38 protein-coding genes and 5 tRNA genes (1 of these 43 running past the window's edge) are annotated in these 57,671 nt (G+C 44.8%); 29 read left to right on the top strand and 14 right to left on the bottom strand.

Annotation, left to right across the window (positions count from 1 at the left end; translation table 11 throughout):
* On the bottom strand, positions 1-218 hold a 218-nt coding region (locus ACJV7B_RS00005), incomplete at its 3' end, for a hypothetical protein (RefSeq protein WP_419388649.1).
* A gap of 405 nt (positions 219-623) precedes the next feature.
* Between ACJV7B_RS00005 and ACJV7B_RS00010 the strand changes: the two genes are divergently transcribed.
* The 9 genes from ACJV7B_RS00010 (at position 624) to ileS (ending at position 23,320) form a co-directional block, all read left to right on the top strand.
* Positions 624-5,840: a Rib/alpha-like domain-containing protein gene (locus ACJV7B_RS00010; protein ID WP_419388650.1), complete on the top strand. Its 5,217-nt coding sequence runs from the start codon at positions 624-626 to the stop codon at positions 5,838-5,840.
* 271 nt (positions 5,841-6,111) lie between these two features.
* Positions 6,112-7,794, top strand: coding sequence for a SpaH/EbpB family LPXTG-anchored major pilin (locus tag ACJV7B_RS00015; RefSeq protein WP_419388651.1), 1,683 nt, complete (start codon positions 6,112-6,114; stop codon positions 7,792-7,794).
* An 878-nt stretch (positions 7,795-8,672) separates the two neighbouring features.
* Entirely contained in the window at positions 8,673-9,854 is a 1,182-nt protein-coding gene (locus ACJV7B_RS00020) for a class C sortase (protein ID WP_419388652.1), read from the top strand.
* Positions 9,855-10,695: 841 nt separating this feature from the next.
* Positions 10,696-16,788, top strand: a complete 6,093-nt coding sequence (locus ACJV7B_RS00025; RefSeq protein ID WP_419388653.1) for a S8 family serine peptidase — start codon at positions 10,696-10,698, stop codon at positions 16,786-16,788.
* A gap of 727 nt (positions 16,789-17,515) precedes the next feature.
* Positions 17,516-17,589 (top strand) — tRNA-Lys (locus ACJV7B_RS00030).
* A 110-nt stretch (positions 17,590-17,699) separates the two neighbouring features.
* Positions 17,700-19,127: an exodeoxyribonuclease VII large subunit gene (xseA, locus tag ACJV7B_RS00035; RefSeq protein ID WP_419388798.1), complete on the top strand. Its 1,428-nt coding sequence runs from the start codon at positions 17,700-17,702 to the stop codon at positions 19,125-19,127.
* 54 nt (positions 19,128-19,181) lie between these two features.
* Positions 19,182-19,502 carry an exodeoxyribonuclease VII small subunit gene (locus tag ACJV7B_RS00040; RefSeq protein WP_419388654.1) on the top strand — a complete coding sequence of 107 codons (321 nt, stop codon included), beginning with the start codon at positions 19,182-19,184 and terminating at the stop codon, positions 19,500-19,502.
* 44 nt (positions 19,503-19,546) lie between these two features.
* A tRNA-Arg gene (locus tag ACJV7B_RS00045) sits at positions 19,547-19,619 on the top strand.
* A gap of 302 nt (positions 19,620-19,921) precedes the next feature.
* Positions 19,922-23,320: a mupirocin-resistant isoleucine--tRNA ligase gene (gene ileS, locus ACJV7B_RS00050; protein WP_419388655.1), complete on the top strand. Its 3,399-nt coding sequence runs from the start codon at positions 19,922-19,924 to the stop codon at positions 23,318-23,320.
* A gap of 112 nt (positions 23,321-23,432) precedes the next feature.
* On the opposite strand, the gene ACJV7B_RS00055 is transcribed toward ileS, so the two are convergent.
* Together ACJV7B_RS00055 and ACJV7B_RS00060 are read right to left on the bottom strand one after the other, a co-directional pair.
* Positions 23,433-23,636 (bottom strand): hypothetical protein, encoded by a 204-nt coding sequence (locus ACJV7B_RS00055; protein WP_004134528.1) that lies wholly within the window; start codon positions 23,634-23,636, stop codon positions 23,433-23,435.
* Complete coding sequence (locus tag ACJV7B_RS00060; RefSeq protein ID WP_004134531.1) at positions 23,614-23,889, bottom strand: BrnT family toxin; 276 nt, start codon at positions 23,887-23,889, stop codon at positions 23,614-23,616. Before ACJV7B_RS00060 ends, ACJV7B_RS00055 begins: the two co-directional genes overlap by 23 nt.
* 334 nt (positions 23,890-24,223) lie before the next feature.
* On the opposite strand from ACJV7B_RS00060, the gene ACJV7B_RS00065 reads away from it, so the two are divergent.
* The 5 genes from ACJV7B_RS00065 (at position 24,224) to murI (ending at position 30,754) form a co-directional block, all read left to right on the top strand.
* A complete protein-coding gene (locus tag ACJV7B_RS00065) occupies positions 24,224-25,156 on the top strand; it encodes an ABC transporter permease (RefSeq protein ID WP_375169021.1) in 933 nt (310 codons plus the stop codon).
* Positions 25,153-26,274, top strand: coding sequence for an ABC transporter permease (locus tag ACJV7B_RS00070; protein ID WP_419388656.1), 1,122 nt, complete (start codon positions 25,153-25,155; stop codon positions 26,272-26,274). The genes ACJV7B_RS00065 and ACJV7B_RS00070 overlap by 4 nt, the downstream gene beginning before the upstream one ends.
* Positions 26,275-26,489: 215 nt before the next feature.
* A complete protein-coding gene (locus ACJV7B_RS00075; protein WP_419388657.1) occupies positions 26,490-28,277 on the top strand; it encodes an ABC transporter substrate-binding protein in 1,788 nt (595 codons plus the stop codon).
* A gap of 48 nt (positions 28,278-28,325) precedes the next feature.
* Complete coding sequence (gene nikE / locus ACJV7B_RS00080; RefSeq protein WP_419388799.1) at positions 28,326-29,918, top strand: nickel ABC transporter ATP-binding protein NikE; 1,593 nt, start codon at positions 28,326-28,328, stop codon at positions 29,916-29,918.
* Between the two features lie 62 nt (positions 29,919-29,980).
* Entirely contained in the window at positions 29,981-30,754 is a 774-nt protein-coding gene (murI, locus tag ACJV7B_RS00085; RefSeq protein ID WP_419388658.1) for a glutamate racemase, read from the top strand.
* A 26-nt stretch (positions 30,755-30,780) separates the two neighbouring features.
* Here murI and ACJV7B_RS00090 read toward each other — a convergent pair whose 3' ends face one another.
* The gene (locus tag ACJV7B_RS00090; protein WP_375169017.1) at positions 30,781-31,428 is read right to left on the bottom strand and encodes a vitamin K epoxide reductase family protein; all 648 of its coding nucleotides are present in this window, start codon (positions 31,426-31,428) and stop codon (positions 30,781-30,783) included.
* 119 nt (positions 31,429-31,547) lie between these two features.
* Here ACJV7B_RS00090 and ACJV7B_RS00095 point away from each other — a divergent pair, with 119 nt between their 5' ends.
* Positions 31,548-32,468 carry a PHP domain-containing protein gene (locus ACJV7B_RS00095; protein ID WP_419388659.1) on the top strand — a complete coding sequence of 307 codons (921 nt, stop codon included), beginning with the start codon at positions 31,548-31,550 and terminating at the stop codon, positions 32,466-32,468.
* A gap of 5 nt (positions 32,469-32,473) precedes the next feature.
* Here the strand turns inward: ACJV7B_RS00095 and ACJV7B_RS00100 are convergent, their stop codons facing one another.
* On the bottom strand, positions 32,474-32,692 hold the full coding sequence (locus ACJV7B_RS00100) for a DUF3107 family protein (RefSeq protein WP_004128724.1): 219 nt from the start codon (positions 32,690-32,692) through the stop codon (positions 32,474-32,476).
* An 18-nt stretch (positions 32,693-32,710) separates the two neighbouring features.
* Positions 32,711-34,366, bottom strand: coding sequence for a phosphotransferase (locus tag ACJV7B_RS00105; RefSeq protein WP_419388800.1), 1,656 nt, complete (start codon positions 34,364-34,366; stop codon positions 32,711-32,713).
* 156 nt (positions 34,367-34,522) lie between these two features.
* Between ACJV7B_RS00105 and ACJV7B_RS00110 the strand changes: the two genes are divergently transcribed.
* Complete coding sequence (locus ACJV7B_RS00110) at positions 34,523-36,109, top strand: ATP-dependent helicase (protein WP_419388660.1); 1,587 nt, start codon at positions 34,523-34,525, stop codon at positions 36,107-36,109.
* A gap of 1 nt (position 36,110) precedes the next feature.
* Here ACJV7B_RS00110 and ACJV7B_RS00115 read toward each other — a convergent pair whose 3' ends face one another.
* Positions 36,111-37,607 (bottom strand): zinc-dependent metalloprotease, encoded by a 1,497-nt coding sequence (locus ACJV7B_RS00115; protein WP_419388661.1) that lies wholly within the window; start codon positions 37,605-37,607, stop codon positions 36,111-36,113.
* Positions 37,608-37,757: 150 nt separating this feature from the next.
* On the opposite strand from ACJV7B_RS00115, the gene ACJV7B_RS00120 reads away from it, so the two are divergent.
* Positions 37,758-38,663 (top strand): YlbL family protein, encoded by a 906-nt coding sequence (locus ACJV7B_RS00120; protein ID WP_419388801.1) that lies wholly within the window; start codon positions 37,758-37,760, stop codon positions 38,661-38,663.
* Positions 38,664-38,724: 61 nt separating this feature from the next.
* On the opposite strand, the gene ACJV7B_RS00125 is transcribed toward ACJV7B_RS00120, so the two are convergent.
* Positions 38,725-38,798, bottom strand: a tRNA-Val gene (locus ACJV7B_RS00125).
* A gap of 118 nt (positions 38,799-38,916) precedes the next feature.
* On the opposite strand from ACJV7B_RS00125, the gene ACJV7B_RS00130 reads away from it, so the two are divergent.
* From ACJV7B_RS00130 to ACJV7B_RS00145, 4 genes are all read left to right on the top strand, one after another.
* On the top strand, positions 38,917-40,335 hold the full coding sequence (locus tag ACJV7B_RS00130) for a DivIVA domain-containing protein (RefSeq protein WP_419388662.1): 1,419 nt from the start codon (positions 38,917-38,919) through the stop codon (positions 40,333-40,335).
* A gap of 50 nt (positions 40,336-40,385) precedes the next feature.
* Positions 40,386-41,132, top strand: a complete 747-nt coding sequence (gene recO / locus ACJV7B_RS00135; protein ID WP_019260824.1) for a DNA repair protein RecO — start codon at positions 40,386-40,388, stop codon at positions 41,130-41,132.
* A gap of 151 nt (positions 41,133-41,283) precedes the next feature.
* A complete protein-coding gene (locus tag ACJV7B_RS00140) occupies positions 41,284-42,510 on the top strand; it encodes a hypothetical protein (RefSeq protein WP_419388663.1) in 1,227 nt (408 codons plus the stop codon).
* 76 nt (positions 42,511-42,586) lie between these two features.
* Positions 42,587-43,381 carry an isoprenyl transferase gene (locus ACJV7B_RS00145; protein WP_419388664.1) on the top strand — a complete coding sequence of 265 codons (795 nt, stop codon included), beginning with the start codon at positions 42,587-42,589 and terminating at the stop codon, positions 43,379-43,381.
* A gap of 17 nt (positions 43,382-43,398) precedes the next feature.
* Here the strand turns inward: ACJV7B_RS00145 and ACJV7B_RS00150 are convergent, their stop codons facing one another.
* On the bottom strand, positions 43,399-44,631 hold the full coding sequence (locus ACJV7B_RS00150; RefSeq protein WP_004136270.1) for a M20 family metallopeptidase: 1,233 nt from the start codon (positions 44,629-44,631) through the stop codon (positions 43,399-43,401).
* 75 nt (positions 44,632-44,706) lie between these two features.
* A complete protein-coding gene (locus ACJV7B_RS00155; protein ID WP_116793864.1) occupies positions 44,707-45,072 on the bottom strand; it encodes an MTH1187 family thiamine-binding protein in 366 nt (121 codons plus the stop codon).
* A 138-nt stretch (positions 45,073-45,210) separates the two neighbouring features.
* Between ACJV7B_RS00155 and ACJV7B_RS00160 the strand changes: the two genes are divergently transcribed.
* From ACJV7B_RS00160 to ACJV7B_RS00175, 4 genes are all read left to right on the top strand, one after another.
* Entirely contained in the window at positions 45,211-46,731 is a 1,521-nt protein-coding gene (locus tag ACJV7B_RS00160) for a glycine--tRNA ligase (protein WP_004136274.1), read from the top strand.
* Between the two features lie 77 nt (positions 46,732-46,808).
* Positions 46,809-47,963 carry a tRNA dihydrouridine synthase DusB gene (dusB, locus tag ACJV7B_RS00165; RefSeq protein WP_375169008.1) on the top strand — a complete coding sequence of 385 codons (1,155 nt, stop codon included), beginning with the start codon at positions 46,809-46,811 and terminating at the stop codon, positions 47,961-47,963.
* Between the two features lie 213 nt (positions 47,964-48,176).
* Positions 48,177-49,388 (top strand): cell division protein FtsZ, encoded by a 1,212-nt coding sequence (gene ftsZ / locus ACJV7B_RS00170; protein WP_032837773.1) that lies wholly within the window; start codon positions 48,177-48,179, stop codon positions 49,386-49,388.
* 24 nt (positions 49,389-49,412) lie between these two features.
* On the top strand, positions 49,413-49,877 hold the full coding sequence (locus tag ACJV7B_RS00175) for a cell division protein SepF (protein WP_004134563.1): 465 nt from the start codon (positions 49,413-49,415) through the stop codon (positions 49,875-49,877).
* A 64-nt stretch (positions 49,878-49,941) separates the two neighbouring features.
* Here ACJV7B_RS00175 and trmB read toward each other — a convergent pair whose 3' ends face one another.
* Positions 49,942-50,760 (bottom strand): tRNA (guanosine(46)-N7)-methyltransferase TrmB, encoded by an 819-nt coding sequence (trmB, locus tag ACJV7B_RS00180; RefSeq protein WP_119520508.1) that lies wholly within the window; start codon positions 50,758-50,760, stop codon positions 49,942-49,944.
* Positions 50,761-51,270: 510 nt separating this feature from the next.
* Between trmB and ACJV7B_RS00185 the strand changes: the two genes are divergently transcribed.
* From ACJV7B_RS00185 to ACJV7B_RS00195, 3 genes are all read left to right on the top strand, one after another.
* Positions 51,271-51,342 (top strand) — tRNA-Glu (locus tag ACJV7B_RS00185).
* Positions 51,343-51,611: 269 nt separating this feature from the next.
* Complete coding sequence (locus ACJV7B_RS00190; RefSeq protein WP_410314629.1) at positions 51,612-52,337, top strand: ECF transporter S component; 726 nt, start codon at positions 51,612-51,614, stop codon at positions 52,335-52,337.
* Between the two features lie 84 nt (positions 52,338-52,421).
* A tRNA-Ile gene (locus ACJV7B_RS00195) sits at positions 52,422-52,495 on the top strand.
* A 75-nt stretch (positions 52,496-52,570) separates the two neighbouring features.
* Here ACJV7B_RS00195 and ACJV7B_RS00200 read toward each other — a convergent pair.
* Both ACJV7B_RS00200 and ACJV7B_RS00205 read right to left on the bottom strand, forming a co-directional pair.
* Complete coding sequence (locus ACJV7B_RS00200) at positions 52,571-53,467, bottom strand: carbohydrate kinase family protein (protein WP_004136280.1); 897 nt, start codon at positions 53,465-53,467, stop codon at positions 52,571-52,573.
* 283 nt (positions 53,468-53,750) lie between these two features.
* Positions 53,751-55,346, bottom strand: a complete 1,596-nt coding sequence (locus ACJV7B_RS00205; protein ID WP_004136282.1) for an aminopeptidase P family protein — start codon at positions 55,344-55,346, stop codon at positions 53,751-53,753.
* Between the two features lie 270 nt (positions 55,347-55,616).
* On the opposite strand from ACJV7B_RS00205, the gene ACJV7B_RS00210 reads away from it, so the two are divergent.
* The gene (locus tag ACJV7B_RS00210) at positions 55,617-57,074 is read left to right on the top strand and encodes a bifunctional folylpolyglutamate synthase/dihydrofolate synthase (protein WP_004128692.1); all 1,458 of its coding nucleotides are present in this window, start codon (positions 55,617-55,619) and stop codon (positions 57,072-57,074) included.
* Between the two features lie 32 nt (positions 57,075-57,106).
* Here the strand turns inward: ACJV7B_RS00210 and ACJV7B_RS00215 are convergent, their stop codons facing one another.
* Positions 57,107-57,671 carry the 3' portion of an aspartate/glutamate racemase family protein gene (locus ACJV7B_RS00215; RefSeq protein WP_004136284.1) on the bottom strand. 161 nt of this gene lie beyond the right edge of the window, so 565 of the gene's 726 nt are visible here — the last part of the coding sequence; its start codon lies off the right edge, out of view; it ends in the stop codon at positions 57,107-57,109.

The raw sequence follows: 57,671 nt of genomic DNA on the forward strand, positions 1-57,671 counted from the left end.
TCCTGGGTTGGAGTTTTAGCATTTTTTGTGCGCAACTTTTCCGTCGTTTGTTGTCGTTTCTGCATTGGCTGACCGCATTTGCCGTGTATTTTTCCGTCGTTTGTTGTCGTTTTGGTCGGATTTGCGCCCGCCCGCTCCACCACAGCATATAGCGCCAAATCGCGCGCGGCGTACCCACATGTAGTATTTTGCCCGTAGAAGCGGCCGGCTTTAGACACGCCGAAGACGCAATTTCGTCGTTTTTGCGCCGGAAATTATTCATTCTAAATGCGTTTTGCAGTAGATTTTTTAGCGATATTAGTAGATTGTAGGAATTTTTCCATATGTGCGATTATATGCCATATTATATGCCCTTTTTGCTTGAAATCCTTCATGGGGGGGGGGGTATAACTACTAGAGGCTTTTCAATAAAAATGCTCGCATATAGGGTATACGTGTATGATATACTCTCTACCTGTGGTTGGCTCTGTTGGGTGGCATTTGCAGTAGTGAGTGCACAAGGTTTTTGTGTGCCGAGCACTGGCATTGTATGCGGGTTGAGTGTTTGAAGTTTAACACTTAGAGAGTTGGAATTTGGGTATACTGCGGCTTTTGCTGCAGCGAAGGATTAGGAAGGCGAGAGAATGTTACCAGCAAAGTTCCGTGGATTCGCATCACGAGTGGGTCGTCTTGCGTCGCGCGCTTTGGCTTGGCGTAAGACCAGCGAGCGCGATGCCGCGCTCAACGCTACCTCAAGCGCCGCAGTGACTTCCGAAAACATCACCATCGCCAGCGATACTGCCGCAACTGTCTCGCGCACAGCACGCCCATCTCACACTCTTCGCCGCGCGCTCTTCGCAATGCTCGTAGCCGCCGCCACAATAGTAACCATTCTCGTCGTGCCGCCGGTACACAACACTAATGCTGCAGGTAAGGCTAATGTTTTTTGGGATTATATAGGTACAGGCTATATTTCCCCTTCTTCTGTTAGTAATAATGACATATGGCGTGATATTGATTTTCAAAATCCAGTTATTAAAACAGAAAACGTTAATGGACGTAAAAAAACTACTATTACTTGGGAAGTCTTATACAATAAAGAGGCTTGCAGAATTAGAGCAATGGAAAATCCACTTATGAAGTGTGATCCTAAGGATGGTTCACATTCTTATGATGGTCAACCTGAATTTTATGCTGTTCTTCCTTCAGGTGTTAAAGATGAAACTGTTAGGATTACTCGTTATAGGACTGAGTTCGATAGAACTGGATTTTATAACGGTCGTCCTGCAAAATTTTATAGTTGGCATCTTAGAGGTAATGAAAATGAAGAGCCAGGAAAGTTTAACTCGGGCACTAATGTGACTAGAGTTCCAGGTGATTCTGAGTATGATGAGCTATGGAATCAACATATTGCAACATGTGGAATATTTTCAAATGAAGCATGCGAAGCTTGGAATTGGAAAAAACAAGGTAAATTCGGTAGATTATTTAAAACATGGGAACAGAACAATAGCGTAAGTGGTATTCGTTGGATTATCTCCGCTGAAGTTAAAGATGATCAAGATCCTTACAATTTGCCTTTCATGGCAGGATTTGTTTCTTACAGAAATGGATCAGATAAGAATAAGTTTATTATTTGGGGTCCGTATGATCATGATGGTGATGGCATACCTGATTCTAAAGAATGGCATTATGGTTTTAATCCAACGAGCAATGATGATGTTCAATTTCCAAAAAAATCTAAAAAAGATGCCGTATATGGTGAAATTACTGATGTAGATCCATATTTTAAAACTGGCCATTGGGATGGCACGGCTGAAAAGGGTAAATGGATATACGATAATACAGAGAAACCATTTGAACAAACTGATACCGGTATAACATTTTCTTTCAAAAAGAGTGGAGGGAAAGAGGTATTACCAAGTGGTGTTACAAAGGCTAATAGTCCTAACAACATGCAGCCTGGTCAAGCTTATATTGACCCTATAACAGGTAAAATTAAGTATAATCCAAAGAAAACCGATAGAGGTCATACTATACATTTTTACGTTCAAATCACTTACCCTAATCCAAGTGCGAATAGTTGTAAATATAAGCAACAAGTTGAGCAAGTCAAACGCGTTGATATACGCATTGTTTCGCAAGCGTCCATCTACAACCCGCACTACGACGAAACCACTGTTAACTACGATACGAATAATAATAGGTTTAATCCTACTGATAGCAAAGAACCTAAGAGCGTAAAAGACAGCAAAAAGCCGTGGGTTAGGGAAGGCGCGTTGCCTAGTGGTTCTACCTTTAAGTTAGAGAAGTACACTCAATACACTTCTCCTGTGCTTGATTGGTCTAAGATTGATTCAAAAAATACAGGTAACGGCAAAGTGACGTTTAGCCCGTCTAAAACAGAAGCTGGTACAAGTGATAAGACCCCTGTACTTGTTACGTATCCGGATGGTTCTACGTCTAAAGATAGTGACGCAGGTAATTATGACAAGGTTGTATATGCTCCTGTTAAAGTGCAAGAGTTGCCTGTTACAGACGGCGATTTGCATCTTAACCTTTACGACGGTACGCAAATAAATAACGGTCAGTTTGGTGGCTGGAGCTTTGGAGATGCAAATAATCCTAAAGAGCTTTCTAAGACCACGAAAATAGGTGGGCCAAAAGACAACAAGAATAACGGCATTGTGCTTGATTCGTGGGCTAATAACGCCAAAGGTCCTATTACCTTCCGCGCAGTGTGCCATAAGAAGAATGACACTAAGTATAAGCTGCTTAAGCCTGCTGAGGGCAATAGTAAGGCTAGCGGGGACATTAATGGTTTGCAGTTTGAAGAATTCCGCCAGTGGAAGAGGGGTAATGATAAGAATTGCAAGGATAAGAATACTTGTGATTTAAATACATACCTTCACAATAGCGAATACAACAAAGACACTATGGAGCGTTCGCGCGCGCTGATTGGCGGCAAGCCTAAGGAAGGCGGCGAGTACGAGTGTAAGGTGTTCGCGTTCCATCAGGCTCACGATGGTAAAGGTATGCAGCATAACGGTGCGCTCACAAAGTTTGATAATTTAGCTAAAGACAACGGCGCAGGTTTTGTCTTTGCTTTTGATACTGGTGCTTTTGCATCCAGTAAGGGCAAAGAGTGGGTTTCTGGCAACTTCTACTTTAAGATAAAGCTCAAAGACAGCCAAAAGTATAATCCGACTTATAAGACGATTCCAACGATTCAAGCTGGTACGTTTGCTAATAAGGAGACTAATAGCTCCGGTCAGCCAAAGAGCCACACGAAGATTATGGTGGACGGCAAGAAGGTAAACGCTAACGGTGTTCCAGATGAAGACTTGGGCGGCGTTGAAGATGGCAAAGCTCTTCCACCAGGCACGTGGTTTGAGATTAAGAAGCTTGTTAAGACGGTTGATAAAACGCAACCTGACAAGTTCCCATCCGAGAAGGAACTTTGGTCTAACTTCGAAGACGGCGAAGACAATAAGGCAGATGGCAAGAACGAGGCAAAAGATAAAGACCCTAAGTCAGTTCGCGAATACGGCTCCGTCACATTCCGTCCAGATAAGTGGAAAGACGCTGGGCAATACTGGGCCGAGGTTGTTGTGCACTACCCAGACGGCTCTGCTTCAAGCGATGACGACTCTATTAACTACAAGCACCCTGTGTACGCAAAGGTGAATGTTACGCGCGACGACGCTCATAATCAGTTCGGTCTTGCATTGTATAAGGATTACCCTAATAAGTCTATGGGCAACGGTTACGACCTTAAAGTAGGCGAGTCGCCTTCTCCTGATGCAACCTTCGACTCGTGGCTGACTAAGTCTGTTGGTCCTATTCATTTGCATATGATTTGCTCGAAGAATACCAAGGACGGCACGAAGACTAAGCAAACCGAGTATACGTATAACCGTCTGCCTGGTCACACTGAGTCTGAAGGCTTAAGACTTAAGGATCAAAAGATTTGGGGACACGCTACTTTCGATCAGCAGAAGTCGTGCATTAAAGATAGGAAAGCCTGCACGCCTGATACCTTGCTGTATGACGATTGGGTTCCTGGCGGCAATAGTAATAACACTTCTGAGCGCACTCGCGGCTTCTTTGGCGGCAAGGCTCAAAAGACTGGCGACTACGATTGCAAGGTCTACGCTATAAGGGGCGATAAGAAGAAGTCGGATGCGTTTGAGAAGGCTGTTAAGGCTAATATCGAGAAGAATAAGAAGAACAAGAAGGACGTTGACCCAGTTGATGGAGTGCTGAAGACTAAGGACAATAAGTATCCATACGGCACAGACGGCCAGGGCTACAAAACAGACACATTCGCTGTGCGCATTCACAACGACAATCAGCTGTATAACCCTACCTACACCAATATTCCAACAATTGAGGCGGGTAGCACTTTTGACAAGAACCTTAATAACAACAAATCAGCTATAAGCTCGGGTGCGCCGCAAAGCAAGAAGAAGATTAAGGACGCTAGCGGGAAGAATGACGTTAACGCTAACGGTGTTTCTGATTTCGACTTGCAAAACGTTAAGGAAGGTCCGCTGCCTAAGGGCACTTGGTACGAGATTAAGCGCTTTGTTAAATCTGGCGATATTAGCAAAACGAGTGCCAAGAATTTGCCTTGGGCTAACTTTGAAGACGGCGAAGACAACAAAGCTGACGGTAGGCAGGAAGCAAAAGATAGTAACGCCACCGGCAAAGGCTCCGTCACCTTCCGCCCAGATAAGTGGCAGAATGCTGGCGAGTACTGGGCCGAGGTTAGGGTGCACTACCCAGACGGTTCTACTTCGGACGGCGAAGGCTCTATTAACAAAGATCACCCTATCTACGCAAAGGTGAAGGTTACTAGACCAGCTATTGACAGCGGCGATTTGCATCTTAACGTTTACAAGCAGTATGAAAATGGCAAGTTTACTGGGTATGTAGACGACGTGAATGGCATTACTGTTATGAAAGGCGTTGGCTTGCTGAAGGATATGGGCATTGACTCGTGGTCCACAGCAAAGCCTGAAGGTATTACGCTTAGAGCTTTGTGTAGAGATGACAGTGATGAAGCTAAAAAGAGTACAACTCATATCTGGAGTGAGAATCTCGATAATCTGTTCTTCAAGCTTAATTGGCAGAAGTCTTGGGATCATGCGGACTTCCAGCAGCAGGAAACTTGCCGTAAGAGTGGCAAGAAAGGTGATGGCTGCAATCCTGAAGGTAAGTATCTTTTGTTCGATAGCACTGGCGGAACTATGGAGCGTGCTAGCGGAACTATCACCAGCGACAAAGCTCCTACGAAGTCTGGCAAATATTATTGCGTTGTGCTTGCGATGAAGCTTACTGATTTGGGTAAGTATAAGAAAGCTATTAAGAATAGCAAGATTAGCGTTACTAATAATAACTTTGCTAAGGCTATGGGCTTTACCGATACTGAGGGCATTGACTGGACTGCAAAGTACTTCCCAGTAACTGTGGTCGAGAAATTCGCTCTGCCAAAGACTGGCGGCGAGGGGATGAGCATGGCGCTGCTGGTGGTGGCAATGATTGCCATGTGCGTTATGTGCGGCGCGTTCTTCGTTGATCAGACGAAGTGGGGTCACGCGATGCTCGTCGGCGCGGCTGGTGCGGCTGTTAGCGCGGCTGCTGGCATAATGCGCGGTTTGCGATTCGCTACGCAAAATAGCAACAGCAACAGTAAGATTTCCGAAATTTGGCGCAGTTTAGTCAAAAAAGTCAAGGATATTAGGCGATTTGACGAATATTCTGCGTCCGCAAAAGATTTTGTCCGCAAAGTCACCGGATGGTTGCGCGCCGCATTTAGGCGCGTCAGAAGGTGGGCTACCGAAAGGTGGCGATGCTGATGAAAACATTTGCACGCAAACCTGCGCGCCGGCTGGTCTAAAGACGCAACTGGCTCGCAAGCTTGCATGCGATTCGCGCTAAAACTTGTTGCGCACCAAAAGCGTCCGCGAAACGTGGCTTGATCACGAACGAGGCTTGACCACAACCGTGGATCGTACGCACATCGTGGCTCGCTCACAAAACGTGGCTCGCTAAGCGCAACACAAAATTAAAAACAATCGTATTTTCCTCAAAACCTGCCCGAAAGGGCACTGAACAAAGGAGAAGAAAGTGAATAAATTCACTAAACAATGCGTGGCCGCGATGGCCTCGCTCGCAATGGCTGGCACGCTGTGCGTCGCCGGCGCCGTGGTGGCTGGCAGCTCTGCTTGGGCTGAAGACACATGCAATAATGGTGCGCCTTGGGCTCCTGCCTGCGCTGCCCAGAAGGGCTCCATTACCATCATGAAGTATGAGGATAAGGGTAAAGACGACACATCCACTCCTCTTGCTAATGCTAAATTCAAGGTACAAAGAGTTACGAAGCTTTCTACCTCTGATACCACAAGCACAGATCTCAAAGATTACAAGAACTGGGAGGCTCTTGCTGCTAAGGTGAAATCTCTTAACGATAATCCTAATCAGGAAGGCATGGAATTCGATAATAGTAATACGCAAGAAGATGTAACAGGTGCAGATGGTTCGAAGAAATTCGATGGACTTGCTATCGGTCTTTATAAGGTAGAAGAAACACAGCCAGCACCTAATCACTCTAATGATGTGGCACCGTTCTATATGACTATTCCAGAAATCACTCATGAAGCAAATAAGCCAGTTGCCTATAACTACAATGTAACTGCAAAACCAAAGAACCAGAGCCTTGCTGGTAAGATTAAGAAGACTCTTGTTCGCGGTGAAAATGAAACAGCATTTGTGGGCAAAGATGATACCATGACCTACAAGATTTCTGCTGCTGTGACTAGTAATACCGATACAAAGCGTGATAGTTGGACTAAGGATGATCTGACGGGATACACTGTATTTGATCAGGCTCCTGCCGGTGTATTCACTGCCTATACAGCGGATGTTGTTAAGTCTGCAAAAGTAGTTTATAAAGAAAATGGTGCTACGGATAAAACTGTACCTTTGAAAGATGAAAACACTAATAATATCAGTGTTACTACTGAAGATGTTAAAGGTAAAGATGGCAATACAACAGTAGCAACACGTATTAAGGTTTCTTTCAATGGAAATGGATTAACCTCAATCGCAACAGCAGCTAAAGCTGACGCTAATGCGAAGGTAGAAATTGAATTTGCGTTCACGATTAAGGATCCTACGCAAGTCACGGAAAAGAGTTTCACCAATAAGTCTGGTTTTATTCCGGGACAGGGTAAGAATAAGCCAACTCCAACCCCAGAAGTTCCAGACGATGGTGGTTCAACGGTTACATCCAATTACGGATACTTACAGGTGAACAAGTACGACGGTACGTTTGCAAAAGATAGTCAGGATGCTAAGTCCAAGCTCGCTGACGCTAAGTTCAAGCTCTTCGCTAAGAAGTCTGATGCTGATAAGTGCGCCGCGGATACTTCTGCAAATGAATGCAATAATGCTTCAAAGGTTGGCGAACTCATTACTGTTGCAGGTGGTAAGTTTGCAAATCCTGTAAAGGTTGTTGTTGATGATTCAACGCACCCATTCTACATTGTTGAGACTGAAGCTCCAGCTAACTATGAGCGTGATCATCAGGCTCATGAGGTAAAGGTTAGTGAAACTTCCACTAATGACTTGCCTACAAGCGTTGACATCGCTAACGTGCCAACAAAGGACAACGGTTCTTGGTTCCACCTTCCAAAGACCGGTGCTGCTGGCGTTGTGATCTTTGCATTGGCTGGCGTGTGCTTGGTGTGCTTCGGCATCTTCGTGTTCATGCGTAACCGCAAGAAGGATGAAGAGCAGCAGGCTGCATGATTCTTTGCAATTCTTCAGAATTGCAATCCGCTGGGCGATTAAAGCTGTAAACGCGCTGCGCGCGAGATTTTAATCGCCTGGCTATAATTAAATACTCAGCAGGCTGCGCTGTGTTCGCGCTTTGCGCGAGCATCCCTCTTCTTCGCACAGCGCAGTCTGCTGTCTTATTTTTCTTTTTTGAAAACATGGCTTTTTGACCACAAACTTCGTAAATTCTCCGGCGTTTGTGGCCGTAACGGCTAAAGCCGACAACAAATGCCAGGTTATTTTCTCGTATTTGTTTCTGAAGCTTTGCATCAATGCTCTGCAGACGTTGATTCCTGTTGATCAGCGAACACTAGCATCAGTGCTGCCGCACACACCACACCAAGTACTCTTCCTACCACGCCAAAAAATAACGGTGGGTGAGTTTACTAGTGGGAGATAGGAATTGCTTGCGAGGTACGAATATTAGTGTGGTGAGATTTGAGATTTTTCGCACTGAGCGAGGCGAACGTCAGAGCCGAAGGCTGCTGATTCGTCGAGCGAAGAAGAAAAATCGAAAAATCTCTGCGATTGGCACGGTTATTAACGAATTAGCATGCAGAGTTTGGGGGATTTCTTTACGAGCACTAAAAGAGGACTGAGAAGCTACATTCTTGAAGAAAGGCGAACACACTAAACGTCTTTAGCAGCTAGAGCGCCCGAAGTACGGAACGTGCGAGGAAAGAAATCCACCAAAACTCGCGCCACATAAAGCAAGTATTTGCGCAAACACAAATTTTCCAGCCTCGTCAAAACCGAAAAACTAAATCAGTCACAAAACTCATAGACGATACTCAAGAACATCGAAAATAAACTCGCGCCACAGTAAATATAAACACAGAAATGGAGGAAGCATGAAATTAAACAGCGCCGTTACGAAAGTATATGCTTTCCTCAACAAAATCTCCCAAAATAAGCTTTTCAAAAACCAAACTAACCAAACTAATCAAACTAACTTAACCGCATCACCTGCAACCGAATCAGACGCAACTCAAATTATCCCTACCCAAATCACCCTTAACCAAACTAACGCAGCCAACGCAACCCAAACAAACTTAACCGAAACAGCATCACCCGCAACAAACTCACCAGAAGCCCCCGCAAAAAAACCTCACGCTGCCCACAAATCACAGCAAAAATCTATGCTTCGTAAAATCGTCGAGCCAGTAGCTTTCGTGCTGGCGGGATTGTTGTGTTTTGCATATCCGGTGTGTTCTACGCTTTGGAATAATCGCGTTTCTAAGGAAATTTCTTCTGAGTACGATAAGTATAATCACGATCAGGCTGGTGATGTGCGTCGTGCTCATTTGCGTGCGGCTCGTCGTTATAATGCGCGTCATAAGGCGATTATTACGTCTGATCCTTACGATGGTACGACGGATTACATGAATAAGCCGGAGTATAAGGAGTATGCGAAGCAGCTTGATGAGCCTATGGGCATTATGGGTATTGTGAAGATTCCGAAGATTGGTGTGAAGTTGCCGATTTACCATGGTAGTTCGCAGGAGGTTTTGGCGCATGGTGCGGGCCATTTGTATGGTACGGATTTGCCGGTGGGTGGTAAGAATCGTCACGCTGTGGTGACGGCGCATACGGGTTTGCCGGATGCGACTATGTTTGATGATTTGGTGAATTTGAAGAAGGGTGACTATTTTTACTTTGATGTGCAGGGGGAGACGCTGCGATACAAGGTGTTTCGTATTAGTGTGGTTGATCCGCACGATATTAGTTTGCTGCAGCGTGAGAAGGGGCGTGACCTTGCGACGCTGCTTACGTGTACCCCGTATGGCGTTAACTCGCATAGGTTGCTGGTGACTGGATACCGAGTGCTGCCGGATCCGGTGAAGGCGCCGGAGGATCGCGTGCAGTGGCCGCTTTGGATGACGCTGTTTGTGCTCGCTATGATTCTGACGTTTGCGGTGTTGGCGACGATGGTTGCGACTTTGTGGCGTAAGAAGCGCGATGAGATTTATGTGCGCGGACGGCATTTGCTGGCGGTGTCGCGCAGTGTGCTGAGTAAGTTACGGCGCGGGTAGCGCGTGATGCAAATCGTCGCGCGCGTTTGGAGCGTCAAAGTAGTGTCAACGCTCCAAATGTGAGAAACTTTCCTCGCGTTTGGAGTTCCAAAGTAGCTCAAATGCTCCAAATGCGAGATAAAATTCCGGCAAATGTTTCCAAAACCAACGAAACTGACAACAAACGCCGTAAACTTTCCTTGCGTTTGGAGGGTTTTGGGTTGTGTTTTGCTACAAATGTGTGGTAACGCTCTCACCGTGTAAAGTTTCTGCCGTTTGCATCTATCGTCGGTTGGCTGAAAAATTTACGGTTTATATTGCGCAACGCACTAACATTTGTTGGTAATTAGCTCTAAATTTCTTAAAAAATAGTAACATTATGTATTTTTTCTCAAGTTTCATGTAAATTATATGTTAATACAGAATTTTTTCTATGTTGACATTGCAGAAAATATTTGTGTAAAAATGGCTAAATTAAGCCATTTTTTATATAAAATGTGATTTTCTTCATATTTTTGTTTGTGAAAACGCAATTTATTTGGAATTGTTTCTGTCTCAAACAGTGCTAGAGTTTGTGAAAAATATTTTTGTTGCACCTGCTGAAAAGTGGCATTATTTGTTGATTTATATGGGTGGGGGGTATATCTCCCATTTGATATTTAGCGGAAATGCTTTAAATGAGCGTAACAAAAATATTTACACCGATATATGAAATTGTGCTGGAAATTTTGCATATATTGCACAAAGTTTCCAAGGAAATTTCACTTGCAGAATTTGGGATTAGTACCAACATTTTCTTGTGAATTATCTATAAGCACTTTTCATTGGGTAGTTAACCACTATTTTGAAGGAGAGTATTTTTATGAAGTTCAAACGAACGTCATATCTGACTCGTTTAGCAGCATTAGGCGTTGCTGCGGCGACGCTTATGGTGCCGCTTGCTGATGTTTCTCCAGCGTTTGCGAAAGAAACATCAGGCACAGAATTCATTGCAGCGTCTGCCAAAACGCGTAAAAACACGAATTTCACCCCAGAACAGCTGCGTCACATTAATCCAACTCTTGCTAAAGCTTTTGAGAATTACGGTAAAAAAGATCAATTTAATAAAAATTCAAATGCTCAAGTGACTGTTGTTGTCACGTTGAAAAATAATCATCCGCAGCTCACTGATTATGATGAAAAAGCCAACATTCATGAGCAGGATGTTTTAATTAACCGCGTAAAGTCAAAGTACAATATGACGGTTCGTCGCAAAGTTGGTTATTTAATGAGTGCTTTTGAAGCTACTCTTCCTGAAAATCATATTCAAGCTTTGCGAAAGGAGCCAGGTGTAGTTTCTGTTGCAAAAGAACGCTTGTATTATCCAATGGAAAATTATGCTCGCGATTTACAAGGCGTGCAGACGGTGTTTAAAAAGCATCATCTTGATGGAACTGGAATGCTGGTTTCCATCATCGATACCGGCATAGATCCAACTCACCAAGATATGAAGCTTGATGCTTCAGCTAAGCAACATCTTCGATTACAACCAACAGGTAAAGGCGACACTACTGACAAAGTTCCTGCAGGTTTCAATTATGCCGATGAAAACGACAACTTCACAGACTCTGGTGCAGAACAGCACGGTATGCATGTGGCTGGTATTGTTGCTGCAAATGGTGATGAACAGGATTCTCCTGCTTCAGAACATCATCGCGTTGATGGTGTAGCTCCAAACGCTCAGCTGCTTGCTATGAAAGTGTTCTCAAATAATCCTGAGGCACATGGCGCTCGCGATGTTGATATTGTTGCTGCAATCGAAGATTCCGTAAAACTTGGCGCCGATATTATCAACATGTCTCTCGGTTCAACTAATGGTTTTGCTGGAACTTCTAATGCCACTTCAATTGCACTTAAAAAGGCTCGCGAAGCTGGTTCACTACCAGTGATTTCTGCTGGAAACTCTGGCTTGAACTTTTCTCCTTCCGGTGGTGAGGATGATGCGCTTGGCAAGTGGGATGATGCTACTCTCGGCTCTCCATCTTCTTATCCTTCCGCTTTCAGCGTTGCTTCTGTAGAAAATTCCAACATTACGCAGCAAGCAGCAAACTGGACAGGGAAAGATGGCAAATCTCACGCAGTGCCATACAATCTTGCCATTGGTTCTTTAATAGACGCAGTATCTCAGCATGAACTTGTGGATGCTAAAAAAGCTACTGAAACTGATGTTAAAGATCTTGATCTTAAAGATAAGTATGCTCTTGTAGAACGTGGTGGCATTACTTTTACGGAAAAGTTTAAGAATGCTATTGCTAAAGGCGCTAAAGGTGTGATTGTTTATAATCACGACAAAGATTCATCCATGTTTATTGGAATGGGCGGATTGGAGAAAATCAAGGATTGCTTTGGTGCGTCCATACCTCGTTCTTATGCATTGCAAATTCTTACTGCTTTACATAAAGGCGAGAAAGTGAAGATAGCTTTCACGAACCAATTCACTACTATTGTTAATCCAGATAACGGTAAGCCTTCAACCTTCACTTCTTGGGGACCAACGCCAGAACTTGATTTCAAACCTCATATTGCTGGCATTGGTGGCAACGTGTGGTCTACGCAGAATGGCAATAAATACACGAGCATGTCCGGTACTTCTATGGCTGCTCCAAACATTTCCGGTCTTTCGGCGTTAGTGATGGAAAGCTATAAGAATCGTTTCCCTAAGCTTAAAAAGTCTGAAATGGCTACCCGTGTAAGCCAAGCATTAATGAATACAGCAAGTGTTATTGGACGTAAAGATTCTGCAGATAGTAAGCAGATTCCGTATGCTCCTCGTCAAATTGGCGCTGGCTTAGCTCAGGTCGATAAAGCTGTTGCTACTAACGTGATTGCAACAGTCGATGGCAATTCGTACGTGGCTCTTAGAAACGTGAATGCTGATCGCAACTTTACAGTTACTTTACATAATTATGGTAAGAATCCAGTAAAATTTGCTGTCCCAGATCAGGATGTTGTCAATGAGTCTAATGAGGCCAATAAAGATACAGTAACCTCTATTAGTGATACTGAAACGTTGCAATCAAAAACGCGTGAAGTTACAGTAAAGCCTGGGAAAACCTATGATGTGAAGTTTACGTTAAGCCCAGATCGTTCTAAAGGCAATCATTATATTGAAGGTTGGGTGCGTTTTGAATCGCTGAGCGATACTCAGCCAGATGTTGCTGTGCCATACCTCGGTTTCGTAGGCGATTGGAATGCTGAACCAATTATGGTAAAGCCGGGAGAAAGCTATGGTGCAAATCATAGTGATCTTACGACTTCTTTACTTTCTGTAGCAGGCAGTATGGGCAAACTTCCAGTCAATAATGAAACTAAGCCGTATGTACTTGGTGAATTTTCACCTGCAAATCAAGATGGGTGGATGGATTACGTTGTGCCATCTATGTCTATGTTCCGAGGTGCGTCTGACATAAAGTATTCTGTGTTGGATTCTCATCATAAAACTAAGATTGTTCTTGGAACAGAACACAATGTAAATCGTTCTACTATCTCTGATGCTAGTGCAACCGACGGTTTAGCTGGAAATTTCGACGGGTCTGTGTGGAATCCAAAAACAAGTAGGTTTGACATTCTTCCTGATGGATGGTATACGTATCGCATTCAGGCTCGCTTAGGAGATAAGTTTGATTGGCAAACTTATGACATGGAGGTAGCGATCGATAATCATGGACCTAAAGTCACAGTATCTGATCGTGATGCTAACGGCAATGTGAAGATTGTTATTAGTGATGAATTGAGTCCTGATCCTGGCGTACCAACTATTCATCTTCCTGGTGTAAAAGATGCTTTGAACTATGGTGATGAAGATACTCAATGCCCGTTGAATGAAGCAACTCGTACGCGAGTGTGCAAGCCTATCCACATTGGTACTGACGCAGCATATATAGATGTGCTTGCTCGAGACAATGCTATGAACCCAACTGAGGTTAAGAAGGTGTTCAATAAGCATACTCGAAAAAATGCAAGTGGTAAGGAAGAAGAAATACCGACTAGGAACATTATCATTCCGAATGAAAAAGTTCTTACTTCTCACCAAATTAAAGCTAATGCTCTAGAAGAAAGTAAAACTAACCCGAATATTAATGGCAAGTTCTACATCGAAGGATACCTTACCGATAACGTCGCATCTATACAAGCTTACGTAACTCCTAATGGTGGTACAAAGCAGAAAGTTACGAATGTTGCAAAACGCAAGGATGAGAATACTTTCTACGCGTTTGTGCCGCTGAAAAATGGCGAAAATACTGTGATGTTTAAGGCGTACGATGCAAAAGGTGATCGTCTTGGTAATAAGAAACTTAAGCTAACGTTCAACGCGCAAGCTCCAAACATTACCATGAATGGTCTTGACAACAAGGGTAATTTGCCTGTAGCTGCAGATGGTAAAGTAACTGTTGCTGGTAAAGTAACGGACACTCCTGGAGATACTGTAAAACTAAAGTTGAAGTATCAGAAAGCTGCTGACAATACTACTTCAGCTAATGTTGTTGCTGGTTCGGGTGCCACTCATACTACTGCATCTTCTTCGCAAGCTGTTTCTGGAGCTAATACAACTTCAAAAGCGAGTATTAATGCAAATGTAAAGCAAGCAGAGGCGGCTGCAGCTGGTAAGGAAACTGAAGAAGTGGTAACTGTTGGCAAAGACGGTAGCTTTAAAACAGTGATTACTCCTGCTGCTAAAGCTGTGACAGTAACGCTCGTAGCTACAGATTCCGCAGAAAATAGCACTACTATGGGTCTGGCGCTTGCTGGTCGTGCAACTGCTACACCTGAAGCTCCACAGACAAAAGATTTCGTGCTTACTAATGCTGGTTCTATGGGTTCTTATGCGTGGTTAGTGCATAAGAAAGCTTATGGATCAGATGTTATTGGCAAAAATTATTTTGTTGCTCAAGGCGAAGTGGGTGCTAATGTAACGAGTGTACTGTTCACTCCAGCTACGCGAATTGATGCCAAAACCAAGAAGTTCGTAACTCCAAACCCATTGCGCGCGAATATTAAGAATGGCAAGTTTAGCGTAAAGTTGCCGATGCATCCAGGAATCAACGATTTCCGCTTGCAAGTAAATACAAAAGCAACTGACGAAGATGCTGATGAAGACGATGAAACGAATGTAATCGATACTCCTGCAGCTTTCTACTTCGACATTACGCCTCCAACAGCACGTTTTGACACGCCAAAGTTGTACGGACATACGTTATTTACAAATCGCGATACCGTTACCTTTAGTGGCAATGTGTCGGATGATGCTTTCGGTCAAACTTTGCGAATTAATAATGATTCTGTAGGTGATTTCTACACTTTGGATACGAATGGTACTGAAGTAACTCGTCGCCAATTCTCAACTGATATTCCAGTAAACGATGGTGACAAGTTGCTGCTGCACTTAAGTGATCAGGTTGAATCTCATTTACTCGGTGTGATTCCTGTTGTGCTTGATGAAACGGATCCAAAAGTTGAAGCTGGTTTGGTTGAAGGTGAAGAGATTGCTGATGGTCATGAAATCACTGTTCGAGCAACAGATGATCATTTGAAGTCTTTACGCGTTATGGTTGATGGTCGTCCAGTAGCGTATACGGAAAATTATCTTCCAGTAAATACTGTTGAAAGCACCTTAGTTGATGTGAAGAACATCAACGATAATCCAACTCCAGATAGGCCAGATTCTACAACATTAACGTTGAAGATTCCGACTGAAAAGTTGGCTGATGGTAATCACACCCTTACTATTGAGGCGACTGATTTTGCTGGCAATACTGCTAGCGACACCAGTGATAATAGTGCTGATGCTACTGCGTACACATTTATTGTGAAGCGTAGTAAGAAACATGCTGATGGTGAGAAGCCGGGTAAGTCAGTTAAGCCGGGTAAGCCAAGCAAGCCAAGCAAGCCGGGTAAGCCAAGCAAGCCAAGCAAACCGGGTAAGCCAGGTAAGCCAAGCAAGCCAAGCAAACCGGGTAAGCCAAGCAAACCAGGCAAACCAGGCAAGAAGCCAGCTCCTGCTCCAAAGCCAACTCCAAAAAAGCCGGAAACTAAGGATGAATCAACTCAAACGGATTCAGCTCCGCTGCCTCCTGTTTCTACAGCAAAATTCACAAAGAATCTGATTGCTTTAGATACTAAGGAAATTGTTGCTGGCAAGGAACAGAGTGTGTATGTTTCTGGAAAACCTGCAGCTTTGAATAATGCTAAGAAAGATGCTCGCATGTATGCGTTCATCTACTCTACGCCTCAGCAGCTTAAGGGTGAAGATGGTCATGAGTATGTAACAGTGCGTGCTGATGAGAACGGCAAGTACTACTTCAAAGCTATGATTCAAGCTGGTTTAACTGGCAAACATACCATTTTGCTTATGGATGCTGATGGTAGTCAGCTTGCTTCTGGTGAAGTGACTGTGTCTGCTGCACACGTTGCTGATGCCGATACTCAGTCTGACAATATGCCAGCTTCGAAGAAGCCAGCTCCGAAGAATCCGACTGAGAAGAAGCCGACTGAGAAGAAGCTAGAACATACTGGTCAGAGTCATTCAGATCGTGTGCATAATAGCCATTCTGCTAATCGTTCCTTTACTAAGAAAGGAAAGGATGCTAGTGGTTCTGTTCATGCTTCTGCAGAGTCGAAGTTAGGTGCTACAGAAGGTGGTGAGAATCATGAGAGTGCTAATGCCGCCACTGCAAATAAGTCCGACAGTGTTCAGTCTGAATCTAATGGCGCTACTGATAATAACAGTGCTAACAATTCTGCTGGTGCTGATGCTGGTAACTCAAGTAAGGAACAGACTTCAAAGTTAGCTGCTACTGGCAGTGGTGTTGTTGCTGCAGTTGTGACCTTCTTGGTACTGATGGTAAGTGGTGCAATAACATTCACCACGCGTCGCCATGGAGTGAATGCTGGTTCTAACGCTGCTGTTCGCAAATAAAACAATATAACTAAAAATAAAACTCGTGATTAGTTAAAAAGCTAAGAATGAGTGAATAAATGAAAAATGACTGAATTTAGTATTGGATTTTTGCATATTGAACGATTTCAGTATTGAGTTTTGATTTTGCTAATCAATCTAAGTTTAGTTGTTGCTAACGGCTGGTAAAAGTGTCCACTGCTCTTATGAGTGTGTGGGCACTTTTTATTAATGGTGCTAAGAATAAATATTCACGCAGGTCGAACTCTGTTGAAATTGCAAGAGTTGTAAATCTTCTTCGCTAGATTACTATGAAAGAAGCACGACGATTTGCTTGAGCGTTGCAGTTTAGCGCGCGCGTTTGGAGCGCCGCACAACACCAACCCTCCAAACGCCGTAAACTTTCCTCGCGTTTGGAGTGCCTAACCCGCCAAAACCCTCCAAATGCGAGATGATGCTCGCGCTCTAAGCGCTCGCTACGAAACTCGCGTTGGAAGTCCACTGGACTTCCAACCTAAGCGAGTTTCCGCTCCGAGTTGCTTTCGCGCGCGCTGTGCTGCGCTCAAGCAGGTCGTCGCGCACGTAAAGCACACTGTGCTTTCAGCATTGAGTCGTCGCTACCGCATTGAGCTTGCTTGAAGCGCGCAATGCAGCTTAAAGCAAGGGCAATGCGACACGCCCACTTGCGCGCAAGCTCATTCTGAGTATAGTAGTTACTCGGTTCGCAAAGCGGGCCAAGATAACCAACGCCCCTTTAGCTCAGTTGGTTAGAGCAGCTGACTCTTAATCAGCGTGTCCAGGGTTCGAATCCCTGAGGGGGCACAAGCAAAACCCAAGCTTCGCGCTTGGGTTTTTTCGTATCAATCTCCACACGCAACGAAGCCCTCTTTGTCCCTCTTTGCAGTCAATCTTGAAGTATGACCTCGTCAAATATGATGCCGCAATTATTCCAGGATGATGCGCAGCCTGAGCAGCCGCCACAAAATCTTGCGCCGCTTGCTCAACCGCTTACTCAACCGCTTACTCAGTCGCTTACTCAACCACTTACTCCGCAACAGCAGCAGCCGCGCCAGCTCCCTCTAAAAGCCGCCGACACAACCGCCGAAAATCCGTGGCCTGTTGCCGTTTTAAGTCAAAAGTTCCACAGCGCCGTCGAACGCTGGCCATCCGCGTGGATTGAGGGTCAAATAGTCGAAATCAACATGCGCCGCGCTTCTTCCGGCTACATCACTCTTCGCGACAGCAACGAGGAAGTCTCGATTTCCGTAATGGGCTTTAGCAATTTCGTGCAGCAGGCGCGCGAACTTCGCCAGGGCGACCGCGTAGTTGTTCACGGCAAGGCTGATATTTGGGTAAAAGCCACGCGTTTAAGTTTCGTTGCGGACGAAATTCGCCGCGTCGGTGCCGGCGACTTAAAAGCGCAAATTGACGAGTTGCGTAAAAAACTTAAGGGCGAGGGCCTGTTTGACGCGGAGAATAAGGTTCCGCTGCCGGAATTTCCTAAGTGCATCGGCCTCGTGTGTGCGCCTCAAGCGCGCGCTGAGGGCGATGTTATTACGAACGTGAATTTGCGCTGGCCTGTTACGCGCTTCAAGGTTGTTCACGCGCACGTGCAGGGCGTGCAGTGTCCTGCGGATATTATTGCCGCAATTAAGCAGCTCGACGCAGACCCAGAGGTTGACGTTATTATCGTTGCTCGAGGCGGTGGCAGTTTTGAGGATTTGATTGGTTTTTCGGACGAGGGTGTGGTTCGTGCTACGGCTGCGTGCGTGACTCCGATTGTGTCTGCAATCGGCCACGAGGACGATTGGACGCTTATCGATTTGGCGGCGGATTTGCGCGCTTCTACTCCTACGGATGCTGCAAAGCGCGTGGTTCCGGACGTTCGCGAGCAGTGGCAGCTTATTGATAACGCGTTGCAAACTATGCGTATGCGAATTTCTGCGCGCGTTGACAATGAGATTCGTCTCGTTGAGGGTTATGCGAATCGCCCGAGCCTTACGCGCCCGAGCACTATGCTTGAGCCGCACGAGTTGTTTGTTAATCAGGCTGTTGAGAGAATGCGTCACGGTTTGGTGCGACTTCTTGACGACGCGAGCTTGACTGTTGAGAAAGCTCACGCGAGCTTGACTGCGCTAAGTCCGCAATCGACGTTGAACCGCGGGTACGCTGTAGTGCAGCTTAGCGGTGGGCGAGTGCTTGACGACTCGGCTTTAGCGAAAGTTGGCGACGATATGACTGTTACGCTTAAAAGCGGTGTGGTTCTTGGCAAGGTGACTGGCACTAAGTCTGCTGCCGTAAATCCGTCTGCCGTAAATCCGTCTGCCGTAAAGTCGGCTGCCGTAAAGTCAAGTAAGTAATTTTTTAGATATTTTAGATATTTTATATATTTTAGATATAGCGAAAGGTTAGATATGAGCGAGAAAGCAACGAAAAAGGCTGAAGAATCAGCAGAAAGCACAGAATTCGCAAGCACTCTTACGAAAGAAGAGCGCGCTGCGATTGAGGCGATGCCATACGAAGAGGCTCGCGAAAAGCTGGTTCAGGCGGTTCAGGCGCTGGAAGCTGGCGGTTTGATGCTCGACCAGTCCATGCGTCAGTGGGAGATTGGTGAGGCGTTGGCAAAGCGCGCTCAGGGTTTGCTTGCCACGGTTCGTGCAAAGTTGGACGCGGCGCAGGCCGAGCAGTCGGCGACGGCGGCGACGGCTGGCACTCAGTCGAATCTTGAGGATTAGCGCGCGCCGCAGTGACACGCCATAGTGTATAATTGCCATTTGTTGCCTCGGTAGCTCAGTGGATAGAGCACCACTCTCCTAAAGTGGGTGTCGTCAGTTCGATTCTGATCCGGGGCACTTTTATTACTTATTTACTTTGTTCGTATTATTCGCGAGTTGCGAAATCTTTCCTAATGTTAGGGGATAGTGTTAGATTATTTCTAACTTAAGCGATGATCCGTTATCGGCGGGGAGTTTTCGGAAGAACGGCGAGGATTCGTAAGGTTCTCGCTTATTAGAACCGACGGGGTTGGCCCGCACAGCCAAACACGAGAGGCTGCAAGAGTTGCGTAAGCATTTTGCGGCAAGCGAGGTGGTACCGCGGCAGTAGCTGTCGTCCTCGCAGGGAAATATTCACCCTGTTGAGCGAGGAGAGCACAGTGAGCGAATCCACTAATCCAGCCGAAAAGTCGTGCGCAAATAACGTATACCCAAAGGTAAGTGTTTCTGCATCTGCGCAAGAAACTGCCGGCGCGCAAGTTGCACCAAATCCTTCCTTCCCAAAGCTTGAAGAGTCAGTTCTTCAATACTGGGATGCAAACAATACTTTCCGCAAGTCAATCGAATACCGCCCGTCTGGCAAGGGTAGCCAAAACGAGTTCGTGTTCTTCGACGGCCCTCCATTCGCAAACGGTCTTCCTCACTACGGCCACCTGCTCACAGGCTACGCAAAAGACGTGGTTCCGCGCTATCAGACTATGCGCGGCCGCAAAGTAAACCGCGTTTTTGGTTGGGATACTCACGGTCTTCCTGCAGAGTTGGAAGCGCAGAAGGAGCTCGGCATCGAGTCGGTTGAGCAAATCGAAAAAATGGGCATCGCAAAGTTCAACGATGCTTGCCGTGCCAGCGTTTTGAAGTACACGAACGAGTGGCAAAACTACGTGCATCGTCAGGCTCGCTGGGTTGATTTCGAGCGCGGCTACAAAACGCTGAACATTCCATACATGGAATCCGTAATGTGGGCTTTTAAGCAGCTTTATGATAAGGGCTTGGCTTACAAGGGTTACCGCGTTCTTCCGTACTGCCCGAAGGACCAGACTCCGCTTTCCGCCCACGAGCTTCGCATGGATGCGGACGTTTACCAGAATCGTCAGGACACTACCGTTTCCGTGGCCGTTAAGCTTCGCGACGAAGCCGACGCTTACGCAGTCTTCTGGACCACTACTCCTTGGACTGTTCCAACCAACTTCGCAATCGTAGTCGGCGCAGACATCGACTACGTGGAAGTTCGCCCAACCGAAGGCAAGTTCGCTGGCAAAAAGTTCTACATCGGTAAGCCTTTGCTCGGCTCCTACACTAAGGAACTTGGCGAAAACTACGAGGTTGTGCGCGAACTTAAGGGTGCGCAGATGGCTGGCTGGCGCTACTACCCAGTGTTCCCATACTTTGCAAGCGATTCTGCGCTCGCAGAGGGTGGCACTCCTGGTCCTAACGCTTTTACGATTTTCACTGCAGATTATGTTGACACCGCTGAAGGTACTGGCCTTGTTCACCAGGCTCCTTACGGCGAGGACGATATGAACACGCTTAACGCGCACGAAATTCGCAGCGTTGACGTGCTCGACGCAGGCTGCAAGTTTACAAGCGACTGCCCAGATTACGAAGGCTTGTACGTTTTCGACGCCAACTTGCCAATTTTGCGCAACTTGCGTGCAGGAGACGGTCCGCTTGCTCAAATGCCGGAAGATCAGCGCGCGCTGCTATTCCAAGAAAAAAGCTACGTGCACAGCTATCCTCATTGCTGGCGTTGCGCAACTCCGCTTATTTACAAGCCTGTTTCTAGCTGGTTTGTGTCTGTTACGAAGATTAAGAAGCGTTTGCTTGAGCTTAATCAGGAGATTAATTGGATTCCTGGAAACGTTAAGGACGGCCAGTTTGGTAAGTGGCTTTCTAACGCTCGCGATTGGTCGATTAGCCGTAATCGCTTCTGGGGTTCGCCAATTCCAGTTTGGGTGAGTGATGATCCAAAGTATCCTCGCGTAGACGTGTATGGTTCGTTGGAAGAACTTAAGGCTGATTTTGGCGATTATCCGCGCGACGACGACGGCAATGTGAATATGCACCGCCCGTATATCGATCGCCTTACTCGTCCAAATCCGGATGATCCTACCGGAAAGTCGCAAATGCACCGTATTACGGATGTTCTCGACTGCTGGTTTGAGTCTGGTTCTATGCCTTTCGCGCAGTTCCATTATCCGTTTGAAAATAAGGAATTCTTCGAAGAGCACTTCCCATGCGATTACATCGTTGAGTATATTGGTCAGACTCGCGGTTGGTTCTACACGCTTCACATTATGGCTACGGCTCTATTCGACCGTCCGGCTTATAAGAACGTGATTTGCCACGGCATTGTGCTTGGTTCCGATGGTCAGAAGATGAGTAAGCATTTGCGCAACTACCCAGATGTTAATGGCGTTTTCAACGAGTACGGTTCGGACGCTATGCGCTGGTTCCTCATGTCTTCGCCAATTTTGCGCGGTGGCAATTTGATTGTGACTGCCGACGGCATTAGGGATACTGTTCGTCAGGTTATGCTTCCAGTTTGGAGCTCTTACTACTTCTTCACTTTGTATGCTAACGCTGCAAACGGTGGTAAGGGTTATGATGCTCGTCGCCTTCGCGCGGACGAGGTTGCGGGTCTTTGCAATATGGATCGTTACTTGCTTGCGCGCACGCGTTTGCTTGTTGAGCGCGTAGAAAAGTGCTTGAACGAGTTTGTGATTAGCGATGCTTGCGCTGCAGTTAGCGACTTTATTGACGTGCTTACAAATTGGTATATTCGCGGCAGCCGTGACCGCTTCTGGAATGAGGATGAAGCTGCTTTCAACACGCTTTACACTGTTCTGGAAGTGTTCATGCGCACGATTGCTCCTCTTGCTCCAATGGAAGCGGAGGCTGTGTGGCGTGGCCTTACTGGCGGCGAATCCGTGCATTTGGCTGATTGGCCTTATTTGGTTGAGCCTGAGACTCTTTCGGATGGTGAGAAGAACCCTAAGGCCGGAGAAGTCACCGAGCTTGGTGCTGTTCTTGCGCACGACGATGCTTTGGTTGCTGCTATGGATAAGGTTCGCGAGGTTGTCTCTTCTACGCTTTCGTTGCGTAAAGCTGAGCAGTTGCGCGTGCGCCAGCCGTTGGCAAACTTGACTGTTGTTGCAGAAAATACTGCTGCTGTTGAGCCTTACGAGCAGGTGCTTGAGCGCGAGCTTAACGTGAAGAATGTTACATTCTGCACTTTGCAGGACGCAAGCGAACACGGTTTGAAGATTGTTCACGAGCTTAAGGTGAACGCACGCGCTGCTGGCCCTCGTTTGGGTAAACAAGTGCAGTTTGCTATTAAGTCTTCTAAGAGTGGCGATTGGCATGTTGACGAGTCTGGTGCTCCTGTTGTTCAGACTCCAAACGGCGAAGTTGCGCTTGTTGAGGGCGAGTATGAGCTTGTAAATCGCGTTGAGTCTTCGGATGCTCAAGCGGCTCAAAACACCGCTTCTGCTGCAATGCCAACTGGCGGCTTCGTTATGCTCGACACTGCTTTGACTAGCGATTTGCTTGCGGAAGGTTATGCTCGTGACGCTATTCGTGCTGTTCAGGATGCGCGCAAGGAGAACGGCTTGGATGTTACTGACCGAATCGCTTTGACTTTGAGCGTGCCAGCTTCTGACGTTGCTAAAGTTGAGCAGTTCCGCGATTTGATTGCGGAGGAGACTTTGGCTACGAGCTTCGAGGTTGTTGAGGCTGATTCTAGCGCAACTGAGCTTAGCGTAAGTCTTAAGCGTGCGTAGCTTAAGCGTTACGTAAATCTTAGCTAACTAATAACTAAACAAAAACGTGCCGGCGTACAATTTAATACGTCGGCACGTTTTGTTTTATCTCTAGTTTTGCTTCTTTATTTGACTACAGTGTTGTAGCGACTCTAAAGAATTTCATTATTCTCAATATCCATTCAGGCATAATAAAAGTGACGTGCTTTTGTTCGTTAGAGTGGTTCTCTATAATTGGATGCTCCAAATCAAAGTATTCAAGTACGTCTTCGCCGTTATCGAATTTTCTATCAATTTCTTCTCCGCTTATTTCTCTACTTTTTGTGGTGTTTTTCATAATACTGTTCCTCCTTCTTGCGCGATCTTCTTACAGAAATAATACGAATTCGATTATTTCTTTTTGTTATTACTGCAGTCCAATATTTACTGTCTATCTTTCCAAAAACTAAGTAGCGAGAGTTGTCGTTTCCTGAATTTTTGGATTTTATTTCAGCTGTTTCATTGTTCCACAGTATTTGGGCTCTTTTGAAACTGATACCGTGTTTAGCTAAATTTTTTAAGCTTTTTGCAGGATCGTACTCAAAATTCATACTCACCTTCTATCGTCTATTTTAACGTAAAATAGCATCAATTGAAACTATTTTTGATTGATGTTGTTTTAGGTATCGTAAATGCTTTAATTTAGCTTTCCTAGATTTCTTACGCATTGTGGTTAAAGGCTATTTATAGAAGCAAGCGCTACCGCATTGGGTCGCTTTTCGCGCTACGCTTAAGCGAAAAGCGAGTCAATGCGACACCCCGTTTTCTATGGGTTCCTATAGTGTCGATAAGACAACAATACAAATTTTTACTCGATTTGTATTTTGCGTTAATTTATATTGCATGATATTCAAAAAGAAAGTGCAGGTGACGAAATGAGTAAAGATGAGAAGGGTCGGTGTATTTCGTTCACGCTATAAGCGTGATTCATCTGGCGTCACCGTTCTTGCAAGAACTAATACCGGCATTGTTGCTGGAACTGTAATTATTGCTATTTTTGCGATTTTGGCTATTTTTGCCGACGTTTTTACAACAATTACTGGCAATAATCCTTACTCTGAGCATCCGGAAATATTAGATTCCAACTCAGTTCCAGTAGGCCAGGGGGGTATTAGTTTCCAACATTGGTTCGGTGTAACTCCGCTTCGTGGTCTTGATATTTTCGCGATTATTTCGCATGGAGCGCGCGTTTCTCTTGGGATTGGCATTGCTTCTACTGTAATTTCGCTATTTCTTGGCATTCTAATCGGCATGATTGCAGGGTACTTCGGTGGTTTCGCAGACACTTTGCTTTCGCGCACGATGGATGTGTTCTTCGGTTTTCCATTCCTGATTTTTGCGATTGCTTTGTCTGCAGTTGTGCCGCAAAATTTCCCGCGGCCGATTCTGCTAACGCTCGTTTTAGGCTTTTTTGGCTGGCCAAGCATCGCTCGTTTGGTTAGAGCGCAAACGCTTTCGCTAAAATCTCGCAATTTCACTGTGGCTTCTTACGTAATGGGTGCGAACACATGGCATATTTTGCGTGAGCAGATAATGCCGAATATGTTGCCTCTTCTTTTGGTGAATGTGACTTTTCTTATTCCTGGTCGCATTGGAGCGGAGGCTGCGTTGTCGTTCCTTGGTGTGGGCATGAATCCGCCTTCGCCTTCGTGGGGACGCGCTATTGCGGATGCAGTTCAGTGGGTTTTGGTTGATCCTTGGTATCTTCTTTTCCCTGGAATTGCGCTGTTCTTGCTTACTTTCGGCTTTAATCTTGTTGGCGACGGTTTGGCTAGTGCTCTTCAGCCGCGAGCTTCCAAAAAGGCGGTGACGGAATGAGTAACAAGCAAAATACTCAAAATACGCAGAATGCGCAAAGTGCGCAACAAAATATAATCAATACACCGAAAATCAGCATTAATAAATCTGCTGCCAATTCGCGAATAATCGGCAAGATTTCCGATTTTCTTGTTTTTATTGGCAAGCGCGCAGCGAGCGCAATACTTGTTTTAACGCTGATTGCAGTAGTGCTATTCCTTATTTTCTTTATGCTTCCTGCCAATCCTGCGCAACTTGCTTGCGGAAAGCCGTGCACTCCTGAACGTTTGGCACGAGTTTCCGCATTTATGGGCACGGACGCGCCTTGGTATGAGCAACTTGGCAGTTATATTCGTGGCATATTCTTCGGGCGCAAGTTCACAGATAGTTCTGGAGCTACTATCGTGTGCGCTGGTCCATGCTTAGGATGGTCGTTTACGCTAAACGAGCCTGTAACTAATCTTATTATGAGTCGTTTCGTGGTAACTGCTTCGTTGACAACTGGTGCTGCGGTTCTTTGGCTTACTGTGGGCGTTGCAACTGGAGTTATTTCTGCTGCAAAAGAAGGATCTTTTATTGACCGCGCGCTTCGAGCGCTTTCGTCTGTAGGGATTTCATCTCCAGCGTATTTAATTGGAATGCTTGCAATACTTGCTTTTGCAGTTTATTTGCCGATTTTTCCTACGGGTGGTTACGTAAGTTTTGCGGAAAGTCCTTTAGATTGGCTTCAGCATTTGCTTCTTCCGTGGCTTGTTTTGGCGCTTCTTAACGCGGCATACTATACGCGACTTACTCGCGCTCACATGCTTGACGAGTTGCAGCAGGATTATATGCGTACTGCTTTAGCTAAGGGCATGCCGCGTTCGAAAGCTATAACGCGTCACGCGATGCCTAATGCGATGCTTCCTGTGCTGACTATGTTTGGCTTGGATTTGGGCGGTTTGCTTGGTGGTGCTGTAATAACTGAGAGCGTTTTCTCTATGCAAGGTTTGGGTTCGCTGCTTCTTGATTCGGTGAAAAATCTTGATTTGCAGGTGCTGGTTGGTGTGACGCTGTTTGCGGCTGCGCTTGTGATTGTTGCGAATCTTGTGGTTGACGTCTGTTATCGTTTCGTCGATCCTCGTGCCGCAGTCTGTTAGTGGATTCGCGTGCTCATAAATTAACATAACTCTTCAAAAGCTTCATAAGCGACATTTTCTTTACTGCTGTGTAAAGAAAATAACGAAATCTCGCTAAAAAACGATTTTTTCTGTACATGCACGTAAAGAAAAAATCGGGATTAAGTCGATAGTTGACATTTTGAAGAGTCAAATTACAAATTCAAAAAAATACTAATAAATATAAGGGGATTATTATGTTCACTTTTAAAACTACAACTAAAACTACAAATAAAAATACAAACAAAGATTCAGGCATAACTTCAGTCGTAACTTCAAGCGCGACTGCAATTTCGAAGAAGTTTGTTGCGTCGCTTGCAGCTTTTTCGTTGCTTCCGATTTCGCTACTCTCGTTACTTTCACTTTCTGCTTGCGGAAGTGCCAGCTCTACAAAATCTAGCGTTACCAACGCTTCCGCGCTAAATTCCAATCCGCAAAAAGGTGGCAGTCTTACGGTATTTACGTCGAATACCAATATGAATTTCGATCCAGCTCGCAGCCAAGGTTTGCCGATTACGTCGAATAATTTCATATTCCGCGCGCTTACTACGTGGAAAGTAAGTCCGGATTTAAGCAAGCAAACGCGCGTAGTTCCAGATTTGGCAACTGATACTGGCACCACAAGCGACGGCGGCAAAACTTGGAAGTACACGCTTAAGAAGGGTGTCAAGTACGAAGATGGAAGTGAGATTACTTCGCGCGATATTAAATTCGGCATTGAGCGCTCTTTTGCTGATTCTTTAAGCGGCGGTTTTAGCTATCATAAGACTCTTCTTGTTGGTGGAGAAAATTATGACGGTCCTTTTAGTGGAAAGTCGCTTGATTCCATTGAAACTCCAGACGATCAAACTATTATTTTCCACTTAAAAGCTCCGTTTGCAGATTGGCCTTGGGTTGCGTCTTTGGCAGCATTTGTGCCAGTTCCAACGAATTCTGGCGACGCGCAAACGTATTCAAAGCATCCTAAAGCTTCCGGACCATACCGAATTGTGCAAAACGAAGTCGGCAAAAAAGTTGTTATGCAGCGTAATAAGTATTGGGATTCAAAGCTTGACAGCATTCGCACAGCCGGTCCTAATGAGATTGTTTGGAAGCTTGGTTCGGATGCTACTGTTGCGGCTCAGTCGATGATTCAAGGAAATTCGGATACAAAATCCGCATTTTTGGCTGATTTCGTGCCGCCTGCTCAACTTGCGCAGGCTCAAGCAAACCCTAAGTCACGAAGCTTGCTCATTACAAGTAGTGACGGTGCTCTTGAATATTTGGCTATGAATACGCGCAGAATAACGGACGTCAATGTTCGAAAAGCGATTCAGTATGCTGTTGATAAGCAGTCGTACCGCACGGCGAAGGGCGGCTCAATTGCTGGCGGTTTTGCAACAACGCTTATTACGCCTGGTATTTCGGGCAGGAAGCAGTTTAATTTGTATGCTACAGATCCACGCGGAGACGTTGAGAAAGCTAAACAACTGTTGAAAAAATCAGGTAAAACTGATATTAAATTGATTCTGATTGCTCGTCCGGATCAAACGCAAGTGGCATCTTCTGTGCAATCAAGTTTAAAGCGAGCTGGTATTAAAGTGACGATTAAAACTGTTGACGCAGTAAACTTTACGGATGCAATCACGTCAAATTCCGGAGATTACGATTTGGCTTTGGCTTCGTGGCAGCCTGATTTTCCTTCTGCTTTTGCGAATTTGGGACCGCTTTTTGATTCTTCGCAAATTGGCGGCGGTAACTGGAATATTTCTCGCTACGAAAATCCTAAAGTAGATGCCCTGCTTAGAAAAGCAATACAAACTGTTGACTCGCACGAAGCGGAAAAATTGTGGCAGCAAGCAGACCGCACTATTATGGCTGATTCTCCGGTTGTGCCGCTTATTTACTCGCATAACACGTTTATTCACGGAAGTGGCGTGGAGAATTTCTACATCGGAAGTTTCCCTGCGTACCCAAATTACGCCGCTGTATCTTTGAAGAGGTGATTAGTTGTGACTGGTGCGAAAGAAGAAGTTGTTATAAGTGTCGACGGAATGTCGATTTCGATTGGCGGCCGTCAAATTACGCGAGATGTATCGTTACGTATGAGTGCGGGCGAAGTTTCGGCTTTAGTGGGTGAGTCCGGCTCCGGAAAGTCGCTTACTGCGCTGGCTCTTATGGGTTTGCTTTCAGACTCTGCGAAAGTTGAAGGAAGCGCGCTTCTTAACGCTACTTATGCCAACGAATCTGCCATAGATTTACTAAGCGAAAATGCGCCTTACGATCTGATTCGCGGTGGAATGATTGGCATGATTTTTCAGGAGCCGTCCAGCGCGTTTAATCCTGTGAAAACAATTGGCAAGCAAATAGAAGAAGCGCTAATATATCATCCTGAAAAAGCAGGAAAACTTAGCCAAAGAGAGCGTAAGAAGCGTGTGATTTCGCAGCTTCTCGAGGTTGAGTTGAGTGATGCTAAGCGTGTGTATCGTTCTTATCCACATGAGCTTTCTGGCGGCCAACTCCAGCGTGCGATGATTGCTATGGCTTTAATAAATCGTCCACAAGTTTTGATTGCGGACGAGCCTACAACAGCACTCGACATCACTACGCAACGAGATATTTTACGTCTTATACGTAATTTGTCGGAGAAATTACATCTTGCTGTGTTAATTATTACGCATGATATGAGTGTTGTGCGCGCGCTCGCGGATGAAATGTATGTAATGCAAGGCGGGAATATTGTTGAATCTGGCGAAGTTCAGCATATTTTTGCGAATCCTAAGCACGAATATACGCGCACTTTGCTAGATTCTGTTCCTAAATTTGATATGCAATATGCTTCAAGTGGTGATTCTTATGAAAGTATAGAAGAAGTAGCAAAAGCGATTGCTAAGAATATTGCTAATAATATTGCTAAAAATATTTCTGAATCTCCAGAATCTGAATCTCCAGTAGTTGAAGTTCAAGGCGTAAGTGTGAAGTATTCGCATGCTCGTTTTAGCAAAGATTCAAATAAGCTTGCTCTCGCTAACGCAAACTTGCGCATTAACTCTGGTTCTACACTAGCTTTAGTCGGGGAGTCTGGAGCTGGAAAAACCACTATTGCAAAGCTTATTTCTGGGCAAATCAAACCAAATTCAGGATTAGTGCTACTTAATGGAGAAAACTTAAACAGATTAAACAGTAAAGCTCGCCGCCAAGCATTATCGCGAATTGGATACGTTTTTCAAGATTCAGGTTCCGCACTAAATCCGCGTAAAACCATTGGCTGGAGTATTGCAGAACCGTTACTTTTACACACGAATCTTGATGCCAATGAGCGTTTAGAGCGCGTTAAAGAAATGCTTAATCAAGTACAAGTGCCAGTTGAATTCGCAAGCCGTTTCCCTCACGAGCTTTCCGGAGGTCAAAGACAGCGCGTAGGTATTGCGCGAGCGTTGATTTTACAGCCTTCTCTGCTTATTGCGGATGAGCCAACTTCTGCGTTGGACGTTACAGTGCAGAGGCGTGTGTTGAATTTGTTGCGTGATTTACAACAAAAGTACAATTACGCGTGCTTGTTTATTACGCATGATTTGGGAGTTGTGCAGGAGATTGCTGACGAAGTTGCCATAATTAGAAATGGCAGCATTCAATATATTTCGTAGTATGTTTTCCTAGTATGTTGAGGCTCGCCATTAGAATCGTAAGCGTTTTTAGGAGGTAGTCTATGGCATCGTCGGCAGCAATTGGCGTTTTTGATTCGGGGCTTGGAGGCATTTCCGTAGCTCGTCAGTTGCATGCTGCTCTTCCGCATGAGCGAATCATCTATTTTGGCGACTCTGCCAACGCTCCATACGGCATTAAAACTCCCGAGGAAGTTAAAAAGCTAAGCTTCGCAATTGTTGATCATTTTGTTCGTCTAAATGTAAAAGCCATCGTAATTGCTTGCAACACCGCCACTTCCGCAGCTGTGAACGATTTGCGCGCGAACTACAATATACCTATCATAGGTATGGAGCCGGCGCTTAAATTAGCTTGCGATTTAGGCAAAGGCGAGTCTCAGCGCGTAATTGTGGCCGCAACTGAGCTTACTTTGCGCGAGCACAAGTTTGCGGATTTGCTGCAGCGTTTTTCTAAAAATCATACGATTTTTTCTCAAGCTTGCCCTGATTTAGTGCGTATTGTTGAGCGTGGCGAGCTTAATAATCGCAATATTGTTTTTGCAGCTCTTCACAAGTATTTCGACGAGTATGATTTAGAAAGTATTGATTCGGTTGTGCTTGGCTGCACTCATTTTGTGTTCTACCGCGATTATTTCCGCGAATTTTTGCCTGCGCGCACGAATATTGTTGACGGTAACGAAGGCACGATCAATCATCTTCAAAAAATTCTGGAAGATTTAGGCGAGCTTGCAAGTGAATCTCAGGAAGGCTCAATTACGCTTACTAATTCGGATACTAGCGAGCGCATGCAGCAACTTGCAAAAAGCTTGTGTAAGTAGTCTTATATTTGAGCTTTAGTATTTTACTAAAAAATTACTTTTGCATACTGGCTTAAAATCAGCGTAACTAATGCCGCAATCCACAGCACGTCAACTAGTAGGTCGTATCGCAAACGGTAGTAGCTTTCAACCCACGTAAAACGCTTAACAAGTAGCTTTTGCGAGCTTACGCTTGCGTGCGTCAACGACATAAATTGCATTGTTGTGGAGAACATGAGCACAATGCACCACGGGCACAGAGCGTGAATCACGAACATAGATTGTGAGAACAGCCAGTAAGAGTAGGCGAGCGCGCATAATCCGCCAATCCAAGTGCAGATTGCGAACCAGCGCGGCACGCAAACGCGAATCATTCCAATAACAGCAAGTGTTACGAACACGCTTTCTGCAGCAATTCCAAAGAATGCGTTTGGGAAGCTTAATTCGCCGAATTTCACAATTTCTGCCTGCCAAGCTTGTGAAACGCGAGAGCAGGAGACAACGGTGTTAAAGTCGCAGCTAAGTAATTTTTTCGGTGCGCGCGCCAAAGCAAGCGTTTCTGCGGAAAGAATAAGCGATGTTATAAGCGCCACTGCGGAAAAGAACAGCATTATGCCGTAAGTCCACAAAGAGGAGTGTCTCCATCCGCGCAGTGTTGTTTCGTATTCTTCTTGCGCCGTGCTGGTCTGCTCCATTTACGCTCCTAAAATTTACCGATAACGAATTATTAACAATGGGAATAATAGCAAATAATAGCGAATGATTATGAGTGCGTATTTATTTCTCTTTACATAGCACAGTTTACGATGATTATATGACCGAAAATAGCAACGAACAATGCGACGCATTTGATTATGCGAATGCTAGTAGCACGCATCTTACGCTGGCTGCGCGCGAACGCTGGGATTTGCACTGTCACACCGTTTATTCTGACGGCACTGCCATTCCAGAAGATTTGATTATGCAAGCTAAGCTCGCTGGTTTGCATGGAGTTGCTATTACCGATCATGACACTACTGCAGGTTGGGATGATTTTCGCGCTGCGGCTAAGGTTTCGAATATGCCCGTGCTTTTTGGTTCGGAAATTACTGCTCAAGATGCTGGAGTTTATGTGCACATGCTCGCATACCAGTACAATCCGCAAAATAGCATGATTGTGAGCATGTTTGAGCTTACTCGTAAGTATCGCTTTGAGCGCACAAAGCACATGGTTGAGCGCATTTCTAACGATTTTCCGATTACTTGGGATGATGTTTTAGCTCAAGCTAAGCTTGGTGATTTGACCACAATTGGCAGACCACATATTGCGGATGCTTTGGTTAAAGCCGGCGTTTTTCGCACGCGCTCCGAGGCTTTTGCTGGCCCTGTTTCTCCGCAAAGCAAGTACTATATTCCAACGCCTTCGCCGAATGTGCGTGAGGTTATTGATGCGGTTAAGAACGCTGGGGGAGTTGTTGTGATTGCGCATCCGGCGGATCCTGCGCGTAATCGTGTGCTTCTTTCAGACGATCAGATTATATCGTTTGCAAAAGCTGGTCTTGACGGTTTAGAAGTGTATCATCGCGGAAATTCTAAAGATCAGCGTCAGCGTTTGCTTGATTTGGCGCAAAAGTGCGATTTGCTTGTAACAGGCGGCTCGGATTGGCATGGCTCAGGCAAACCAAACCGCCTGGGTGAAGAAACAACTAGCCGCGAAGTGGTGTCGGAAATAATTTCCCGCGGCTATAAGCTCTAAATCTTTTAGTTGAGGGCGCTGAAGCCTACTGAATGCTTTGGAGTGTCGCCGATTAGCGCGTAAGACAATGACGATGCTGAAATCATAATCGTACGACCGTTTACATCAGTAAACTCAAGCATATCTTTTGCATCGCTAATAATTGTGCGCACTTCGTCCGCGCTCTGGTTTGTTTCAAAATCAATTGAATCGGAAACGTTTTTTAATCCCAGCACTACTCGCATGCCGTCCTCCTATAAGTACTATAAACTACTTTCTTCTTCAGCGTCGCGCTTTGCTCGCTCTTCGCGCTCGTGAAGAGGAATAATAACCGTTTCTGGCTTATCGTCTTCTTCTTGTGCGGAAGTTTTTTCAGGGTCTGCCTCTTCTTCAGCGTTCGCACCTGGCTCAGCGTCTGCTTCTGTTTCAGCATTCGTATCTGACTCAGCAACTGTCTCTGACTCAGCGTCTGCTGCTTCAACATTTGCAACGCCATCTTCTGATTCTAATTCTGATTCTGCTTCAGTTTCTGCAGCGTCAGCATTATCATTTGAAGACTTAGCCTCAACATGCGTAATTACTTGAGTTGCCGTATCGTCCGCAATATGCGCGGCCTTTTCAGCTTCTTCGTTGCTAGAAGAATTAGTTACAGCGTACTGAACTGTGCGCTCGTGAGTATCGTCGTTTTCGGCAGCTTCGCGCGCGACTTTTGTGTTCTGATCGCTATCTTTAGAAACATTTCCTTCAACCGTAATATCGCGCTCATTGGTTTCGTCTCCATTTGCGGTATTTGCGGAATTTGCAGCATTTTCAGAAGAATTATTTTGCAAAATTTGGCGACTTTTTGTGTTGTCGTTTTCAAGAAGCGTGCCAACAGTAATAGTAGAAGCAGGGCTTCCAGCAGAGTGAGTTTTAGCGGCTTGAGCATTGCTAATACGGCTAAGCTCGTGCGCTAAACGTTCCACCTGCGCCTTAAAACGCATAATACTTGTTGTGTCTGCACGCTGCAAAGCCTGAATAAAATCTCCAACTTGCTCCATTTGCAGCCACAAATTCGCTCGAAGCATAATCAAACTATCGAGACGAGATCCCATCATCCTGCCGTATGCAGAAAGTACTGCGTTTCTGCGCTGTTCGTTGAGTTTTGCAAAAATCCAAGCCAAATCTCGAGCAGGATCGTTAATTTGCATTCCCTGCCAATTTGTTACGGCAGTAATAGTAGATCCTGAAAACAGAATATCTCCGTCAACAAAGCCGCCGTGTACTGGGCATGTTTCAAATGACCACAATCCTTCAGTTTCCAACACTCTGGACCAGCTGTCCGTAATTTCTGTTGGAATGTGACCTGCTTGACGAAGCCTTTTAATCCAACCGGTTAACTGTGCTCGAATTTGGCCAGTAGTAAAAGCAGGATATTTTCCGCGAGTTACGAAGCTAGGTCGAAGTCTGTGAATTGCGCCGATTGCAGTTCCAACATTTGCGCAATCATCCGTTGTAAGAAGACGCAAGTCGCGCGCGCTTCCTTCAAGATGCTCGCAAATAAGCACAGTGTCATTGTCATTTTCGTCGGAAATAATGCTAGACATTTGCATAGTCTGCTTAAGATTTGCGCTATCTGCATTATTTGTAGCATTCGCGGTTGCAGTATTGTTTTCTTCGCCTTCGCGTTTTCCTGGAATAAACGTAAGCATAGTGTCGTACGCAAATCCCAAAGCTGCTAAATCTTTGCTGTGCTCAAGCGTCCATGCTGCACGAGCTCGGTCGCGCAAGCGCTTGCGACCCTTGTTTTCTGCACTAATAAAAATGTCATAAAGCTTACCTGAAACATCTTGCACAACGGCGTGAGAAATTCCAGCCGCGGTATCAGTGGCATTAACTTGCTCACTTTGGCGCGTTCCTGCAAACTGTACTTCGGGCATGGCTGCAGATGCCAGTGCTGCCAACTTGAATCTACTGAGTTGTGTCACACTCCCACAGTAATACAAAGCACCGAAATTTTGCCAATTTTTCGTAAGTTATACACATGTTTTTATTCAGCTTGCACAAGCGTCGTTATTGCTGCCACAATAGTAGGTATGAATTATTCGCCAGAAACCTCGCAAGTGACTTCGCAAGTGACCTCGCAAGTGACTTCGCAAGTGACTTCTTCTAAACTTTCGCAAGTGCCTTCTCCAGAAGCTCTTTTAGATGGTTTGGATGATTCGCAGCGTTTAGCTGCCACGGCAGTAGAAGGTCCGGTGCGCATTATTGCTTGCGCTGGAGCTGGTAAGACGCGCACTATTACGCGTCGAATTGCGTATGCTTGCGCTAGCGGTAAGTGGGATGCTGAAAGAGTTTTGGCAGTTACTTTTTCTGTAAAAGCTGCTGCGGAAATGCGCTCTAGAATCGAGGCTCTTGGCGTTAAAAATATTGGTTGTGTTGCAACTTTTCACTCGGCTGCATTGCAGCAGATTCGTAGCGTGTGGAGTGAAGTTTGTTCAGCTCCTTTTCCGTCTATTATGGAAGATCCTAAGCAAATAATATCTGCAGCTCTTAAGCGTTACCCAGAGTTTGATGGCTTAACTTTGCTGCAAGCTCGAGATATTTTGGCGGAAATCAACTGGTCTAAAGTTTCGCTTATTGCGCCGGATGATTATATTCGCGCTTGTGCTGCAACTCATCGCCTGCCTCCTGCAGGATTAGAACCGCAGCAATTCGTTGACGTTTACGAAGCTTACGAAACAGAAAAAAATTCGCATAATTGTATTGATTTTAACGATATTCTTTTGCTTGCATGTCATATTTTGCGAAATTTTCCGGAATCTTCTAGGCGTATTCGTCAATCAATTGGTTGGATTACAGTCGACGAATATCAGGATGTGTCTCCTTTACAGCATGAATTGTTGCGGTTGTGGATGGGGCAGAATCGTGATATTTGCGTAGTGGGCGACCCTGCTCAAACTATCTACTCGTTTGCCGGCGCAAGTAGCTACGATTTGTTAGCTTTTCCGCAAGAATTTGCTCCAATAAGTGCAGATATTAGTTTGAATACGGATTATCGTTCCACAGAGCGCATAGTTGGTATTGCTAATCGCGTGCTTGCTTCTTCGCCGTATAAGCGTGACTACGTAAAAGTTAAGTCTCTTACTAAAGGCGGTACTCGTGTTTCGCAGCAGGTTTTTGCGACTGATGTTGATGAAGCTTTAGGTGTGGTCAATCAAATTGCAAAGCTTGTAAAAAGCGGCGTTGCTAATCCGGGAGATTGCGCAATACTAACGCGCACTAACGCTCAGCAGCAGGTTATTTGCAAAGCTTTGAAATTTGCCAAAATGCCGTATCGAGTGAGAAGAGACGTTGGCTGGCAGCGAAATGTTCTGGAAGACGCGCAAACCCCGGCTTCTTTAGATGCGGGTGATGCTTCTAAAACGCTTGATATTTCAACAGTTACGGTTTCTACTATTCACGCAGTTAAGGGTTTGGAGTTTGCGCACGTTTATGTGGTTGGTTGCTCGGAAGGCTTAATACCATTCGGTTCTGCTTCTACAGATGAAGATATAGAAGAGGAGCGCAGACTTATGTATGTTGCTGTGACTCGTGCTGAAAAAACGCTTCACCTGTCTTACGCTTGCCGAAAAGAGGGAAGCGCGGGGATGAATCGCGCTCCTAGTCGCTTCTTGGCTTGATCTAGTTTTCGTCGTCTTTCTTCTTTTTGCGCTCTTCTTCCTCAAGTAGCTTGCTAAAGTCGGCATCCCAATTTTCGCTACTGCTAGTACCTAAGCTAGTATCTAAGACTTCGCTGCTATTTGCGTCCACGTTTTTGCTACTATTTTCATGATTAGATTCGCTACCATCTTCCTTCGCGTTTTCGCTAGTTTCCTGCAAAGTTGGTAGCAAATCCGGGTGACTCCACAAACTATCTCGCTTATCAATTCCGCGCTCTTGAGTAATCTTTTCCCACAATTTAGTTGCTTCTCTCATTCGGCGAGGTCTAAGTTTCAATCCCAAAAGCGATTCGAAAGTCACTTCTGCCGGGCCTCCTGCAGCGCGCTCGCGACGCATCATTTCTCGCAACTGTTCAATATGCACAATATGAGCCATTCCAGCCTGCCAAGTAACGCAATCAACCCATCCTTCAACAAGCGCAAGCAGTGTTTCTAAACTGTGCAATGCTTGACGCTGCTCCTCAGAATCGTTGCTACCAATATTCTGCAAATTTACAGCACCCGAAATTGCTTCCGGATTCATAGTTTCCACGTCGCGAAGTTGTTCTTCCATCGCCTCTAAATCAATGTTTATTCCGTTTGCGTACTTAATAATCAGCGACTCAAATCGCGGCATAAGCCATGGCACGGATGCGAATAGTCTTGCGTGAGCTGCTTCTCGCAAAGCCAAATAATTCATGACTTCTGTAATATCTAACTCCCACACTTTTGCGTATTCAATGCAGTTGTATGGAATTAAGCCTCCAGCAGGATTTTGCAATAACGCAAGTCCTTGATCAAAACTTCCGTGTACTTCGTGCGAAAGTGCGCCTGCAGCTTGACCTAATTGCATAGCAAAGGAAGTGTTTCCGAGTAGTTTCATTAGTTGCGACGGATTATTCATTCCTTCAGGCAGCGGAATTGGCACAACTCCTGCAAAAAGTCCTTTTACTTCAGCATCGTCCACATCGCGCAATCTCTCCTCAATAACAGAAGTAAGCGCTTCGTTCACGGATTTTGCAACAGGATTTGCGAATTTTACCCATGATCCGAGTGTTCCTTCAACCCAATCTGCTCTTGAAAGTACCGCTGGTGTTCCTGGAGCAGGGTTGAAATTGCACGTAATATCTAGCCACAAATTTGCTTGGCTTAGCGCACGCCTAGCTGAGTCAGCAACTTCTGCATTTACGTTGCCTTGATCTCCGGTTGCTCGTTGTAATGCAATTGATTGCGCAAGTTTTTGGTTAATTGGCCCTTCTTCAAGTGTTGCTTCCATTTCATTAGGATTATTTAGTCCTCCCGCGCTGAAAGCTTGCATCATGCTACGAACTTCGTCCGGTTTAGGAAGCTTATCTGGATTCTGATTTAAGAGTTGTTCGCGCAACTCAAAAGGAAGTTGTTCAAGTTGTTTCCATGCTTCTTCGCCTTGTATTGGCCCAAAGCATTCAATAAGCCACTGGTGAATTGCATCATCGTTCATGAGTTCATCCTTTTGCTGCGGTTTCAAGCAAATATGTTTTATATATTATGTTTTATGCATTATATTTTGCATTATATTTTGCTTTATTTGCATTATAAGTCAAATACAAAATTAAATTAATCTATATAGGGCTTGTGTAATGATACAAACATGCTTGGCTTTTCTAAACGTTTGCGCATATTTAGTAGGTTATCAGGTAGATTGCTAACATTTGCGAAGCAGTTAATTTTGTATATTGATTCACATTCTTTGCGCTATTTTGCGGGATTTTTCGCCGTAGTAGTTGCGTTAATTGCGCTGATGCTACCAAGTGCGTATGTTGTAGAAGAGCCGGGGCCTACTCAGGATGTGCTTGGTGTTTCTGGAAATTCAAAGCTTCCTGTAATTCAAATACTTTCAAATCATGCAAAGCATAAAGATAGCGGAAAATTATTAATGCTCACTGTTAATACTTCTGGAGTTCCAGGGTATGAAGTTTCAACATTTTACGCGCTTATTTCGTGGCTGGATCCTCAAAAAGAGATAATTCCTCGCGAAGCAATTGTTCCTGTTGGCCAGAATGCAGATGATTACGATAAAGAATCCGAACACGAAATGGACAATTCGCAGGATGTTGCGCAAAACGTTGCTTTACAATACGCCTCTAAGCATCTTGGAATTAATACTAAGGGTGTGAAGTTGCGTTTGCATATTGAAGATGTTGGTGGTCCTTCTGCAGGAATGATGTATACGCTTGGAATTTTAGATAAGCTTACGCCTGAAAGTGAAACTGGCGGTAAAACTATAGCCGGCACTGGAACTATTGAAAAATCGAAGAAAATTGGTGCTATTGGCGGTATTCGTCTAAAAATGATTGCGGCTAAGCGAGATGGTGCTACCTGGTTTTTAGCTCCTAAAGATAATTGCGACGAAGTAGTTGGTCATGTTCCACAAGGTTTGCGAGTTGTTCGAGTTAGTACGATTGATGAAGCTTATAAAGCGTTGAAATCTATAGGTTCTGGCCGTGGCGCAGATAAATTGCCAAGCTGTAGCGCAAAAGATGTAAATACAAAATAAATACAAAATAAGAGAATCTAAATAAAAAAATTTAAATAATAGAATCAAATCGAACAGAAAGTGGGCGATGAGGGACTCGAACCCCCGACATCCACCGTGTAAAGGTGGCGCTCTAGCCAGCTGAGCTAATCGCCCGTTTGCAACAAAGTAAAAACATACATGAAGGTATGTACGAATGCAACGTGTGGCGCGCGTCTCAACAATCGCGTAGAGTATACTCAATGGAAACATGTGCTCAGGAGGTCGATAGTAGATGACTCATAAACCTGATACCGCTCGTAATGCTTCAGGAATGGAGCGTGTGGGTAAGCGTAAGTTAGGATATAACGTCGCACAGGTAGATGCTTTTCTGGAGCGTGCGCACACTTTGTATGAAAGCGATGAGGCTCGACTTACTCAGCAAGACATTCAAGAAGTTTCTTTTGATTTAGAGCGCAATGGTTATGTTATTGGGCAGGTTGATGCTGCACTGTCTCGCTTAGAGCGCGCAGTTGTTGACAAATGCACAGAGCAGGAGATTTCCGAGTGCGGTAGGGTAGCTTGGAAAGCTCGTGCCGAAGAGTTGTATCGTAAGCTTTTGAAGCATGCTCAGCGTGATTATCGTGAACGTTTTGATAACGGTGCTTCTCGTCGACCATCTTATGCTCGTAAGCAAGTAGATATTATGGTTGATCAAGCTTTAGATAAGATTGCGCTTATGCTTGGTCACGAGCTTGAGTGGGAAACCGACGAAAATACTTTGAATGACATCAACTCCACATATGTTTCTAATGTTATTTTCACTCAAAAAACTGGCAAACATGGTTATGATGAGCGTCAGGTTGATTACTACTTGAATGCTTGCGTGCGTTTGTTAAGTAGCTTGGAATCTCTTAAGCGTTTAGACAAGTACGTTGATTCTGATTATTCAGGACATACTCTTGTTGAGGCTATTGCTGCTGCGTCTGCTGCTGAAGATAAGCGCGCGTCCGTTGCGGCTGCTTCTTCTGCGGCTGCTTCTGCCGCTTCTGACGCTCCATCTTTTGCTCCTGCAGCAAAGGTGTCTAGTGCATCTTCTGTAGCTTCTTCTGTAGCTTCTTCTGCAGAAAAGGGCGAAGCTTCAAACGTTTTGCCAAAGATTACTCGCTCTCAATTGGTTCCTAATGTTCCTGATCACGAAAAGCAAAGCATTTTTGCTCCGGTTGATTACAATAATCAACCTTCTAGTGATTCGTTTGAAGCTCTAAATAAGTCTGAGCGCGCAATCTTTACGGCTCATTCTGCAGAAAGCAAGTCCGCAAATCTTGAAGATGAAGATAGTAACGATGAGCTTTTGCAAAGTGCCACAGTAATGCATAATTCCTCTGCTTCCAAGACTGCGCCGCCGAGCGTGCCTCCTGCTTTCCCTCCGGTTTCGCATCGTATGCACGAAGCTGCTGAATCTGCACCTGCACCTGCACCTGCACCTGCACCTGCGTCTTCTATACCATCTTTCCCGCCTGCAGCTCCTGCAAAGCGTGCGTCTGATTCTATGCAAATCCCAGTTACGCATTTAGAGCCTAGCAAGCCATTGAGTTTGGATATTCCGGATCTTTCATTCCCAATAATCGGTCATATTGATGAATCAACTTCTTTCAATAATGATTCAGATAATGACGATACTAATGACGATACTAGCGACGGCTTAGCGTAACCGCTTTTATTTGCTAAGATTTGCATAATTTTAGACTGGCACTTTGATTTATGCCGTTGTATCGCGATGAAGCCGTTGTGCTTCGTGCTTTTCCTTTGGGTGAAGCAGATAGGATTGTAGTTTTGCTCACAAAGCAGCATGGAAAAGTTCGTGCTGTTGCAAAAGGAGTTCGTCGTCTTAAATCGCGCTTTGGTGGCCGACTTGAGCCTCTTATGCGCGTTGACGTTCTTTTGGCGCAAGGAAAGTCTTTGGATGTTGTATCTCAGGCTGTTTCTATATCTGCCTACGCTGGCTCGATTTGTGCCGATTATACGTCCTATGAGTATGCAAGCGTTATGCTGGAAGTTGCGGATGCTCTAGTTTCCAACGAGTATACGGATGAGTATATGCGTGAATATCAAGATACTTCCGGGCAGTATCGTCTACTTACTGCTGCTTTGTCGTCGCTATCTAACAGAAAGCATGCGCCGAATGCTATTGGAATTTCATACCTTTTGCGCGCAATGTCTTTGGCTGGTTGGTCTCCGCGTTTAAAAACTTGCGTTGTTTGCGGAAAAGAAGAAAATTTGTGCTACTTTTCTCCATCTGCTGGTGGCGTTATGTGTGCTGGTGATCATACTCCCGAATCTATTATTTGTTCCGACGAAACGCGTCTTCAACTATTCGCACTTTTACAAGGCGATTGGTCTTCTATTGACGGCGTGCCAATCGATTCTTCTACTCTTTCTTGCGCAAAACTTTGGGCGGAGTATTATCTTGAGCGACCAATTCGTTCAATAGGATTAATTTCTGATTAGCTTGCTCGTAATTTTTTCGTTAGATTTTAGTATTTTCAATATTTTGCGCTTTTTGCCTTTTGCGATTTGCTGATTTAAGTCTTTTAATATTTTTTATTCGTGTAGTAAAATGAGCGTTAAGTGTTTGTTTTACGAGAGCTAGAGAGTCAAAATGGACGTTAATAACAATTCTGACGCTGTGAATAATCAGACTAATAGCGAGAACAGTAATTCTTATAATGCTGAAAATTCTTCTCAAAACGCGCAATCTTATGTAAATCAGCAATCTGATGTGTACAATCAGCCGCAATATGATCAATCTCAGTATCAGCAGAATCAGTATCAACAATCTCAGTACCAGCAGGATCAGTACCAGCAGGATCAGTACCAACAGAATCAATATCAGCCGACCCAGCCGCAGCAGTATGCGCAGCCACAGTATGCTCAACAGCAGTATGCTCAGTCGCAACAAACTTACTCTCAGCAGCCGCAGTATTCTCAAACTCAGTACGGCCAGCCACAGTATGCTCAGCCGCAGCAGCAGTATGCTCAGCCGCAGTATGGCTCACAGTATGGTGCTCCGCAGTATGGCAGCCCAAAAGGCTACGCACAGATGCAAAATGGAAATCCACAAGGCTACGCCCAGTCTCAGTACGGTGTAAACCAGTACGGTGGTCCGCAATACGGTGGTCCGCAGTACGGTGGGCCTGGTATGCCGCAATACGGTGCGCCTAGAGGTTACGCTCAATCTAGCTTATACAATCGTTTTAATGAGCACGAAAAGCTTGTTAATACTTTTTGTTCACAATGGAACGAAAAAGAAATAGGTTTAGTAATTATTTTATCTATTGCTGTTGCAATTGGCGCATATCTTATTCTTGATCATCCAATTCAAACTTTTGGTTATGGTTATTCCTTGAGCACTGCATGGCTTTATTTTGCATATAATTTAATTCCATTTTCGGTAGTATTGGGTTTTGCGCAAGTTGCTCGTAAAAATAATTTTGTTATTATACCTTCTATTGTTTGGTTTATTGTTCAAACTATTTACTACATTTGGAATCATAATTATTTCGATATAATGCATTTTATTCTTTACCTGATTGCAACATTGGTTTTTATTATTCTTTTAGAGGTTTTCCAAAGACAGTTTGTTGTTCGCAAACGTTCTAATATAGGCGGGTCTATTCTTGGCGTATTAATTTCTACTTTTGCTTATGTAATAATTATGCTTATTTTTGATATTATTAGTGGTTCAAGCATCTCTTACTTCTATCTTGAACACTTTGCGTATACATTTATAACTCTTTCAATTTTGCCAATTATTTTAGCTGCAATTTTAAGAGCATTTGGTTTGGCAAAGTTCCTTAACCCTAAGCGAGAAGAAATGAATATGTAGATGATTGCGTATTTTATAAATACGCTGTTTTAGATGTGTGTCTTATTCGTTCAATGGGGTTGTTACATTCGTAAGTATGGCTTTTGAAAACGTGGATTATACGTCGCTTAATATTCCGGCGGCTCCTTTTAGTGACCCTTCTCGCATACCAGATTTTCCTAAGGGCAAGGTTCCTCGCCATGTTGGCGTGATTATGGACGGCAATGGTCGCTGGGCAAAAGAGCGCGGAATGATTCGAACAGAAGGCCATAAGGCCGCAGAGCCTGTTGTTTTTGACACTATTGCCGGCGCTATTGAAGCGGGAGTGCGCTATTTAAGTTTGTACACTTTTTCCACGGAAAATTGGAAGCGCTCGCCGCAAGAAGTGCGCTTTTTAATGGGATTTTCTAGGGATATTATTCACCGCAGAATTGCGCAAATGAACGAGTGGGGAGTGCGCGTTCGTTGGGCAGGAAGGCGCCCTAGATTATGGAAGTCTGTTATTGACGAGTTGGAAAAAGCGCAGGAAATTACCAAGAACAACAAAACTATTGACGTTGTTTTTTGCATAAACTACGGTGGGCGAGCAGAAATTGCGGATGCTTGTGCACAAATTGCTAAAGAAATTCAAAATGGCAAAATTAAGGGCGATCGTGTTACTGAAAAAATGATTGCTGAGCACTTGTATAATCCGGATATTCCAGATTGCGATTTGGTTATTCGCACTTCCGGCGAGCAGCGCACTAGCAACTTTTTGCCTTGGCAAGCATCCTACGCGGAGCTTGATTTTGTGCCAGAACTCTTCCCGGATTACGGCCGCGAAGCGCTGTGGAGGTCGATTGACCGTTATGCGCATCGCGACCGCAGATTTGGTGGCGTAAAAAATGCCTAGTATCCCACTAAGATTTGTTACTTTTCGCTAGCGAGCCAAGCGCAAGCTGCTACGACTGCAGCTTCTAATCCGCGATTAAGAGTGGGCTGCAAATCTGGGGCGAATGCCGGATTGTGATTTCCAGGAGCATTCTGCATATCCGCAAAACCACCTAAGCCCCAGTAAGCGTAAGGAGTTTTAAAAGCGTTCGCGACTATAGAAAAATCTTCCGAAGCAGAAGCGCGCGAAATATCTACAGAATCTTCTCCAAAGTATTCATCAAAAGCTTTACGCACGCGCAAAGATGCATTCTGATCATTATTCGTAAGCGGATAGTGATCAGAATACGTAAACTCTGGTTCTTTAGGACATCTTGCAAGCTCGCACTCTCCACGCACAATTCGTTCAATAGCATTGTGCACAAATTCTTGAGTATCTTCGCTATAAGTTCTTGTGTTAATTAAAAGCTCGGCGTCATCAGGAATAATATTCGACTTACTTCCTGCATTAAGCGCGCCAACTGTAACAATTGCGTAATCTTTAGCTGCAAGTTCGCGAGAAACAATCGTCTGCAATTTAAGCACAATTGATGAAGCAACAACCACCGGGTCAACGCTCAACTCGGGCATAGAACCATGCGAACCTTTACCAAAAATGTGCACGCGAATCGAAGCTGCAGTAGTTAAGAACGCGCCCGGACGAATACCGACTGTTCCTGCAGGAATAGCACCCAACACATGCTGACCAAGGTAAACGTCGGGCTTTGCAATCATGCTCGTAATGCCATTTTCCACCAAGTCTTTTGCGCCTTGAGCTGTTTCTTCTCCAGGCTGAAAAACGCCAATGTACGTTCCTCTCCAAGCATCTTTATGTTCATTAAAAGCCTTCAAGGCACCAAGTAGGCTGGAAATATGAAAATCGTGACCGCAAGCGTGTGAAACTCCAACCGTTTTGCCATTTTCGTCTTGCGTGCTAACTGTTGAAGTGTAATCTTTTCCTGAATTTTCTTTAATTGGAAGCGCATCGATATCCGCTCTCATAGCAACAACAGGACCTTCGCCGTTTTTAATCTCTGCCACAACGCCTGTTTTTCCAACTCGTTTTGTTTCAATCCCAGCTTTGCTAAGAATATCAATAATTGTTTGAGCTGTATGATCTTCTTTCATTGACAGTTCAGGATGTTGATGAAAGTATTTGTATTGTTTTTCTCGTTCTGCTTGGGTTTCATCTAAATCGGATAATATTTTCTGAACTGCCGTAAGTTGCAGCATAAATTCCTGCTTTCCTTTGTTGTATTATAACTTTTTTGAGTTTTGAGATTATTTGAGATTATTTGATTTCAGTTTTTATTCTTCTTTATTCCGTTCGTCGAGAATTTTATCTACAAGAGCAGCTTTTGCGTCAATTTGATTGCTAAAACCAGGGCGAATGTCTAGCTTTAGAATTACGCCAGTTCGGTATCCTTTATTAACTAGCGTCATAGTTGCGTCACGAACAACGTGCATAACGTCATCAAATTCGCCCTCAATATTCGTGAACATTGCGTTAGTTTCGTTTTTTAATCCAGAATCGCGAATAACTTTCACAGCATCCGCAACGTACTCGCTTAACTCGTCACCAACTCCGCTTGGAGCAATGCACAACGCCGCAACAGTGTTAGTTTTGTGAGCGTTTGCATTGTCTTTTGTATTCTCGCTATTATTTTCGCTCATAGTAATTCCTTTAAACTCGCGCAACAGCAAACGAACTGCAATATTTATGTTATTTTGATAATTCTACAAGCGTCACAGGGTTTTTCTATAATTAACACCGTTTCACCCGAATTTTCTAGTTTTACGAAAAGGTGTATTGTGGCTGTTTCAAAGCTTGATGAAGTCGTGTCCTTGGCTAAGCGTCGAGGTTTTGTGTTCCCAGCTGGCGAAATTTACGGTGGCACGCGCTCCGCGTGGGATTATGGTCCGTTGGGCGTTGCGTTAAAGGATAATATCAAGCGCGAATGGTGGCGCTACATGGTAACCACGCGCGGCGATGTTGTTGGCGTGGATACTTCCGTTATTCTGCCTTCGCAAGTTTGGGTTGCTTCCGGTCACGTTTCCGTGTTTAACGATCCTTTGATTGAGTGCTTGAACTGCCATAAGCGTCATCGTGCAGACAAGTTGGAAGAGTCTTATGCCGAAAAGCATGGCGATAAAATGCCAGAAAACGGCTTAAAAGATATTGCTTGCCCAGATTGCGGAACTCGCGGAAACTGGACTGAGCCACGTGACTTCAACATGATGCTCCGAACGCATTTAGGCCCTGTTGAAGACGAAAACAGCTTGCACTATTTGCGTCCTGAAACAGCTCAGGGTATTTTTGTGGACTTTAAGAACGTCATGACTTCTACTCGTCAAAAGCCGCCTTTTGGTATTGCAAATATTGGTAAGTCTTTCCGTAACGAGATTACGCCTGGAAACTTTATTTTCCGCACTCGTGAGTTCGAGCAGATGGAAATGGAGTTCTTCGTAGAGCCTGGAACCGACGAAGCTTGGCATCAGTATTGGATTGACACTCGCGTTCGCTGGTATGTGGATTTGGGTGTGAAGCCAGAAAACTTGCGCATGTACGAGCATCCTAAGGAGAAGCTCAGCCACTATTCCAAGCGCACTGTCGATATTGAATACAAATTCGGCTTCCAAGGTTCGGACTGGGGAGAGCTTGAGGGTATTGCAAACCGTACTGACTACGATTTGTCTGCTCATGCTAAGCATTCCGGCGAGGATTTGAGCTACTTTAACCAGGCTACTGGCGAAAAGTACGTTCCTTACGTTATTGAGCCTGCTGCTGGTCTTACGCGCTCGCTTATGGCGTTCTTGGTTGATGCTTACGATGTCGATGAAGCTCCAAACACTAAGGGCGGCGTTGACAAGCGTACTGTTCTTCGACTTGACCCTCGTTTGGCTCCTGTTAAGGCTGCAGTGTTGCCTTTGAGTAAGAAGCCAGAATTGCAGTCTGTTGCTCAAGATTTGGCTGCGGATCTTCGCCAGCACGATTGGGTTATTGATTATGACGAAGCAGGCGCTATTGGCCGCCGCTATCGTCGTGAGGACGAAATCGGTACTCCTTTGTGCGTAACAGTTGACTTCGATACTTTGGAAGATCATGCTGTTACTATCCGCGAGCGCGACACTATGCAGCAAGAGCGCGTTTCTTTGGACAAGGTTGCAGATTACGTTGCTAGCCGCATTAACGAGAAGCGCGTTAAGTATCCGCAAGGACCTGTTGAAATCGTTGGCACTCGTTCGGCTGACGGCGCTACGGATGTTGCTAAAGAAGCAGGCGAGGACGAATCTAAGCCTGTTAAAATCGCAACTGCTGGCGGCTTGTACTAAATCGCGCTTAAGTATCGTTTAAGTGTAGCTTAAGCATTAAAGCAAAATATTATTAAAGTGAATGGAGTTAAAGCAATATGAATTTTTCTATAAAACCAGTGGATTTAGGGAAAGTTCATATTGCTACTCCTGTTGTTTTGTCTCCAATGGCTGGAATTACCAACTGGCCATTTCGCGTAATCTGCCGTGAATTTGGTCCGGACGGGCTTTACGTGGCAGAAATGATTACGGCTAGAGCATTAGTTGCACGAAATCCAAAAGCTCTTAGACTTTGCCGTTTTGCGCCTAGCGAAAAAGTGCGCTCGCTGCAACTTTATGGTGTTAATCCTTCTATTGTAGAGCAGGCTGCTCGAATTGTTGTTGACGAAAACATGGCTGACCATGTTGACTTAAACTTCGGCTGCCCAGTTCCTAAAGTTACAAGACGCGGCGGCGGTTCTGCTCTTCCTTGGAAAACTGATTTGTTGCAAGAAATTTTGCACCGCGTTGTTTCTGTTTGCGAACCTGCAGGAATACCTGTTACGGCAAAATTCCGTGTTGGTATTGACGAGAGTCATGAAACTTTTATGCAAGCTGGACATATTGCGCAAGAAGAAGGATGCGCTGCTGTAACTTTGCATGCTCGCACAACTTCAGAATATTATGGCGGTCATTCAGACTGGCAGCGTATTGGGGAGCTTGTTGAGGCGCTTGATATTCCCGTTTTTGGCAATGGCGATATTTGGGGTGCGCAAGATGCGCTCGCAATGTTTAAAGAAACTGGTTGTGCTGGCGTTGCTATCGGTCGCGGATGCCAGGGTAGGCCTTGGATTTTTGCAGATATTCGTAACGCTTGTGCGGGCAGTAGTGAACGCGTTAATCCAACTTTGGCGGAAGTTGGCTCAGTTATTTTGCGCCACTTAAATCTTTTGGTTGAGTTTTATGATGGCGACGAGCGTATGGCTGTTCACGACTTGCGTAAGCATATCGCTTGGTATTTAAAGGGTTTTCCGGTTGGGGGAGGAACTCGCAAAAACTTTATGGAATGCGAGTCTATTGAGGATGTTAAGCGCAATCTCAACATGCTCGATGGCTCTCTTCGTCTGCCGGAACAAGTGTTAGACACGCCGCGTGGGCGTGTGCGTTTTGCTAAAAAAGTTCATTTGCCATACGGCTGGTTGGATTCTCGTACTACAAGTCACGAGGAACGCGAAGCCTTGTTTGGCGACGACCCAATGGATGCTAGTTACTAGAGTTTTCTAGGCTTTTGGCCATTTTTATATGCTGATTATTTTGCGATTATCTTGTGATTATTCAAAGAAAATTACCGGCTATGTATATTTGCATATAGCCCGGTGTATTATCAAATCAGTGACATTTTTTCAGTTTATTGTTAAAACGTCGTCAGTATCGAGCGTTTTGCGCTAAAATATTGTGTAAACGTGCGTGAGTGACAGGAGAAAACGGTGAGCGAGATTGCCCAGACTGACAATTTCAACGACAAAACCATCATCAAGGTAGTCGGCGTCGGTGGTGCCGGCGGTAACGCCGTCAATCGGATGATCAGCGAGGGTCTACAGAATGTAGAATTTGTAGCCATTAATACTGACGCTAAAGATTTACTGCGTTCTGATGCTGATGTAAAGATTTCATTATCGGACGCTTCAAGCCGAGGTCTTGGTGCTGGTGCTGATCCTGAGAAGGGTGCAAAAGCTGCACAGGATCATCAATCAGATATTGAAGAAGCACTTAAGGGCGCTGATATGGTGTTCGTTACCTGCGGCGAAGGCGGCGGTACAGGCACTGGTGCTAGCCCAATAGTTGCTCGTGCTGCGCATCAGCAGGGTGCTTTAACTATTGCAGTTGTTACGCGTCCATTCGGTTTTGAGGGCCCGCAGCGTGCTGCATCTGCAAAACTTGGTATCGAAAATCTTCGCAAAGAAGTTGATGCGTTAATCGTAATTCCAAACGATCGTCTTTTGGAAATTTCGGATCGCACAATCGGTATTATTGAAGCATTTAAGACGGCAGATACCGCATTGCTTGCTGGCGTTCAAGGTATTACGGATTTGATTACCACAAATTCGTACATTCATGTGGACTTCTCCGATGTTACCGCTATTTTGCGCGGCGCAGGTACAGCACTCTTCGGCATCGGTTCTGCAAAGGGCGAAGATCGTGCAACTCAGGCTGCCGAAATCGCTATCAGCTCGCCTCTTCTTGAGGAAAGCATTGAAGGTGCTCACGGTGCTTTGATTAACATCGCAGGCCCAAGCGATTTGAAGCTTCAAGAAGCGTCTGCTGCAACTGAGCTTGTTCGTAAGGCTATTCATCCAGAAGCACAAATTATTTGGGGTCTTTCCTTGGATGATTCCTACGGTGACGAAGTACGTGTGACTGTTATTGCTGCAGGTTTCGACGCTCACTCTAAGTCGGAAGAATCTTCAGCAACAGCCGGCCAGTTTGTTGATATGCAGGCAGATGTAAAGTCTGTTGCTCCAGCAAAGTCTACTTCTGCTATGAGGGAAGAATCTGCTGCTACACAAGCAGAGCAGCCTGCTTCTGTGCCTTCTATGTTTGATACTGCAGCAAATCAGCAGTATGCATCTAATCCAGAACCTGCTCAGCCGCAGTCTTCTGAACCGGATGAACTAGATATTCCTGATTTTTTGCGTTAGGTGTAACGAGAGGAGGGTGGCTTCATGGCTAGCTTTATGAAGAACGTAATGTCGTACGTTGGTATGGCAGATGTTCAAGAAGATGATGATTATGTTGAAGCTGATGTTCCAGAAACTTCCTTTGACAACGATCGATCGGTAACACCTGTTGCGTCGCAGCACGGAGACGATTCTCGCTCTAGTGGCACTTCTGCTCGCGCAAGTCTTAATCGCATGAGCCGTATTACTACCATTCATCCAAAGTCTTATGACGATGCGCAAATGGTTGGTCGCGCTTTAAGAGATGGCGTTCCAGTAGTGCTTAATTTAACTGGTGTAACTGAGTCTGTGGCGTATCGAATTGTTGATTTCTCTGCTGGCGTAGTATTCGGCGTGCGCGGTTCTATTGAGCGTGTAACTCCTCGCGTGTTCTTGCTCAGTCCTGCACAAGTGAATATTAAAGTAGAGGATGCTCCAAACGGCAATACTGCTCGAGACTTGTTCTCTTAAAGCGTATTACGCAATAAAAATCTTAATTAAGCAGCGTTTGTTTAACACTTTCGCTGCTTTTTATTTATTGCGCAAGATAAGTGAAGTCGTGAATCGTGCGACCAGCATCCAAACCTTTACGCTCAAAATTAGTAAGAACTCGACCAGCAAAGCGCTCAGATTCGTTAAAATCTGCGTGTGGAAGAGCTGCTGCAGTATCGGCAGTACCTTTTCCAACATGCTCAATTGGAAGGCTTACGCTTAATTCGCCAATGTTCGCGAAATCTTCGCGAGAATCCATAACCTCATGCACGTGCAAAGCATAGTCCTCAATATCTGTAGCAATGCGCCAAACGCCCTCTTTACGCAACGCCTGGTGGATTGTAGAGGCAAGCTCTGGTTGCACAATACGACGCTTATGGTGACGCATCTTAGGCCATGGATCCGGGAAGAAAGTCCAAACTTCTTCTAAAACTCCGCGGTCACAAGCTGCGAAGAAATCAGGAGCGTTAATTTGCGCAATACGAAGATTAGTTAAACCTTGTTTTCCAGCTAAAAGCATTGTATGAGCAACGCCTGGATCATAAACTTCAAGCGCCAAAAAGTTAGTTTCCGGCAAACGTTCTGCTGCAGCAACAACGTTTTCGCCCTGACCGGAACCGATTTCAACAATAAGCGGATTATTATTGCCCCACTTATCTTTAATCCAATCATGCGTAATGTGCAAATTTTCGCGCAATCTAAAAGAGCCAGGAGCTTCAGTAACATCTAGTAAGTACTGACTTGCATAACGCTCCTGAGCGTGCTGTAAACGCGCATCTAAGCGTCCAGAACGACGCACAAACGACAATACAGTGCGTTGCTTGGCTTGCATAGTGTTTTCGTTTTCATTTTCACTGCTCATTAGATTACTTTCGTTATTCGGCTATACGCTTTTAGTTAAATTCACATGACTTTAGTCATGCTCGAACTCTTGTTTTATGCTACCAAAAAGTATACATCACTGCTCTGCTGATGCTGATTTCTGTTGATTAGCGAACATTAGCATTAGCGCTGCCGCACACACCACACCAAGCACTCTTCCTGCCACACCAAAAAACAACGGTGGGTGAATTTACGAGTGAGGGGTGGGTGTTGCTTGGTCGAGCAATATAAAAGCGGAGCGATAGTAATATCTTTTTGATAAATAAATATTTTTGAAAGAAAGTAAGTAAAAAACTAAACTTAACTATGCAACCACTAAGTCCAAATAAGGTATAAGAGCGTAGCGCTGCGAGACAAGCAACACCCATCACTCACAGCCACATCTCATAACCACCGTAAACACACACGCAATTAAGACGTACTTAATCTCAACACGCCGTAAGTTGCGCGACTCTTTTCTGAGTGTTAGTATCATATGGTTTGGTTCGAAGCCCCCTTCGTCTAACGGTTAGGACACCAGACTTTCAATCTGACAACAAGAGTTCGACTCTCTTAGGGGGTACAAATTAGAGCACCGCTGAAATCTCAGCGGTGTTTTTTGTTTTTGATTGCATCTTGCTAAAGTTTGGCCTATAACCCCTATAATCCTAGATTTCTGCGGTTTTATATTGCGTTATAACTTACTTTGATAACGCAAATTTGTTATAGCATGTGTTTCTTTTGTTTAAGGTGATAGACTTACTCGTTGGTGCTTCTGCCCGGGTTGCGTAGGTCAGGAAGTGCTCAGTTAAGTATTTACAATGCGCAGCATTTTAAGATAAAGGATTTCTTATGAGCAATATTTTTAACACGAATATTGATAATAGTATTGATAGTGATGAAGCGAAATCATCTACTTCTGTAGATTCTGCAACTTCTGCAACTACTGTAACGGATAGTGCGAATGCTAAAGCTAATCCGGAGCCTTCAATTGTTGCTAATTTGCGTTGGCGTGTGGCAGATATTGCTTTGGGAGCTGCTTTATCTGCTGTTTTTGGCGTTATTTTGTGCGGATACGGCTTGGTGTTTATTCCAATAATTCGTACTCTTAATGCAGCGGTTCTTCCTGGTTTCGCAAGTATTACGCACGGCGTGTGGTATTTGTCTGGCACTCTTGCGCTTCTTTTAATTCGTAAGCCTGGTTCTGCAGTGTATGTGAATGTTGTTGCAGCTTTTGTGCAGGTTTTGCTTGGTTCTCCTTTTAATATTAGGGATACTGTTATTTCTGCTTTGCTGCAGGGTGTTTTTGCGGAAATTCCATTCTTGATTGCTAAGTATCGAAAGTTTAATTTGACTTTGAGTGCTCTTTCTGGTTTGCTTGTGGCTTTTGAGTATGGTGTGTTCTTAAGCTTCACTAAGTATCAGGCTAAATCTCCTACTTATATTACGATTCATATGATTACAGAGCTTATAAGCGGATTGCTGCTTTCCGGCGTGCTTGTGTGGTTTGTTTACTTGGCTTTGCGCGCAACTGGTGCTCTTGATAACTTTGCTTCCGGACGAACTGAGCGCGTGTGATGCTTTTTATTTGAGTTCGACTCACTTAGGTTGGCGACGTTTATGGGTATGTGCTAATCTAGTCGTTGCTAACTTTGTTAGCGTGGGGCTTTAGCTCAGTCGGTTAGAGCAACGGACTCATAATCCGTCGGTCCAGGGTTCAAGCCCCTGAGGCCCCACGAACTAAATAACGCCACTTCATAGGTTATGAAGTGGCGTTATTGATTTTATGAGTTAAATTTTATTTTTTATTTTTATTTTCCGGCTTTTGCTAAATAATCCGGTATTTGTTTAGGATACTTTGGCCATGCGCCTTCCTGAGTGCATACGAATGCAGCGGTATTAACGGCTGCTCGATGCGCTTCTTCGAGACTTTCGCCTTTAAGAATATGTGCTGCGAATGTTCCTGAGAACGAGTCCCCAGCACCAACTGTGTCAAGAACATCAACGTGTGGCGTTGGAATAGTAGAGCTTTCTCCGGTGCTAGTAGTAATCGTACTAAAAGTAGAGCCGCCTGTAAGAATCACATAATCTAGTGCGTAACGAGCTTGGAACCACTTGCAAGCTTCCTCGTCTGAAGTGTCGCGAATATTGAACATGTCTCTAAGTAGGAACAGTTCAGAATCGTTAAGCTTAAAAACGGTGGCTTGCTGAAGAAGAGTATCAATAAGTTCCTTAGAATAGTGGTCGCTTCGAATATTTATGTCGAAGAACTTCATTGCTCCAGGCTTAGTATGCTTTAACAATTGTAAAATTGTGTCGTGAGTTTCTTGAGAACGTAAGCTTAGAGTGCCAAAGCATACCGCATCTGCTCGTTCTACTAAATCAATGAGCTCTCGAGTGTAAAGAATATGATCCCATGCTATATTTCGCAGAATAGTGTACTCTGGTATTCCCTTTTTTAGCGTTACTTCCACAGTGCTTGTTGGCCACGCGTTGCGTTGAATAATTGATGTGATTCCGGCTTTGTTCACTTTGTCAATCAGCTCGTCGCCGAGTTGGTCTTGACCAACAGCACTAATCATGCAACTTTGCGCTCCGTGGCACTGTGCATGATATGCAAAATTTGCTGGCGCTCCGCCAACACGTTTTCCGTGTGGAAGTAAATCCCATAAAAGTTCGCCGAGTGAAAGAACAATTGGCTTAGTCATAATATTCCTTTCGCGCGCGTCAGTGCAGCAAGTTTGTAGAGCTATACTTTTATAAATATCTTCTCGCTTCTTCAAAAGCATTTTGGTGCAAATTTTGCTTGTAAAAATGCTACATAAACAATTATGGTGTGCCCTTGCGATAAGTAACATGCGCAATGCATGTTACGTTTCTATAGAGCGCACCATAAGTGCCATATTGTGTACGTTTAACTTAACTTATGCTGGCGTACTATATTTATTATTATTTCGTTTTATTATATTTTTTATTATTTTAATTTATTGATTAATGCTGAAAAATATCACTTTTGTGAGCTTGCTCGGCCATCCATGCTTCTACGTCATCGATTTGCTTTGGAATGTCAATAGAAAGCCATTCTGGACCGTTTTCAGTCATCAGAACATCGTCTTCAATACGAATTCCAATTCCGCGCATTTCTTCCGGTAGCATCAAATCGTTAGACGCAAAGTATAATCCTGGCTCAATTGTAAAGATCATGCCTGGAGTAATTTTTGCGCCTTGATAAGACTCGTAGCGTGCTTGAGCACAGTCGTGCACGTCCAAACCAAGATGATGAGCAACGCCGCACGCATGCCAGCGTCGATGCTGTTGGCCTTCTGGAGACAGTGATTCTTCAACGCTTACCTTCAAAATTCCCCATTCGTGCAAGTGTTCTGCAAGCACGCGCATGCAGGCGTGGTGAATATCTGAGTAGGTTGCGCCCGGCTTAGCAGCCTCAAAACCAGCTTGCTGAGCGTCAAGAACGCACTGGTAAAGCTTCTTTTGCAAGTCGGTAAACTTGCCGTTTGTTGGGAAAGTGCGTGTAATGTCAGCAGTGTAGAGGCTGTTAACTTCAACGCCGGCATCAATAAGTAGCAATTCTCCGCTGGAAACAACGCCAGTATTGCGCATCCAGTGCAAAATTGGCGCGTGCTTGCCGGAAGCAACAATAGTGTCGTAGCCTACTTCGTTTCCTTCCTCGCGAGCAACGGAATTAAAAGCACCCTCAATCATGCGCTCGGAATGCTCATGACCTAAAGCATTAGGCAAACGCGTAAGCATGCGGTCAAAACCAAGTTTTGTGGCTGCAATAGCTTTGCGCATTTCTCGAATTTCGTAATCGTCTTTAAGCATGCGTGCCTCTGCAGCAAATTCGTGCAGTTTGTCGTCAGCGGAACTATTAGCGTCTTCGTCTGTAAATCCGCTTGCTTCGCGCATTGTTTCAACTTTTGCGGTAAGCTCCGGGTCGGTTTCTCGAATAATTCGAACGCGAACGCCTTCGCCATTTGCGTCGTCGCTTACGTTCTTGGAAATAGCGTCGTCAAGTTCAGCAATATCGCGCGTTTCAATACCGGTCATGGCTTTAAGTTCTTTTAAGCCTGCGCGTGGGCCAACCCAGTATTCTCCGTAGTGTGGATCCCTATAAAATGCTGAGGTGCTGTTATCTGCGCGTGGGGCTACAAAAAGCTCTGGAATATGATTTTTGCAGGCTTTAGCTTCCTTGCTGTCTTCGTCTACCGGTTCCATAACAAGTACGGCTCCAGCCTCGTAATCTTGACCCAAGCCAGTATAGTAGGCAAAAGTCGTGTCTGGGCGGAAAGCGTAATCGCAATCGTTATTGCGTACCTTTGGCTGTCCTGCAGGAATAATTAAGCGTTCTCCTGGGAAGCGCTTTGAAAGTGCGTCTAAACGTGCTGGAATATACTTGCTGGATTCAAGAGGCTTAACTTCTGGCTCCTGATTATCCCAGCTGCTTGTCATAAAATCTTTAAAAGAATCGCTATTTGGTCGAAGAGAACGATTGTTAACGCGGTCTTCCGCCTTTTGTGTACCGTCAGATTTTAATTCTTCACCGTGCTCTGTTGGCGTATTTTCTGCCATTATGCGACTCCTTAACACTTCTTTTTGTGTGTAAATAAAAATAAACTAGGAATTAAACTAGACAATAACTAACATAGTCTTATTTACTGTTTTGCGCGAGTTTTTTGGATTAAAAAGATCAGATTTTATATGTAATTTACAAAGTGTGTTGATGAAAGTTTTGTTATGTGAATATTGTCACAATATTTCATTGGGTTTCTGTTGTTGGCATAAACTAATCTATATATTTGGAAAATGAGTAAGTGAGCACAAAATTAGGGGAGTGCAGTTATGTCTATGGAACATCCAAATTGCAATAATGAGCGAATTGTTGATATTGAGCGCAATATTATGAGCCGCGCTCCTGAGCATAATAAAACTAATCTTGATTTAGACAGAATGCGCTTAATTCTCGATATTCTTGGGCATCCAGAAAAGTCTATGCACGTTATTCATATTACTGGCACGAATGGCAAGGGTTCTACTGCTCGCATGGCTGAGTCGTTGTGCCGAGCATACGGTTTGCGCACTGGTCTTTACACTTCTCCACATCTAGAGCGCATAAACGAGCGCATTATGATTGATGGTCAAGAAATCAGCGACGACGATTTTATTGATGTTTGGGATCAAATGAAAGATATTATCGACATGGTTGATGCTCGTATGGAGGCTGACGGTAAGCCAAAAATGAGCTTTTTTGAAGTGCTTACAGCCATGGCAATTTGGGCTTTTGCGGATGCTCCTGTTGATGTTGCTGTAATGGAAGTTGGCATGGGTGGCGAATGGGATGCTACGAATGTTATGGACGCGGATGCTGCAATTATTGGCCCTGTGGATATGGATCACATGCAGTGGCTTGGAAACACTGTTGAAGAGATTGCGCGCACAAAAGCTGGCATTATTAAGCCAAATTGCACTGTAATTTTAGGTCCTCAGCCGCATGAGGATAAGGTTTTGCCAATTATTAAGGAAGTTGCTGAGAGTAATAATGCTAAATTATTGCGCGATTCTTCTTATGGTGACGGCGAGCTTGAAGTTGTTTCTCGTACTCCTGCAGTTGGCGGCCAGCTTGTTACCTTGCGCACGCCTCTTGGCACTTATGAGGATGTTCCAATAGATAAGTTTGGTAAGCATCAGGCGCATAATGCTTTGGCGGCGCTCGCTGCGGCTGAAGTTGTGCTACCGGTAAATGGAGCTTTAGATGGCGATTTGGTTGCTGAAGCTTTAAGCCAGGTTAAGGTTCCGGGTCGTATTGAGCAGGTTCGTACTTCGCCGACGATTATTGTTGACGGTGGTCATAATGTGAATGCTGCTGAGTCTCTTCGTGAAACTATTGAAGAAAACTATCATTTTGAGCAGCTTATTGGTGTTGTTGCAATGATGGCAGATAAGCAGGTTGAAGAATACTTGGGTGTTCTTGAGCCTATTTTGACGAAGATTATTGTGACTCGTAATTCTTGGCGCGACCGCGTAATGGATCCGGAAGAGCTCGAAAAGATTGCTGTAGGCGTGTTTGGCAGGGATCGCGTGATTCGTGTTGACGAGCTTCCGGATGCTATTCAAACGGCTGTGAATCTTGTTGATGAAGACGATGAGCTTGGCGTTGGCTACGGTCACGGCGTGCTTATTTGCGGAAGCTTTGTTACGGCAGGGGATGCTCGCACAATGCTTGTTGAGCATGTGAATCCGGACTTAAAAAAGCCAAAAGATCAGCGCGTTGCAATTCACCCGAATATTGACGAGTCTTGAGAATCAAGCTTCTTATTTAGCTGCTTAATTTGCTAATTTCGCAAAGCTTTAGCTTTTTCTACAGTATCTTTTACGAGTACTGCTTGAGCGTCAACTAAAGGAATTTGCGGAAGAGGGAAAGCTTCATTTAGCACGCTAAGCTCTGTGCATCCTAAAATAAGTGCGTCGCAACGGCATGCTCCAGAAGGGTCTAGCATATCGCTTAAAACGGATTCGTAACGGTGAAAATCAAGGTCTCCTGTGCCTTTTACGTCATCGTAAATAAGCGAAGTAATACGTTTCTGCAAGTCGTCGTCTGGAGCTACAAACGTGTATCCCGCTTCTTCAATAGCGCGCTGATACACTCCTGCTTTACGAGATCCTGCAGTGCCTAAAAATCCAATGCGCTTGCAACGAGCAGTAGGGTAGCGTCGAGCAATTTCGGCCACGGCGCCTCGAGGCATATGCATAATAGGCACTTTTGTAAGAGCTTGGAACTTATCGTAAAAATAATGTGCCGTATTGCATGTTAATACAATAAAAGAAGCTCCCATTTGCGTTGCTTTGTTAATGTCGTCCGCAAGAACAGGGAATGGGTTTTCTTCGGAATTGCCAACA

The organism is Gardnerella bretellae, assembly GCF_048545135.1.
Lineage (GTDB): Bacteria > Actinomycetota > Actinomycetes > Actinomycetales > Bifidobacteriaceae > Bifidobacterium > Bifidobacterium greenwoodii.

Excerpts from the sequence above, each read along its gene's own strand:
- ACJV7B_RS00010 (WP_419388650.1), top strand. The coding sequence starts at position 624 with ATGTTACCAGCAAAGTTCCGTGGATTCGCATCACGAGTGGGTCGTCTT.
- ACJV7B_RS00020 (WP_419388652.1), top strand. The coding sequence starts at position 8,673 with ATGAAATTAAACAGCGCCGTTACGAAAGTATATGCTTTCCTCAACAAA.
- ACJV7B_RS00025 (WP_419388653.1), top strand. The coding sequence starts at position 10,696 with ATGAAGTTCAAACGAACGTCATATCTGACTCGTTTAGCAGCATTAGGC.
- xseA (WP_419388798.1), top strand. The coding sequence starts at position 17,700 with ATGATGCCGCAATTATTCCAGGATGATGCGCAGCCTGAGCAGCCGCCA.
- ACJV7B_RS00040 (WP_419388654.1), top strand. The coding sequence starts at position 19,182 with ATGAGCGAGAAAGCAACGAAAAAGGCTGAAGAATCAGCAGAAAGCACA.
- ACJV7B_RS00055 (WP_004134528.1), bottom strand. The coding sequence starts at position 23,636 with ATGAAAAACACCACAAAAAGTAGAGAAATAAGCGGAGAAGAAATTGAT.
- ACJV7B_RS00060 (WP_004134531.1), bottom strand. The coding sequence starts at position 23,889 with ATGAATTTTGAGTACGATCCTGCAAAAAGCTTAAAAAATTTAGCTAAA.
- ACJV7B_RS00065 (WP_375169021.1), top strand. The coding sequence starts at position 24,224 with ATGAGAAGGGTCGGTGTATTTCGTTCACGCTATAAGCGTGATTCATCT.
- ACJV7B_RS00070 (WP_419388656.1), top strand. The coding sequence starts at position 25,153 with ATGAGTAACAAGCAAAATACTCAAAATACGCAGAATGCGCAAAGTGCG.
- ACJV7B_RS00075 (WP_419388657.1), top strand. The coding sequence starts at position 26,490 with ATGTTCACTTTTAAAACTACAACTAAAACTACAAATAAAAATACAAAC.
- nikE (WP_419388799.1), top strand. The coding sequence starts at position 28,326 with ATGTCGATTTCGATTGGCGGCCGTCAAATTACGCGAGATGTATCGTTA.
- murI (WP_419388658.1), top strand. The coding sequence starts at position 29,981 with ATGGCATCGTCGGCAGCAATTGGCGTTTTTGATTCGGGGCTTGGAGGC.
- ACJV7B_RS00090 (WP_375169017.1), bottom strand. The coding sequence starts at position 31,428 with ATGGAGCAGACCAGCACGGCGCAAGAAGAATACGAAACAACACTGCGC.
- ACJV7B_RS00095 (WP_419388659.1), top strand. The coding sequence starts at position 31,548 with ATGACCGAAAATAGCAACGAACAATGCGACGCATTTGATTATGCGAAT.
- ACJV7B_RS00100 (WP_004128724.1), bottom strand. The coding sequence starts at position 32,692 with ATGCGAGTAGTGCTGGGATTAAAAAACGTTTCCGATTCAATTGATTTT.
- ACJV7B_RS00105 (WP_419388800.1), bottom strand. The coding sequence starts at position 34,366 with ATGCCCGAAGTACAGTTTGCAGGAACGCGCCAAAGTGAGCAAGTTAAT.
- ACJV7B_RS00110 (WP_419388660.1), top strand. The coding sequence starts at position 34,523 with ATGAATTATTCGCCAGAAACCTCGCAAGTGACTTCGCAAGTGACCTCG.
- ACJV7B_RS00115 (WP_419388661.1), bottom strand. The coding sequence starts at position 37,607 with ATGAACGATGATGCAATTCACCAGTGGCTTATTGAATGCTTTGGGCCA.
- ACJV7B_RS00120 (WP_419388801.1), top strand. The coding sequence starts at position 37,758 with ATGCTTGGCTTTTCTAAACGTTTGCGCATATTTAGTAGGTTATCAGGT.
- ACJV7B_RS00130 (WP_419388662.1), top strand. The coding sequence starts at position 38,917 with ATGACTCATAAACCTGATACCGCTCGTAATGCTTCAGGAATGGAGCGT.
- recO (WP_019260824.1), top strand. The coding sequence starts at position 40,386 with ATGCCGTTGTATCGCGATGAAGCCGTTGTGCTTCGTGCTTTTCCTTTG.
- ACJV7B_RS00140 (WP_419388663.1), top strand. The coding sequence starts at position 41,284 with ATGGACGTTAATAACAATTCTGACGCTGTGAATAATCAGACTAATAGC.
- ACJV7B_RS00145 (WP_419388664.1), top strand. The coding sequence starts at position 42,587 with ATGGCTTTTGAAAACGTGGATTATACGTCGCTTAATATTCCGGCGGCT.
- ACJV7B_RS00150 (WP_004136270.1), bottom strand. The coding sequence starts at position 44,631 with ATGCTGCAACTTACGGCAGTTCAGAAAATATTATCCGATTTAGATGAA.
- ACJV7B_RS00155 (WP_116793864.1), bottom strand. The coding sequence starts at position 45,072 with ATGAGCGAAAATAATAGCGAGAATACAAAAGACAATGCAAACGCTCAC.
- dusB (WP_375169008.1), top strand. The coding sequence starts at position 46,809 with ATGAATTTTTCTATAAAACCAGTGGATTTAGGGAAAGTTCATATTGCT.
- ACJV7B_RS00175 (WP_004134563.1), top strand. The coding sequence starts at position 49,413 with ATGGCTAGCTTTATGAAGAACGTAATGTCGTACGTTGGTATGGCAGAT.
- trmB (WP_119520508.1), bottom strand. The coding sequence starts at position 50,760 with ATGAGCAGTGAAAATGAAAACGAAAACACTATGCAAGCCAAGCAACGC.
- ACJV7B_RS00190 (WP_410314629.1), top strand. The coding sequence starts at position 51,612 with ATGAGCAATATTTTTAACACGAATATTGATAATAGTATTGATAGTGAT.
- ACJV7B_RS00200 (WP_004136280.1), bottom strand. The coding sequence starts at position 53,467 with ATGACTAAGCCAATTGTTCTTTCACTCGGCGAACTTTTATGGGATTTA.
- ACJV7B_RS00205 (WP_004136282.1), bottom strand. The coding sequence starts at position 55,346 with ATGGCAGAAAATACGCCAACAGAGCACGGTGAAGAATTAAAATCTGAC.
- ACJV7B_RS00210 (WP_004128692.1), top strand. The coding sequence starts at position 55,617 with ATGTCTATGGAACATCCAAATTGCAATAATGAGCGAATTGTTGATATT.